This is a genomic window from uncultured Idiomarina sp., from assembly GCF_964010655.1.
GTDB lineage: Bacteria > Pseudomonadota > Gammaproteobacteria > Enterobacterales > Alteromonadaceae > Idiomarina > Idiomarina baltica.
Window position 1 is genome coordinate 1 of the sequence record NZ_CAXGLS010000017.1, and the last position, 44,668, is coordinate 44,668.

Annotated in this window: 35 protein-coding genes and 4 tRNA genes; 27 read left to right on the forward strand and 12 right to left on the reverse strand. The window is 48.0% G+C overall.

Annotated elements, in window-relative coordinates; all coding sequences use genetic code 11:
* The 10 genes from ABNS04_RS06035 to ABNS04_RS06080 all read left to right on the forward strand — a co-directional run.
* Positions 1 to 1,380: DNA topoisomerase (locus ABNS04_RS06035; protein ID WP_348671230.1), on the forward strand; the 1,380-nt coding region annotated here is incomplete at its 5' end.
* A gap of 98 nt (positions 1,381 to 1,478) precedes the next feature.
* Positions 1,479 to 1,874: a hypothetical protein gene (locus ABNS04_RS06040; protein WP_006955121.1), complete on the forward strand. Its 396-nt coding sequence runs from the start codon at positions 1,479 to 1,481 to the stop codon at positions 1,872 to 1,874.
* On the forward strand, positions 1,871 to 3,340 hold the full coding sequence (locus ABNS04_RS06045; RefSeq protein ID WP_006955120.1) for a pilus assembly protein PilN: 1,470 nt from the start codon (positions 1,871 to 1,873) through the stop codon (positions 3,338 to 3,340). The genes ABNS04_RS06040 and ABNS04_RS06045 overlap by 4 nt, the downstream gene beginning before the upstream one ends.
* On the forward strand, positions 3,333 to 4,394 hold the full coding sequence (locus tag ABNS04_RS06050) for a hypothetical protein (RefSeq protein ID WP_272977932.1): 1,062 nt from the start codon (positions 3,333 to 3,335) through the stop codon (positions 4,392 to 4,394). Before ABNS04_RS06045 ends, ABNS04_RS06050 begins: the two co-directional genes overlap by 8 nt.
* Complete coding sequence (locus tag ABNS04_RS06055; protein ID WP_272977933.1) at positions 4,339 to 4,734, forward strand: hypothetical protein; 396 nt, start codon at positions 4,339 to 4,341, stop codon at positions 4,732 to 4,734. The genes ABNS04_RS06050 and ABNS04_RS06055 overlap by 56 nt, the downstream gene beginning before the upstream one ends.
* Positions 4,734 to 6,134, forward strand: a complete 1,401-nt coding sequence (locus ABNS04_RS06060) for an ATPase, T2SS/T4P/T4SS family (RefSeq protein ID WP_006955117.1) — start codon at positions 4,734 to 4,736, stop codon at positions 6,132 to 6,134. The genes ABNS04_RS06055 and ABNS04_RS06060 overlap by 1 nt, the downstream gene beginning before the upstream one ends.
* A complete protein-coding gene (locus ABNS04_RS06065) occupies positions 6,131 to 7,150 on the forward strand; it encodes a hypothetical protein (RefSeq protein ID WP_287830894.1) in 1,020 nt (339 codons plus the stop codon). Before ABNS04_RS06060 ends, ABNS04_RS06065 begins: the two co-directional genes overlap by 4 nt.
* 22 nt (positions 7,151 to 7,172) lie before the next feature.
* Positions 7,173 to 7,616 (forward strand): prepilin-type N-terminal cleavage/methylation domain-containing protein, encoded by a 444-nt coding sequence (locus ABNS04_RS06070; RefSeq protein WP_272977935.1) that lies wholly within the window; start codon positions 7,173 to 7,175, stop codon positions 7,614 to 7,616.
* Positions 7,616 to 8,020, forward strand: coding sequence for a hypothetical protein (locus ABNS04_RS06075; protein ID WP_272977936.1), 405 nt, complete (start codon positions 7,616 to 7,618; stop codon positions 8,018 to 8,020). Before ABNS04_RS06070 ends, ABNS04_RS06075 begins: the two co-directional genes overlap by 1 nt.
* A complete protein-coding gene (locus ABNS04_RS06080; protein ID WP_272977937.1) occupies positions 8,001 to 8,657 on the forward strand; it encodes a TadE family protein in 657 nt (218 codons plus the stop codon). Before ABNS04_RS06075 ends, ABNS04_RS06080 begins: the two co-directional genes overlap by 20 nt.
* Positions 8,658 to 8,666: 9 nt before the next feature.
* On the opposite strand, the gene folD is transcribed toward ABNS04_RS06080, so the two are convergent.
* Positions 8,667 to 9,533, reverse strand: a complete 867-nt coding sequence (gene folD, locus ABNS04_RS06085; protein WP_272977938.1) for a bifunctional methylenetetrahydrofolate dehydrogenase/methenyltetrahydrofolate cyclohydrolase FolD — start codon at positions 9,531 to 9,533, stop codon at positions 8,667 to 8,669.
* Positions 9,534 to 9,765: 232 nt separating this feature from the next.
* Between folD and ABNS04_RS06090 the strand changes: the two genes are divergently transcribed.
* The 10 genes from ABNS04_RS06090 (at position 9,766) to ABNS04_RS06135 (ending at position 18,811) form a co-directional block, all read left to right on the forward strand.
* Positions 9,766 to 9,842: transfer RNA gene (locus tag ABNS04_RS06090), tRNA-Pro, on the forward strand.
* A 32-nt stretch (positions 9,843 to 9,874) separates the two neighbouring features.
* A tRNA-Arg gene (locus ABNS04_RS06095) sits at positions 9,875 to 9,951 on the forward strand.
* Positions 9,952 to 9,979: 28 nt separating this feature from the next.
* Positions 9,980 to 10,055: transfer RNA gene (locus tag ABNS04_RS06100), tRNA-His, on the forward strand.
* 29 nt (positions 10,056 to 10,084) lie between these two features.
* Positions 10,085 to 10,161, forward strand: a tRNA-Pro gene (locus tag ABNS04_RS06105).
* 269 nt (positions 10,162 to 10,430) lie between these two features.
* The gene (tig, locus tag ABNS04_RS06110) at positions 10,431 to 11,729 is read left to right on the forward strand and encodes a trigger factor (RefSeq protein WP_272977939.1); all 1,299 of its coding nucleotides are present in this window, start codon (positions 10,431 to 10,433) and stop codon (positions 11,727 to 11,729) included.
* 112 nt (positions 11,730 to 11,841) lie between these two features.
* The gene (clpP, locus tag ABNS04_RS06115; RefSeq protein ID WP_006955134.1) at positions 11,842 to 12,459 is read left to right on the forward strand and encodes an ATP-dependent Clp endopeptidase proteolytic subunit ClpP; all 618 of its coding nucleotides are present in this window, start codon (positions 11,842 to 11,844) and stop codon (positions 12,457 to 12,459) included.
* Between the two features lie 12 nt (positions 12,460 to 12,471).
* On the forward strand, positions 12,472 to 13,749 hold the full coding sequence (gene clpX / locus ABNS04_RS06120; protein ID WP_006955133.1) for an ATP-dependent protease ATP-binding subunit ClpX: 1,278 nt from the start codon (positions 12,472 to 12,474) through the stop codon (positions 13,747 to 13,749).
* 120 nt (positions 13,750 to 13,869) lie between these two features.
* The gene (gene lon, locus ABNS04_RS06125) at positions 13,870 to 16,206 is read left to right on the forward strand and encodes an endopeptidase La (RefSeq protein WP_272977607.1); all 2,337 of its coding nucleotides are present in this window, start codon (positions 13,870 to 13,872) and stop codon (positions 16,204 to 16,206) included.
* Between the two features lie 307 nt (positions 16,207 to 16,513).
* Positions 16,514 to 16,786 carry a nucleoid-associated protein HU-beta gene (gene hupB / locus ABNS04_RS06130; protein ID WP_011234253.1) on the forward strand — a complete coding sequence of 91 codons (273 nt, stop codon included), beginning with the start codon at positions 16,514 to 16,516 and terminating at the stop codon, positions 16,784 to 16,786.
* Positions 16,787 to 16,936: 150 nt separating this feature from the next.
* A complete protein-coding gene (locus ABNS04_RS06135; protein WP_272977608.1) occupies positions 16,937 to 18,811 on the forward strand; it encodes a SurA N-terminal domain-containing protein in 1,875 nt (624 codons plus the stop codon).
* Between the two features lie 86 nt (positions 18,812 to 18,897).
* Here the strand turns inward: ABNS04_RS06135 and ABNS04_RS06140 are convergent, their stop codons facing one another.
* From ABNS04_RS06140 to ABNS04_RS06165, 6 genes are read right to left on the reverse strand one after another with little or no spacing between them, the layout of a single operon-like run.
* Entirely contained in the window at positions 18,898 to 20,637 is a 1,740-nt protein-coding gene (locus ABNS04_RS06140; protein ID WP_272977609.1) for a BatD family protein, read from the reverse strand.
* Positions 20,631 to 22,460: a VWA domain-containing protein gene (locus ABNS04_RS06145; RefSeq protein WP_272977610.1), complete on the reverse strand. Its 1,830-nt coding sequence runs from the start codon at positions 22,458 to 22,460 to the stop codon at positions 20,631 to 20,633. Before ABNS04_RS06145 ends, ABNS04_RS06140 begins: the two co-directional genes overlap by 7 nt.
* Positions 22,453 to 23,439 carry a VWA domain-containing protein gene (locus ABNS04_RS06150; RefSeq protein WP_006955140.1) on the reverse strand — a complete coding sequence of 329 codons (987 nt, stop codon included), beginning with the start codon at positions 23,437 to 23,439 and terminating at the stop codon, positions 22,453 to 22,455. The genes ABNS04_RS06145 and ABNS04_RS06150 overlap by 8 nt, the downstream gene beginning before the upstream one ends.
* Positions 23,432 to 23,899: a DUF4381 domain-containing protein gene (locus ABNS04_RS06155; RefSeq protein ID WP_272977613.1), complete on the reverse strand. Its 468-nt coding sequence runs from the start codon at positions 23,897 to 23,899 to the stop codon at positions 23,432 to 23,434. The genes ABNS04_RS06150 and ABNS04_RS06155 overlap by 8 nt, the downstream gene beginning before the upstream one ends.
* A gap of 4 nt (positions 23,900 to 23,903) precedes the next feature.
* Entirely contained in the window at positions 23,904 to 24,863 is a 960-nt protein-coding gene (locus tag ABNS04_RS06160) for a DUF58 domain-containing protein (protein WP_040487790.1), read from the reverse strand.
* Between the two features lie 5 nt (positions 24,864 to 24,868).
* Complete coding sequence (locus tag ABNS04_RS06165) at positions 24,869 to 25,825, reverse strand: MoxR family ATPase (protein ID WP_006955143.1); 957 nt, start codon at positions 25,823 to 25,825, stop codon at positions 24,869 to 24,871.
* A gap of 199 nt (positions 25,826 to 26,024) precedes the next feature.
* Here ABNS04_RS06165 and fadI point away from each other — a divergent pair, with 199 nt between their 5' ends.
* A complete protein-coding gene (fadI, locus tag ABNS04_RS06170; protein WP_006955144.1) occupies positions 26,025 to 27,335 on the forward strand; it encodes an acetyl-CoA C-acyltransferase FadI in 1,311 nt (436 codons plus the stop codon).
* A complete protein-coding gene (gene fadJ / locus ABNS04_RS06175) occupies positions 27,335 to 29,461 on the forward strand; it encodes a fatty acid oxidation complex subunit alpha FadJ (RefSeq protein ID WP_272977614.1) in 2,127 nt (708 codons plus the stop codon). The genes fadI and fadJ overlap by 1 nt, the downstream gene beginning before the upstream one ends.
* On the opposite strand, the gene ABNS04_RS06180 is transcribed toward fadJ, so the two are convergent.
* The 5 genes from ABNS04_RS06180 to nadK all read right to left on the reverse strand — a co-directional run bounded on the left by ABNS04_RS06180 (position 29,452) and on the right by nadK (position 38,800).
* A complete protein-coding gene (locus ABNS04_RS06180) occupies positions 29,452 to 32,817 on the reverse strand; it encodes a GGDEF domain-containing phosphodiesterase (protein ID WP_272977616.1) in 3,366 nt (1,121 codons plus the stop codon). The genes fadJ and ABNS04_RS06180 overlap by 10 nt on opposite strands.
* A 147-nt stretch (positions 32,818 to 32,964) precedes the next feature.
* Positions 32,965 to 35,685, reverse strand: a complete 2,721-nt coding sequence (locus ABNS04_RS06185) for an insulinase family protein (protein ID WP_348671231.1) — start codon at positions 35,683 to 35,685, stop codon at positions 32,965 to 32,967.
* 14 nt (positions 35,686 to 35,699) lie between these two features.
* Positions 35,700 to 36,059 (reverse strand): outer membrane protein assembly factor BamE, encoded by a 360-nt coding sequence (gene bamE, locus ABNS04_RS06190; protein WP_006955148.1) that lies wholly within the window; start codon positions 36,057 to 36,059, stop codon positions 35,700 to 35,702.
* A 78-nt stretch (positions 36,060 to 36,137) separates the two neighbouring features.
* Positions 36,138 to 37,802: a DNA repair protein RecN gene (recN, locus tag ABNS04_RS06195; protein WP_006955149.1), complete on the reverse strand. Its 1,665-nt coding sequence runs from the start codon at positions 37,800 to 37,802 to the stop codon at positions 36,138 to 36,140.
* A 116-nt stretch (positions 37,803 to 37,918) separates the two neighbouring features.
* Entirely contained in the window at positions 37,919 to 38,800 is an 882-nt protein-coding gene (gene nadK / locus ABNS04_RS06200) for an NAD(+) kinase (RefSeq protein ID WP_348671232.1), read from the reverse strand.
* Between the two features lie 144 nt (positions 38,801 to 38,944).
* On the opposite strand from nadK, the gene grpE reads away from it, so the two are divergent.
* The 5 genes from grpE to ABNS04_RS06225 all read left to right on the forward strand — a co-directional run.
* Positions 38,945 to 39,619: a nucleotide exchange factor GrpE gene (grpE, locus tag ABNS04_RS06205; RefSeq protein WP_006955151.1), complete on the forward strand. Its 675-nt coding sequence runs from the start codon at positions 38,945 to 38,947 to the stop codon at positions 39,617 to 39,619.
* Between the two features lie 124 nt (positions 39,620 to 39,743).
* Positions 39,744 to 41,669 (forward strand): molecular chaperone DnaK, encoded by a 1,926-nt coding sequence (dnaK, locus tag ABNS04_RS06210; RefSeq protein WP_006955152.1) that lies wholly within the window; start codon positions 39,744 to 39,746, stop codon positions 41,667 to 41,669.
* Between the two features lie 101 nt (positions 41,670 to 41,770).
* Positions 41,771 to 42,919 carry a molecular chaperone DnaJ gene (gene dnaJ / locus ABNS04_RS06215; protein WP_272977894.1) on the forward strand — a complete coding sequence of 383 codons (1,149 nt, stop codon included), beginning with the start codon at positions 41,771 to 41,773 and terminating at the stop codon, positions 42,917 to 42,919.
* Positions 42,920 to 42,969: 50 nt separating this feature from the next.
* Positions 42,970 to 43,785: a M48 family metallopeptidase gene (locus ABNS04_RS06220; protein ID WP_272977895.1), complete on the forward strand. Its 816-nt coding sequence runs from the start codon at positions 42,970 to 42,972 to the stop codon at positions 43,783 to 43,785.
* Positions 43,786 to 43,909: 124 nt separating this feature from the next.
* Positions 43,910 to 44,668: dicarboxylate/amino acid:cation symporter (locus tag ABNS04_RS06225; protein ID WP_348671233.1), on the forward strand; the 759-nt coding region annotated here is incomplete at its 3' end.

Here is a 44,668-nt window from a genome sequence, read left to right on the forward strand (position 1 = left end):
TACGATAGCACAACGCTAACTGCACAGGCGGGCGACTTCGAACTCAAAGCGCGCGGTCGTGTGATGCGTTTCGCGGGTTGGACCAAAGTACTGCCACCGTCATCGTCGAAGAAAGACGGTGACATGAGTCTGCCTGATATTGGCAAGGGCGAAATATTAGCGTTGCAACAGTTGGAGCCGCAGCAGCATTTCACCAAGCCGCCGGCGCGATATAGCGAGGCGTCCTTGGTCAAAGAATTAGAAAAGCGCGGTATCGGCCGTCCTTCGACATACGCGTCGATCATCTCAACGATTCAGGACCGCGGCTACGTTAAAGTGGAGAATCGCCGCTTTTTCGCCGAAAAAATGGGTGAAATCGTTAATGATCGACTCATTGAGAACTTTACCGAGTTAATGAATTATAACTTTACCGCGGAGATGGAGCAGGCGCTCGATGATATCGCCGCTGGCAAGCGTAATTGGAAAGAAACGCTCGATAAGTTTTACGAGGACTTTAAAGCCAATCTAGAACAAGCCGAGCGCGACCCAAATGAAGGCGGAATGCGCGGCAACCAAATGGTTATGACCGACATTGAGTGTCCCAAGTGTGGACGCGAGATGGGTATTCGTACGGCATCAACGGGCGTATTCCTAGGTTGTTCAGGCTATAATTTGCCACCTAAAGAGCGATGTACCCAAACGCTTAACTTAACGCCAGGCGAAGAAGCGGTTAAGGTGACCGATGAGGATGAACGCGAGACAGAGGCGTTACGTGCTAAGAAACGTTGTCCTAAATGCGGCACCGCAATGGATAGCTACCTCATTGATGAGAAGCGTAAACTCCATGTGTGCGGTAATAACCCGACCTGTGACGGTTATGTCATTGAAAAGGGTGAGTTTCGTATAAAAGGTTATGACGGACCGACCATTGAGTGTGATAAATGCGGTTCGGAGATGCAGCTCAAGACGGGGCGTTTTGGTAAGTATTTTGATTGCACAAATGACGAGTGCAAGAATACGCGTAAGTTGTTGCGCAACGGAGAACCCGCGCCACCCAAAGAGGATCCTGTACCGTTGCCGGAGCTTCCGTGTGAGGATTCGGACGCGTACTTTGTGTTACGTGATGGTGCTTCAGGTATTTTCTTATCAGCGAACACCTTTCCTAAGTCGCGTGAGACACGAGCGGTTAAGGTAAAAGAGCTTGCGCGGTTTAAAGACCGTTTGCCTGACAAGTTTAAGTATCTTGCTGAAGCGCCACAGGAAGATGACGAGGGTAACGAGGCTATCGTCCGCTTCTCGCGAAAAAACAAAGAGCAATATGTAGTGACCGAGGTCAATAAAAAGCAGACCGGTTGGAAGGCTCATTACAAGGGCGGTAAATGGGTTATTGATAAGAAATAATCCATGACTTACTCAATAAAGGGGCGATGGTGTATCGCCCCTTTTTTATGCGCTTTATAAAGTTTGAGTTAATGATTTAACTTAGCTGAGTAAAGGTCATGACCCTGCAAAAATTATGTTTATATCAAGCCTTGGTTGTCACGTTAACGGTGGGTATCATTCCCCTTAGTTCGGCGCAAGATTGCTTATCACTCGATCTAGGACCGGCTCAAGTAGAGCCCTCTTTACATTGGCAATCGCAAAACCGCGGTGTCTCAGCGATGGTGCGCGCAGGATTACTCGAACCACAAGTCATTCGCTTACTCAAACAACACTTGGCGATTAAAGTGGTCGATTGGCAGGCGTCCCATCACCATCAATGGCCGACAGACTATTTGCTCGAAGCCGATTCTTGGCAGGCTTTTTTTACCCGCTTACTTAAGCCTTTTGGTCTACAACTGGTCTTGTATGCTAATCAAGGCGCTGTGGTCCGTTATCAGGAATCACCACTGTGATTTGTGCTCGAGTGATATTGGCATGGGGTGTTTGTTTGATCTGCGTAGCCTGTAGCTATGACCCTGCTGCGCTTATCGCCAAGGCGGATGCACTCAGTGAGCAACAGCATCAGCACTTAGCCTCTCAATATGATTACCAACTCACGCCTCAAACTCCGCATACGGTGATCGAGAGTGAGCAGTTTTATGTGCCAGAGCTTGCTAAAAGCACGGTTGATAAGCCTATTTGGTATAGCCAACCCTTGCAGACACAGCTATTAAAAGTACCGCTACTGCAAGCGCTTCAGACCGTATTTACGCCGTTAAATGTCACTGTTTTAGTTGACCCAGAAGTCGATGCGCAACGACTTATTTCAAGTGAATTTTCCGGCACTGTGGGTGAGTGGCTTGCTTGGCTTAGCAATGGGCAGCAATTATTTGTTGAATACGAGCCCTATGCGGTTCATTTGAAACGTTACCAAGTGAAGCGTTATGACTTAGCTTTTCTTGCTGGCACGACCCAGTTTTCCTTGAATGAACAGGCCGCCCAACAAGCACAGGGCGATCAGGCTGGACAATTGGGGTTCAGCTCAAGTCAGTCATTGGCGTGGAAGGAATTAGAGCAAGCGATAACACTCATGCTGTCGGATCAGGGGCATGTGGCGCTTAACGCCAATGCGAGCGCGTTACTTGTGAAAGATACGCCCAGCGTGATTAAGCAGGTCGATCGCTATATTAACCAGTTGAACAAGAGTCTGACTCGTCAGGTAGCACTCGATGTACAAGTGATCGAGGTTCGATTTGATGACTCGGAGCAGTTTACCGTGGATTGGTCGAGTGTACGACGTACAAGTCAAGGCACGCCTTGGTTAACGTCGCAAAGTGGTTCTGATAATTGGTTACAGCAAGCCGCAGGACGTTTTATTCTAAGCCCGTTGAGTGGACCGCGAAATTCCATCGACATTTTAGTGCAAGCGTTACAAGAGCAAGGACAGGTCAAAGTCAGTCATCATCCGCGTATTTTGACATTAAATCATCAAGTGGCGCAGTTATTGGTCGAGGAAGAGCAAGCTTACTTGGCTGAATCAGAAGTCAGCACGACACCTTATGTGGGACAGCAACAACGCCTCAAGCCCGGCAAATTGACAACAGGTTTTAGAATGTTTGTATTACCCAACATTTTAAAACGCGATGTACTTTTGCATCTATCTTCGCAAATGAGCGCGTTGCAGGGGATGAACGTCGTTCAGTCAGGCGATAATATGATTCAAACACCGCACACATCTCGCAAACACTTTTTTCTAAAGGCGCTTGTGGGTCACGAAGAAACACTTCTTTTGACTGGGTTTCGTAATCAAACTGTCCAAGCGGGACGGACGCGTTCAGGGGTGAGCTGGTTACTGGGGGGCGGACAGCAAAAATCGCGGGAAAACAGCGAGACGCTTTTACTCATCACGCCGCGAATTGTCGGGGTGAACAATGAGTGAGTGGGTTACTCATAGCTTTCGATTAAGACTGGGTGTCAAGAAGCCATCAAGGAAGCAGCTTCTCGGCATCATTGCGCAATGGAATTATCCTTTTTGCGGGATAGCATTTTTCATGCAGCAGTGGTGGTTAAGTATGAGTCAACAACCGGGCGCCGATCCCTTATTCTGCCTTCGTGCTGACTGGCAACACACCGCATCCTGTGGATGGATTATTGCCGATACTCAGCCTGCTCGTCTGGTTGTTTGGCAAAGCGGTCGCTTGGTTGCGATTGAACAAGGAGACGTCGCTGGTTTGATGAGACGTGTCGTTGAATGGAGAGAACAGCACAAGGATTTAACGTCCCCCTCGGTTTGGTGCTGGTACTCTCAACAGCCTGCGCCCGAGGCTTGGATCGGCGATAAGCGTAGCGATATGTATCGGTCGGATACGTTTTTACAATTGCTCCCCGGCGAGCAACTGACACGACGTTCAGAAACTGCGATCAAGATAGGGGTTGGAAGTCTGGGCTTATTGCTCATCCTGCTTGGTGGCATGTACTACGTGCTGAATCACCCCACCACTGAGGCAATCGAGACGGAAGAAAGGGCATCTTTTCAGTTAGATAGTGTCAGTGCGATCGCAGAAATAGCGTCCCTCATGAGTCATCCTTTTGCTGCAAAGCAGCAGTTGGTTCAGATTGATTTGAGTGGCACTACACTGCGTTTATCGTGGCAATTACCCGACCAATTAACCGGCTCTCAGCAAAGTAAAACACAGGTTGAAACGCGTATACTCCCTAGCAAGAAGCGTGAAGGAACTGCTCCCACTGGAGGCGCCGCTGACGCACTGTGGGCGGCATATCAAACTACTTTTTATGATGCGCAAGTGACTCAGTTGAGTGCGACACAATGGCGCCTAGCCTATTCCATGATGTCGTATCGACACTTGCAACGATTAGCCGATTGGCTTGTCAGCCATCCGCAATTCGTTCTTTCTTCATTATCAATGAGGTACCAACATGGCTATTGGTCTGTGCAATGGACGCTGGACTCCCAAATGGCTGAGCTTATTTAGTTTTTGCCTACCGTTATCAATGCCGCTGACTGCTCAGCAAGTCGTGAGTAAAACGACCGATCCCTTGGCATTGAGCGAACAATTAAAAACCGAATTAAAAGCCTACCAGGCATGGCAAGTGGCGATGGAACAGAAGAAGCGAGACTTAGCCTTTGCTGAATTACAACTGAACTGGTTGAAGAAGCAAGTCGAGATTGCGCAGCAGCAAAAACTGCTACGACCGACCTCCGTTGCAGCGCCTCGTCCGCCTAAAAACTGTATTCGTATTGCTCAGTCTGAGTGGCGCTTGCGCGATGCCGATGGTGAGTGGTTCTGGGCAAAACAAGGGAGTTGCTTTTAATGTTAGATGCGATGCCGCACTTAGATGCAAAGGCACTTTACGGCTGTACGATTCATCCTGTTATCTTTCAATACTGTGAAATGCTTTTAAACCAGTGGCACGACGAGGGCTGCGACGATAAAGCCATGCTAGCAACAGAGTCGGGGTTGTTAGTCTGCTCGGCACGAGTGTTTGAGGAAGCAAGATTGGAACGAGAGAATCTGGAAAAGCTATTACGGGATTACACGCAGCAACCGGTGCAATTAGCCCTTGCCGATGCTCGCGTGATACGAGCAGCGTTACTGACTTATCGCACGGGGCGGCCGCCGCAAGAACAGCCAACAGAGACAACGGACCAAACACATGCCCAGCAACTGCTGTCCGACCTCGTCGCCGAGGGGTTGGCAAAAGGAGCTTCAGATATCCACTTGCGATTCAGTAAACACTTCTGTCGAACCTGTTATCGAGTCAAAGGAGTTTTAGTGGACCATCATCAGCGTAATCGTGAGGCAATGACCGAGGCCATTGCCGCGGCGTTGAATACGCGCAGTGATGACTACAATCAAGTGTTCAATGAACAAAGCACTGATAGTGCGAGCCTGTTAGTGCCGCTCAGACAAGACGGCAACCATCTATCTGAGATAAAAGTACGTTTGCAAAAGTCGCCTTTAAGCGACGGCTTTGCGGTCACCTTACGATTACTGGCAACTACAATGGCGCCCAGTCTCACGCTTGAGTCTCTCGGGTTTGAGCCTGATATCATCAAAGGTGTCGACTGTATGTTGGCACAACGCAGTGGCCTGCTACTCGTCGTCGGTCCAACGGGGCATGGTAAAACGACGACCTTGGCGGCTATTCATCAACGCTTTAGTGAGTCGGCGAAAATAATTTCGTTTGAAGATCCGGTTGAACTGAAACAACCTCATGTTGAGCAACGCTGGATCGACTCAACGCGCCATCAGGAAGGTTTTGCGACAGCCATCAAGACGGCATTACGAGAGGATCCAGACGTGATTTCTGTGAGTGAAATTCGCGATGGGTCAACAGCCGCTGCGGCTATAACGGCTGCGTTAACGGGTCACTTGGTGACCGCGACATTGCACGCAACTGACACTTTGGCTGCGTTGGAACGTCTGCGCGATTTGGGGGTAGCAATGGAGCAATTGTTAACGCCGGGCGTGTTGCGAGGGCTCATCGCACAGCGTCTACTGTATCGCGATGGCACCGCAACACTCGTCGCTGAATATTTAGTGCTTGATCAAGTCGCGCGTCAATTTGCTCTCAGTCACGATTATGCGGGCTGGCGAGAGCACCTTACGCGTTGCGGCTGGCGCGGCTTAGCCGAACGAGGCGCAGCTCAGATACTGGGTGAGACGCCTCGCGAATACCATTACTCGGTAGAAGGGCCGCTCGCGAAATGAATAAAATTGGACGACAGCGGCAGTGGCAGTGGGTTGAGGACTACTGCATCTGGTTAGAGGATGGCAGTGGACCGCAAGAAGCGGCTGAGGCGATGCGCACACAAGCGGCCTACTTTAAACTACGTGCGGAGCAGAAATTAGCGGAACGATTGCAGGCGGGCTTACGGCGGGGTCAAACCATTGGGCACGCGTTAAAGGGGGAGCTCAAGCCAGATTTATTAGAGCTCTTTATTATCGGCCAGCAATACAACTGTTTGACACCACTATTGAATGACTATCGTGACATTGTCGTCGAACTACAGCGGTTACGTTGGGCGTTTTATCGACAATTAGCCTATCCTATTTCGGTCTTATTTACTGTTCTTTTGGCTTATGCCTATGCCGCAACACATTATTTACCGCGATTGCTCAGTTATAGTCAATCGGGCTCTTCAGAAGCCGTCGTGGAATGGGTCATCAATATTGGCAACATCATTGCCAGCGGTTGGTGGTGGCTACTTGGCTTATTGACATGCTTAGTCATGGCATGGCGCTGGTTGGCACACAACTGGGTAGGGCGTCAGCGTCTGCAGGCTGAACGCTATGGTCTATTTGCTCAATTCCGAGCCATCAATGCGTTATGGCTGACACGACTAGTCGCTGTTCTCATGCATCATCACGTTGCACTCGATACTATTTTTGCTGTGTTAATTCGCGTTGCATCGCCTTACGCAGGTTGGCACTTAGAGCGAATGCAACAACGGTTAGCACAAGGTCGTGTGAGCCTAGCTACTGTGCTTGATACGGGATTACTGTTACCGAGACAGCTGTTCCGGATTAGCCATCGGCAGCAATTTAATGGGCAACGTGAGGCGCTCGTTAGTGTCGCTCAGCGAAGCTATGTTGATATACAACGCAGTATTGCGTATCAGCAACGGGTATGGATTGTGTTGTGCTATTTGCTCATCACGGCATTGATACTGATGCTTTTAAGTGCTGTAGGTAGCACCATGATGGCGGTGATGACATCGATTTAGTGTTTTTCAAGGAGTGATTAGGATGCGTTCAAAGGAACAAGGATTTACGTTTATCGAAGTTTTGGCGGTGCTGAGCATTATTGCCATAGCCTCATTGGGGACTTTGGTATTGCGTGATTGGGCGGTTGGAAATGCGCGCGTATCGGAAGCGAAGAATCTGATAACGACACTTCAAGCGGGGGCACAAATGTGGAAACCGGCCAGTGGCGAATTTACCGGTATCAGCATGACCGAGTTGAGCAGCATTGGTGCGGTTCCTGCCGATTGGGCGGATGGTATCGGTAAAAACCCATGGGGTGGTGATATTACAATTGCTGTAGATGTCGGAGATCTAAATCGATACTCGATAAACCTTGATGGAATCTCCTCGGAGGAGGAGGGGAATAGACTCGCGCGTGATTATCAGGATCAAGCTTTCTCGAGTAGCTTTTCAACAGGCACCCTTACCGTGACTTTCCAAGGCTAATGAATCAACGAGGGTTTAGCCTTTGGGAGGTCGTACTGGCGACGGCGATACTTGCTAGTTTTTGGCAAGTATCGTTAGTCGGCTGGCGCTGGCAAGACACGGCGCAGAAGCGCCTGCAGTGGCAACAGCAATTGGTCATGCTGATCCAAGCGCAACGTGACCACTACCAACGTTATGGTGTTTTTGCACTTACCGAGGCGCAATTAGCCCGACAGGGACGTTACGTGGTGCCTGCTTGGCCGTTTTCTACTGAATGGCGATTCCTACCAGATGCCTTTTACAGCGAACAATTACTCATGCGAACACAATTAAAGAACGTTGACCCATCACTCTTACTGGGTCATTCCTTGCCATTTGAGCAGCAAGGTAACGAGGTCGTTATCCGTGTTATCGGAACACGCTAATAAGCTGTGTTATCAGCGCGGGCAGAGCCTTGTCGAGGCGGTTGTGGTGTTGCCAATCATGCTGCTGTTTGCGCTACTGCTGGCGCAAGTACTTTATCTTTGGTGGGCACAGCAAACACTGTTTGTTGCAAGCCAGTATGCTGCGCGGGTCGGGGCTATCAACCATGGCAAAAAGCGGCCGATGCGCGTGACCTTGGCGGCCACCATGGCGAGTTTGACGCCTAAAGATAAAGACATAGAAAGTTGGCAAAATATATTGAAGGCAGTTGCTGCGCAGCAATTACACGGTTTGCAGTTTTCAGAGATCGACATCGTCCAACCCACAGAGGCGATGGTTAATCAATTTAAAGAGCGCCGCTATAATAATGAATCGCAGAACTGGATCGAGGAAATTCCTGTTGATCACTACTGGGCGAGAAGACAGTCGGCCGAGAACGAAGAAGCGTACGTTAGTGCAACGACATTGAAAATTGAGGTCACTTGGTGCATTGAATTGAAGATACCGATCGCCGACAAAGTTTTAGCCGCGTTGGCTCCAAAGGTTTCACGATGTCAGCTAGCACAACAAATCACAGGAAGTCCGTTTTGGCCGTTAACAGCAACCGCCGAGCATCGGATGCTCAGCGGTTATCGTTAATTCGTCTAATTAGGCCTCAGTGTGGTCGTGGTATTCAACGCACGCTTGCAAGGTATTTTCAATCAGTGAAGCGACGGTCATAGGACCAACCCCACCCGGTACTGGTGTGATCCAACCGGCTCTTTGTACAGCCGTGTCAAACTCGACATCACCTGTTAAGCGACCATCATTCAGTCGGTTCATGCCTACATCAATAACGATTGCGCCTTCTTTGATCCATTCACCTGGAATAAATTCGGGCTTACCCACGGCGACGACAACAATGTCGGCACGTCTTACATGTTTTTCTAGGTCATTGGTGAAGCGATGACATACGGTGGTTGTTGCGCCTGCTAACAAAAGTTCAAGGCTCATCGGTCGACCAACGATATTGGATGCGCCGACAACCACTGCATTGAGTCCGTGTAAATCAATTTGTGTACTGTCTAGCAAAGAGATGATGCCTTTTGGAGTACACGGACGCAAAGCGGGTATTCGTTGTGCTAATCGACCGACATTGTATGGATGAAAGCCATCCACATCTTTGTGCGGGTGAATGCGTTCGAGAATCGGCGTTGCGTCAAGGCCAGCAGGCAAGGGTAGTTGTAACAAAATACCGTCGACATCGGGGTTGTCATTGAGTTCATCAATTAGTTGCTCGAGTGCAGTCTGTGATGTATCACTGGGCATGTCATAATCAAACGAACGAATACCGACTTGTTCACAGGCGCGTCTTTTATTACCCACATAAACTTCTGATGCGGGGTCTTGTCCGACTAAAACGACAGCTAAACCGGGCGCACGCTTGCCCGCGCTCAGTCGTTCGTCAATTTGTGTTTTTACCGATGCTCTGATGTTTGCAGCGATTGCTTTACCATCAATTAGCTGTGCAGGCATATAGGGACCCTTGCTTGTCAATGAAATTGGAATTGAAAAAGCTTTGAATGGCTGCATAGTTTACCGCTATTTTAGGTTCATTGTCACTGATTGTCGGAATAATGGTCAGCTTGGCGCAAAAGTAGCCAAACAACCGCCGTTTGCCAAAAAAAGTTTGACGGACGGGAAACTTATGGGTAATATTCGCCCCCGTTGTCAGGCAGCATTGCTTGTCACCACCAGATGTCAAAAACGGCGAGTAGCGCAGTTTGGTAGCGCACTTGGTTTGGGTCCAAGGGGTCGCTGGTTCGAATCCAGTCTCGCCGACCATTTTGACATTAGGGTAGCAGGAATGTTCGATTGCGCCCGTAGCTCAGCTGGATAGAGCAACGGCCTTCTAAGCCGTCGGTCGCAGGTTCGAATCCTGCCGGGTGCGCCAGAACGCGCCATGAAGATTCAATACAGTGGTGGGTGTAGCTCAGTTGGTAGAGCCCCGGATTGTGATTCCGGTTGTCGTGGGTTCAAGTCCCATCATCCACCCCACTTCTTCTCTTCAAAATCCTTATTATAATCGGCGAGTAGCGCAGTTTGGTAGCGCACTTGGTTTGGGTCCAAGGGGTCGCTGGTTCGAATCCAGTCTCGCCGACCATTCGTAATTTCATCGTTAGTGCATTGCGATAAAAATCGCGTCCCTGAATACCACTTCCGTTTTACAGCTCGTGCTGTTCAGTACAGAATTCACTCTCGACTATTCGCCTCTGACCCGCTATAATGTTGCGTCATTTTTAAAGGATAACGCCGTTGTTTGCGTTAAAGTCCCTTGGGTTACACTCGACTGGTGTGAGCTGGTTGGTGTGAACTGAGTAAGCTTTTAAGGGCAAGCAACACTTCACTGATTGAAACCGAGGTAAAAAGGCAATGCAGGTTTCTGTAGAGACAACACAAGGTTTAGAACGTCGTGTGACGATTACGGTACCGGCGGACGTTATTGATAACGAAGTAAAACGTTTATTAAAAGAAGAATACCGTCACCGCCGTGTGAATGGTTTCCGTAAGGGAAAGATTCCTCCACACGTATTGCAGAAGCTATTTGGTCGCGAAGCACGCTCTCGTGCCGCATCTGGCGTAATGCAGAGCAAATACTATGAAGCGATCATGCAGGAAAAAATTAACCCTGCAGGTGCGCCGGCGATCGAGCCTAAAGTTAACGAACCAGGTAAAGACCTAGAGTTCACTGCAACTTTTGAAGTATACCCAGAAGTTGAGGTTAAAAACCTCGACAAGATCGAAATTGAAAAACCCACTGTTGAAGTCACTGATGCTGATGTCGATAGCATGTTAGAGACGTTGCGCAAGCAACACGCGGGTTGGAAAGAAGTTAAGCGTAAGTCTAAAGACGGCGATCGCGTAACCATGGATTTCGTGGGTTCAATTGATGGTGAAGAGTTTGAAGGCGGTAAGGCGTCTGACTTTGCACTTGAACTGGGTGAAGGCCGCATGATTCCTGGTTTTGAAGATCAGATCAAAGGCATTAAAGCAGGTGAAGAGAAAACCATCGAGGTGACCTTCCCAGAAGACTATCACGCTGAAAACCTTAAAGGTAAAGATGCACAGTTTGCGGTTACGGCTAAGAAAGTCGAAGAACGCGAACTGCCAGAGCTTAACGATGAGTTTGTTGCTTTGTTTGGCGTGAAAGAAGGCGGTGTTGATGCATTAAAAGCGGAAGTTCGCAAAAATATGGAACGCGAGCTGAGCAACACGGTTAAGAGCAAAGTTAAAGAGCAAGTATTGAAAGGCATCGTTGAGCACAACGAAGTCGAATTGCCAAAAGCGATGATCGATCAAGAGATCGATGCATTGCGTAAACAAGCAGCAGAACGCTTTGGTGGTAACGCCGAGCAAATGCCTAATTTACCTGCTGAATTGTTTGAAGAACAAGCAAAAGAGCGCGTGAAAGTGGGTCTATTGTTAGGCGAAGTCATTCGTACTAACGAGATGAAAGCAGAAGACGAGCGTGTTGATACGATTATCGCAAACGCTGCTTCAGCTTACGAAGATCCGCAAGAAGTCATTGAGTATTACAAGTCTAACAACGACATGATGCAACAGATTCGTAATGTTGCGCTTGAAGAGCAAGCGGTTGAGTTTGTACTTGATAAAGCTAAAGTGACAGAGAAAGAAGCGAGCTTCGATGACATCATGAACCCTAAGCAATAATCTATCCGCGAGGATAAATCGACGGAGTCCTTGACGAGCTCCGTCACTGCTTGGTTTAATGGCTCGTATGTAACTCATACGAGCCTTTTTCTTATTAGGAGCTTTATCATTCATGTCTAACGATATTCAGGATCCCATGGCACAGCTCGTTCCGATGGTTGTAGAGCAAACCTCTAAAGGTGAGCGCTCCTACGATATTTATTCGCGACTGTTGAAAGAGCGTGTCATTTTTTGCTGTGGACAGGTCGAAGACCACATGGCTAATTTGATTGTTGCCCAATTATTGTTTTTGGAATCAGACAATCCTGATAAAGACATTTATCTTTATATTAACTCTCCCGGCGGCGTTGTTACTGCGGGTATGGCGATTTATGACACCATGCGGTTTATCAAGCCGGATGTGAGTACTGTATGTATGGGTCAAGCAGCCAGCATGGGCGCATTCTTGCTTGCAGGCGGCGCACAGGGTAAACGCTATTGCTTGCCTAATTCACGCGTGATGATTCATCAACCGCTTGGTGGATTCCAAGGACAAGCTTCAGATTTCGAGATCCATGCGAAGCAAATATTGGATCTGAAAGAGCGCCTAAACCGTATGTTAGCTGAGAATACTGGGCAAGATTACGAAAAAGTGGCGCGTGATACGGATCGCGACCATTTCTTGACTGCGCCTGAAGCAGTCGATTATGGCTTAGTCGACGGCATATTGAATAAGCGCGGCGAAGAGTAGTAGGAGAGTCGAATGACCGATAAAACGCAAGGCGACGGTGAAAAGCCGCTCTACTGTACATTCTGCGGTAAAAGTCAGCATGAGGTGAAAAAGCTTATCGCTGGGCCTTCAGTGTTTATTTGTGATGAGTGTGTCGATTTATGTAACGATATTTTGAAGGAGGAAATTCAAAATATTGCTGCGGCACCTGAACACGATAAGCTTCCTGTGCCCAAAGAAATCCGTAAGCACTTGGACGATTATGTCATCGGTCAAGAGCGTGCCAAGAAAGTATTGTCAGTGGCGGTTTATAACCACTACAAACGGTTGCGTAACGCAGGTAAAGGCAAAGATGACGTTGAGCTGGGTAAAAGTAATATTTTGCTGATTGGTCCGACTGGCTCAGGTAAAACGTTCCTTGCTGAGACAATGGCGCGATTCTTGGATGTTCCTTTCACCATGGCGGACGCGACCACGCTAACGGAAGCAGGTTATGTGGGCGAAGATGTAGAGAACATTATCCAAAAACTTCTGCAGAAATGCGACTATGACGTTGAGAAAGCAGAGCGTGGTATTGTCTACATTGATGAAATTGATAAAATTTCGCGTAAGTCTGAAAATCCATCCATTACACGTGATGTGAGTGGTGAAGGGGTGCAGCAAGCGTTATTGAAATTAATTGAAGGCACGGTCGCTTCTGTACCTCCACAAGGCGGGCGTAAGCATCCACAACAAGAATTTTTGCAAGTTGATACATCGAAAATCTTGTTCGTTTGCGGTGGTGCGTTTGCTGGGCTTGAGCGCGTGATCGAACAACGTTTAGCGACTGGAACAGGCATTGGCTTTGGCGCTCAAGTAAAAAGCCCCAACAGTGCGGCGCAAAGTGAAATCATCAGTCAGGTTGAACCAGAAGATCTAGTTCGCTACGGCTTGATCCCTGAGTTTATTGGTCGCTTACCTGTCGTGGCAACGCTCGATGAACTCAATGAAGATGCACTCGTTGAAATTTTGCGTGAGCCGAAAAATGCGCTTACGAAACAATACTCCGCATTGTTCGAAATGGAAGATGTAGAGCTCGAGTTTCGTGAAGACGCCTTGCGAGCGATTGCTAAGAAAGCAATGAACCGTAAGACCGGTGCACGCGGCTTACGCTCTATTGTCGAGGGTGTATTATTGAGTACTATGTATGATCTTCCTTCGATTGACGGCGTATCTAAAGTGGTGGTGGATGAATCAGTGGTAGCTGGCGAATCAGACCCTATTTTAATCTACTCAAATCAGTCGGATGAAAAACACGCATCAGGCGAATAAGCGGGTGTGTATTGCCCAAAGTTGACAAAAAGGGCCATTTCGGCCCTTTTTTTATGCAAACCGTTGAACTTTGCCATATAGACCACATATTAAAGAAAGAACTAAGGTCAGGAGAATTTGATGAGCGAAGAACGTACAGAGCAACTAGATATGCCTGTTCTCCCATTACGTGATGTAGTGGTTTACCCCCATATGGTGATTCCACTGTTCGTGGGTCGCGAAAAATCTATCCGTTGTTTAGAGGCTGCAATGGATGGCGATAAACGTGTCTTTTTAGCAGCCCAGAAAGATGCATCGGTTGATGAGCCTACGGAAGAGGACATTTATCGTGTCGGCACGGTAGCGAGTATTTTACAATTGCTGAAACTACCTGACGGCACCGTCAAAGTATTAGTTGAAGGTCAGCAACGCGCTGAACTTGATCAACTCAAAGACAGTGACGACTATTTTCAGGCGAGTATTCATTACTTAGCATCTGAGTCATTGCCTGAAAAAGAGGAAGAGGTACTGGTCCGCTCGGCAATGAACCAGTTTGAAGGCTATGTGAAGCTGAATAAAAAAATTCCGCCGGAGGTACTGACCTCCTTGTCTGGAATTGATGAATGTGATCGTTTGGCTGACACCATGGCTGCACATATGCCGCTCAAGTTAGCCGAGAAACAACATATCTTAGAAATTACCGATGTCCGTGAGCGCTTGGAGTATCTGATGGCGCTGATGGAAAGCGAGATCGACATTCTGCAAGTTGAAAAGCGCATCCGTAGCCGTGTTAAAAAGCAGATGGAAAAAAGCCAGCGCGAGTACTATCTGAATGAGCAAATGAAAGCCATTCAGAAGGAGCTCGGCGAGAGCGAAGGTGGCGTTGACGAGTTTGAGCAATTACAGCAAAAAATCGACGATGCGCAGATGCCTGCAGAGGCTCGTGAAAAAGTCGAGGCAGAGCTTTCCAAGCTGAAAATGATGTCACCGATGTCGGCAGAAGCGACCGTTGTCCGTGGCTACATCGACTGGATGGTATCCATACCGTGGAAGAAGAAGTCACGCATTAAGAAAGACTTGGGTAATGCTGAACGTATTCTGGATGAAGACCATTACGGCCTTGAGAAAGTCAAAGAACGTATTATCGAGTATCTTGCTGTTCAACAACGCACATCCAAAGTGAAAGGTGCCATTCTTTGTTTGGTGGGTCCACCGGGTGTTGGTAAAACATCATTAGGTCAATCGATTGCCAAAGCGACGGGACGTAAGTACGTACGTATGGCGCTAGGCGGTGTGCGCGATGAGGCTGAGATACGTGGTCACCGTCGAACGTATATCGGTTCCATGCCAGGCAAGTTGATTCAAAAGATGTCAAAAGTGGGTGTACGTAACCCGCTATTCTTGCTTGATGAAATCGACAAAATGTCGTCTGATATGCGCGGCGACCCGGCGTCGGCATTGCTTGAGGTGCTTGATCCTGAGCAAAACGTTAATTTCAACGACCACTACATGGAAGTCGATTACGACTTATCTGATGTTATGTTCGTGGCCACTTCTAACAGTATGAATATTCCAGCGCCGTTGTTGGACCGTATGGAAGTGATTCGACTGTCGGGTTACACCGAAGATGAGAAGTTGAATATTGCTAAGCGACATTTATTGCCTAAGCAAATTGATCGCAACGGCTTGAAGAAGAAAGAAATTGACGTTGAAGATAGCGCGATTCTAGGCATTATCCGGTATTACACGCGTGAAGCCGGTGTGCGTAACTTAGAGCGTGAACTTTCGCGGTTATGCCGTAAAGCGGTTAAAACGATCTTGTTGGATAAGTCCATTACACAAGTCACTATCAACCAGGATAACTTAAGTGACTTCTTGGGTGTGCAGCGCTTTGACTATGGTAAGGCTGAAGAAGCTAACCAAATTGGTCAAGTAACAGGCTTAGCATGGACAGAAGTGGGTGGTGACTTGCTGACTATCGAGGCAACAAATGTTGCCGGTAAGGGCAAGATTACTTCAACAGGTTCGCTTGGCGATGTCATGCAAGAGTCGATTCAAACCGCACTTACGGTGGTTAGAAGCCGTGCCGATAAGCTAGGCATTGCAGAAGACTTTCATGAGAAGCGCGACATCCATGTTCACGTGCCTGAAGGGGCGACGCCTAAAGACGGTCCAAGTGCCGGTATTGCTATGGTGACCGCCTTAGTGTCATCGTTAACTAAGATACCCGTGCGCTCAGAAGTGGCTATGACGGGTGAGATTACACTGCGAGGCGAGGTGTTGGCGATTGGCGGTTTGAAAGAGAAGCTGCTAGCTGCACATCGCGGTGGCATCAAGCATGTGTTAATTCCAAAAGATAACGAGCGTGACTTGAAGGAAATCGCTGATAACGTGAAGCAAGACTTGACGATTCAGCCTGTAAAATGGATTGATGAGGTACTTGAGGTCGCTTTAGAGCGAAATCCAACAAAGACTTAATTTTTTATTCAGTTTTTTGATATAGCAACGACAAAATGCGGTCTCGAGCGCTAGAAATGCTCTACAGACCGCATTTTTTCGTTAAAATTTTACTAAAAAAGGGTTTTCAATTGTTACGACTGTGGTAGCCTAAGGATTAAAGCTTATACGGGTGTTGTAACCAATTTCCGAGTAGCTTCTATCATCGCATCGTACTGAAAAGGGTGTTGAAGATATTGAATAAGCTTGATATAACAATTTCGGACCATCTTAATAATCCGAATGGAACCACGGAATCTTGATAATAACAATCGAAGGGGATGATACTGTGAACAAGTCTCAGTTAATTGATAAAATCGCTGCAGGTGCAGATATCTCTAAAGCTGCTGCGGGTCGCGCATTAGATTCAATGATCGATGCGGTAACTGATGCATTGAAAAAAGACGATCAAGTCGCATTGGTTGGCTTTGGTACGTTTAGTGTTCGTGAGCGTTCTGCGCGCACAGGTCGTAACCCGCAAACGGGCGAGACTATTCAGATCGCTGCGGCTAAAGTACCTTCTTTCAAAGCCGGTAAAGCTCTGAAAGACGCAGTAAACTAATTTAAGGCGCTTTTAAGCGCTTTTTATTTGCTGATACGAGTAACCCGAAGCCGATGCTTCGGGTTATTTTTTGCTTTAAAGGATGCGATTTATAGCGGTTTAGATATAATACTGCACCGTTAAAATGAGCGATTGAAGGAAGTCCTGATTATGTTAGAGCGGATAAGAGAAGGGTCGCAGAGCTTTACTGCGAAAGCCGTTCTGGTCCTGATTATTTTGACCTTTGCCTTGGCGGGCGTAGGTAGCTATGTGACTGGTGGCGCCACAACCACGGTGGCTGAGGTCAACGATGCTGAGATTAGTCAGCAAGCGTTGGAACGCGCATACGAGAACGAACGTAATCGTTTGCAAGAACAGTTTGGCGACATGTTTGAAGCGGTTAGCTCGCAGCCGGGTTACATGCAATCGGTACGCGCTAATGTGCTGGAACAACTCATTCAACAAGAGTTGTTGGTTCAGTACGCGCGTGATCACGGCATGCGTGTTTCTGCTGCACGTGTGAAACAAGAAATTCGTGATATTCCAGCGTTCCGTTCTGCGGGTCAATTTGATAACGATATTTATTTGATGGCTCTGCGTAACGCGGGATATACCCCAGAGCAATTTGCGACGGTATTACGTGATGACTTGATCAGAAGTCAGATCGCTCAAGCCATTGGTGCGACCGAATTTGCGCTACCAGCAGAGGCACTTGCATTGCAGCGCTTGCAAAAGCAGACTCGCAGCGGCGCTTACATTATTGCTGAAAACGCCAATTTCGTTGACCAGGTTGAGTTGAGTGATAGCGATATCGAAAATTACTACAACGAAAACCAACAACAGTTTCAAACGCCTGAGCAACTCAAAGTCGCATTTGTCCAGTTATCTAAAGCTGAACTTTACAATGATGTTAAAGTGAGCGATGACGAAGTCAAAGCCTATTATCAGGGTTCGATTGACCAGTATCGCACTGACGAAGAACGTCGAGTGGCTCATATTCTGATTGAAAGCGATAGCGACAATGCTCAGGAAAAAGCGCAAGAAGCGTTGGCTCAGCTCAATGACGGTGCTGACTTTGCCGCTGTCGCAAAAGAGTATTCTGACGATACATTTTCCGCCGAGCAGGGCGGTGACCTAGACTGGATTACGAAAGGGTCTATGGATGAGGATTTCGATAATGCCGCATTCGCGCTCGAAAACGTCGGAGATGTTTCAGATATCGTCGAAACCTCATTCGGGTACCATATCATTAAGCTACTTGATGTTCGTCCAGGCGAAGTCACACCACTTGAGGACGTTGCCGGTGAAATTCGTCAAAAGCTAAAAGCACAACAGGTTGATGATAAATACTTTGAGTTACAACAAAAATTGGCGGAAGTAAGCTTTGAGCAACCTGATACGTTAGAGCCAGCGGCCGATGCCATTAACTCGACGGTGCGTACTTCTGATTTGTTTACCCGACAGAACGCGCCTACTGCGCTCAGTGACGAAGCGACACTTAATCGTATTTTCGATCCTCAACTGATTGATGAGAAATTAAACAGTGATGTCATTGAAACAGCAGATGATCGCTCGTTAGTTGTCAGGGTTTTAGAGCACGAACCTCAGGCGGTTAAGCCGTTGGACGATGTTCGCGAACAAATTGTTAGCCAGCTACGTGTGCAAAAGGCACAAGCGCTTGCCTTGGAGCAAGCTGAAGCCTGGAAGAAGCAGTGGCGTGAGCAAGGTGAGCCAGACGCTGACTATATGACATTAGATGCAATTGGCATGGATAATCAAAACCATCCACGTGCAGTGTTACGCGCCTTGTTCTCTGAGGCACCGAGTGTAGGAGATGCGCCCGCATTGACGACGATTGAAATGCCGAACGGCGATGCTGCGGTTGTTGCGTTAACAAAAGTGAACGAAGCAGATATCGAGGGTGAAGAAGCGAATCAGCAAGTGGTTCAGCAGCTTCAAAACCGTCAATCGCAATTAATGCTTCAAGCATTTATTGAGACGTTAGTTGAGCAAGCCTCTATTTCACGCTCACAGTCAGATGACTAATAGCCTAAATCCTAAATAAGAGCGCAATAAAAAAACCTGGCATTGTAAATGCCAGGTTTTTTTTTACCCTCAGCAACGGTGCTGGTTTACTTAATGGGGTATAATGGAGGCAATGGTGAGGAGGCTTTGGATACTGTATCGCTACGCTGTTGGGCTGTTCTGACAGCTTGATAAAGCTGTTTTCCTCGTTGCCAACTATCTACCTTTTGAGCCGAATACAAAGCGGCTTGAAGCGAGTTGAGTTCATCCGATAGCTGGGTATTTGCGGGTTGCGCTAGCAGCTGTTCAACCTCTTGAAGGGTTGTTATGCGTTGCGCAAAGTTTTGTCTTGCCCATCGCTTCAACGACTGTTCGGCAAGTTTAGGTTGATTACTTGCACACGCTTGTTGGAATTGACGCCAAGCTTCACTCTGAGTGACTGGTTGCGACTGAGTTGATTCGTGTGAACCCGTGTGAGCATGTTTTTCACGTTTTTTAAATAGCCAGACATTAACGGCTAAACTGGTCAATAAGGCAATGATCAACGCAATAACTAACCAAACCCAGTAATGGGTTGAATCATCTTGCTGTTGTGCCGCCGCAGTGTCGCTTGCGATGACTTCATCAGGAGCAACTGTCTTCTCGGGTTGTTGGGCTGACGGCATGTCAGGTGTTTGAGTGATCGGGGCGCCGGTGACTGTGAAGCTGAGGTCATTGGTCGAGGCGATTGAACGCCGTTGCGTTTTGGTATTAAACCAAGGCACTTCAATTCCTGGAACCGTGAGATCGCCTGGCTGCTGTGGGACAATGGCGTAATTAACCGTCTTTTGAGCGATGTTAATGCCGTTTCTTACGAACTGATCCGTACTCTCGTTATCTGGATAAACCCGCACGCTGTCAGGGTAGTTGTAGTTAATATCAGGAAGCTGTTCAGGCTTAACGCCAACCGCAGTGAGCATCAACGATACTGAAATCGGCTCGCCCACTTTATATTCCTCTTTTTCGGGCTTTACGGTTTGACTGATTGTCACTAAATCACTCGGAAGCCAGTGTCCTGTCCAATTTTTGGGGATAGGTTTAACTTGGACCTTTTTTGGCTCTGCAATGGCGCTGACAGGTTGCGTATTAGAGAAGGACGAGAAAATAGATCGCTGACCCGAGGCGTATACTTCGCCGTCGAATCGTGCGCCCTCAATTGTAAACTCGCCCGATTGATTAGGAGTAATTTGATAGGTGCGCTGATAGACCCGATACCGGCGACCATGATTCATTTCACTGTATTCTTCGTCTTTACCAATTTGTCGGATATCTGCGTTTTCCATAGTCGGGGGGACTAAGTTACCTTTGTTAAGGTCAGCGGCGAGATAGAGGCGCACAATATAATGAATCGGCTGTTGTAGAAAAACCTGTTGAGTATCTAATGTCACATCGACAAATGCCACTTTGTCGCTGCGTTTCGCAGCATCTGAGCCTGGCTCAACAACGGTCATGGTAATCGGATCTGAACTCGCCCCATCAAGGCTGATGCTCGGAATCTGATAGTCGCCCGGATCGTTTGCAACTAATACGGTGGTAAATTGCGTTAATTTTTTTAAGTCACCGTTCACAATCGAGGTTTGACGACTGACGCTCGTGCGGCCGACGACAAAATCGTTCAGTAGAATATCTGGCTGGAAGACCGAGTTGGGTACGTCGTCATTAAAGGTCACCGTTAAAATGAACGACTCGTTTGCGATCACTGGGTTTTTGTCGACTGTACTCGTGATGTTCGTGACATCTGCGTGGGCGCTGAAAGAAACCAGAACCATGACACACGCAATACATAAGCGATACCAACGACTTACCATTTTTGTTCTACTCCTTCTGGGTCACCCACGCCTTGTTGCTGCCTGCGTTGACTCTCTAAATACATTTTCCTGCGTAACAGAATACTGGGATCATCGGGTACGCGATTCATCCATTGTTCTAACTGGCGAGCTCGCTCGGGATCAATATCGTCACTAAATTCAGTTTGTTGACTGCGCTGCTCGCGTTCAGGATCTGATGTTTTTTTCTGTTGCTGTGATTGTTGTTGCCGTTTCTGCTCTTCCTGTTGCGACTGTTGGCGGTCTTTGCTTGTTGAGTTTTGCTCCTGTTCACCCTCAGGATTAGATTGCTCGCCTTGCTGGTCGCCCTGTTGTTGGTCTTGTTGCTGCTCCGACTCATTTTGACCTTGTCCGCTTTGACGGTCGTCTTGATCTTGCTGACCTTTATTTTTATCGCCTGGTTTCTGACCTTGCTGTTGCTTTTGTTGTTGCAAAAGCTGCTGCATTAATTGTCGATTTGCTTGGGCCTCTTCCCAATTAGGTCGTTGAAGTAATGCTTCATCATACGCGTCGATAGCGGCTTGATACTGCTCCTGACGGGCTAAACTGTTACCTCGGTTATACCATCCCGTGGGCGTATCAAGCTGCGCGTATTGTTCTGCGGCGGCCGCATAGTCGCCCTGACGATAAAGGGCTGCACCTTTACGAAGCGGATCTCTACTCAGTTCAGCTGCCCGCCGCCATTGGTCAGACTCCAAAAGCTGCTGAGCCTGCTGCTCGTTATTTAACCACCAGCCTGGATCGGTTGTCGATTCCTGCGCAAAGGCGCTTTGCGGAACCGTCATGCAGGAGAGCCCAATAAAGCCAATAATATAGCTGCCCAGCGTACCGCCTCTCCGCCAACTAAATAGCACCATGGGAATCAGTAAGAGAGCCAGAAACGGACCCATATCGAGCCATTGATCGCCTTGCTGTTGTATATCACCCTGCTTGCCCTTTCTGGATAAGGGCTCAAGCGCCATAAATTGGTCGATATCTTGATTGGTCGACGTCGAGTTAACGTAAATTCCCCCCGTCAAATGAGCTAAATCGCGCAGCCTGTCAGGGTACAGTTTGGCAACCACTACTTGCCCGTATTTGTCTTTGGCTAAAGCCCCCTCCTTATCTCGAATAGGCGCTCCGTCCGTTGTACCGACACCTAGAATTGAAACACGGTGTTCCGTGGCACGAAGGTAATTACTCACATCGGCCATATCCTGACTATCGATACCATCGGTAATCCAGTATATATCGCCTTGTGAATAGCCTGCGTTAGTGAGTAATTGATCGGCGTGTTTGAGCGCGCTTAGTGGATTGTTACCGGGTACCGGCATAATTTCAGGTGACAGGGAGGGGATGAGGGTAAGCAGATTATTGTTATCCTCGGTCAGTGGGCTAATAGTAAAGGCGTCAGCCGCGTATGCTACTAAGCCGGTGTCGCCGTCGAGTCCGGAACGAACTAAATCCATCGCCTTAAAACGTACTCGCGTCAACCGGTTAGGATTGATATCTTCAGCGAGCAGCGAGGGTGACATATCCAACAACACGACCTGTCCGCTGTCTAACTGGTATACGGGCTGCGGGAGGCGCTCCCAGGTCGGGCCGCTGAGCGCTACGGTTGCGACGATCCAGAAAAGCCCTAATCGATGGGCGGACCAAAATGTCATTTGCCCACCACTGTTAACCAAAACATTAGAAAGATGCTTTGGCAGCCACTGATGCCAGCCAGATTGATGCTTACCAATAAACAAAAGACGCGCATAAAGAAACGCCAAAGGTAGCAGGGAAAATAACCACGCGGGACGTATAAAGTGAAAATCAGCCATGTTCACCTCTCCATGGACGATAATGCATCACGCTCAAGAGTGTTAGTAAGATCAATGCGCCAGCAAGCGGCCAGAAAAACAACGCCTTTCGTGGACGTAACTGTTGTTCCGCGCCTTGTACCGGTTCTAACTCATCCAGTAATTGATAAATGCGCTCGAGCTCCTCGGTGCTGCGCGCACGAAAATACTCGCCACCTGTTTCATCGGCAAGGTTTTGCATGAGAGGTACGTCTAGGTCTCGTGACGGATTGACTTTACGTCGACCAAAAACACTATCCACAACAACTTCCTCAGCACCGACAGCAATCGGGTAAATACGGACGTCATAAGCTTTTGCCAGTTCTAACGCTTGCTCTGGCGATAGATTACCTGCGGTATTCTGACCATCAGTTAAAAGCACTAATACTCGGTTAGTTTGTTGCTTACCTTTGAAGCGCTTAACAGCTAGGGCGATTGCATCACCGATGGCGGTGCGTTCGCCAACCAAGCCGAGCACCGATTCGTCGAGCATCTGTTGCACGGTGTTACGATCGTAGGTAATCGGCGTTTGAAGAAATGCGGTATCGGCAAATAGGATCAGTCCTAAGCGATCACCTTTGCGGCGCTCAATGAAGTCACCAAGTACGGCTTTGACCATTTCTAGACGGTCGACATTACGGCCATCGAGCGTCATGTCGGCAATTTCCATTGAGCCAGATAGATCTACGGCTAGCATAATCTCACGTCCCTCATTGCGAACCGGTAGTGGCTCGCCGAGCCACTGTGGGCGTGCTACAGCGATAACAAGGAGTAGCCAGCATAGCCAAAGTAGTAGCCACATGAAGGGACGGGCTCGGGCATCACGATGACCGTCACTCAGTCCATGCAGATTAGGGATACGAATTGCTGAAGCTTGTTGCTGTGCTTTGGGTAGAAAATAGCGCACAAACAACGGCAACGGCAGCAATAAAAATAACCATGGCCAGGCAAACTCAAACATGACGTGTTAACCTCCGCGGTGATTGCCCAGCCCAGTCTGCCACTAACTGACGGTATTGCTCGACCCAGTCACTGTGTCCCGGTTGAAACAACAAGCGATCGGCATTGGCGAGTAGTTCGGCATGCTGTTGTTCGTTTGCACCTAAAAACTCGAGCCATGTGCGACCACTGAGAGGTGCGATTTCTTGGCGGGGAAAATAAACTAAAGCTGCACGCTTAGCAATGAAAGTGATCTCTTTTACTGTGGGTTGTTCAAGCTGGTTGAGCGCCTGTTGTGCGTAACGTAATGGTTTACGACGTAAATGACTACGCCAACCGTAAATGACAGCAATACTCAAACCCACAATCAGCACAATCAAAATAATCCAGATCGGTGTTGCGAGAGGAAGAACTGAGGCACTCGGCGGCTCTACAATATCTTTTAACTGACTTATATCTGCTTGCTGTATTAGACCGGACATCTCATCACCGTAATTCAGGCCATTGTTGTTCTAAGGCGATCGCAGAACTTACACGTGTTAGCGGTAAGCGATACTGATTAAAGCGCTCAAACAGTTGCTCGAACTCACTCATCGCCCGTTGATGATAATCAAGCCGTTGACGCGCATTATTTAAATTGACCATGGCTTGTCGTTCGCCATCATGAATGCTTAAAGGTTGACTGGAATAACCCGCGGGTAGTTGTTGCTCCATCGGATCAAAAAGTTTAAAACTTCTTACTGAACTTCGAGTATTTAAACGCGCCAATTGTTCCAGCGTCTTTGTTTCTATGTGTTCAAAATCACTGATCACGTTTATTAAGCTACCCGGTTTCACTAAATGTGTTAAATGTTCGATACTTTGATTCAGTGGTGCAGGGTGCGGTGGTGTTTGCTGTTGCCAACGCTGCAAACTATCTTGGTGAACTTCCGTGAGCCCGCGTAAAAAGTGCATCACTGATTTGTGTTGTAAACTAGGTTTGTATTCGTTTTGTAACCACCCATTGCTAATGATACCGCCGACTTTGTCTCCGCGTTGAAGTGTTTGCCAAGCAAGTGCAGAGGCAAGGTGGCACGCCTGTACTGACTTAAACAGGAGTTGACTGCCGAACAGTTGTGTTAGCGCTAAATCAACCACAATATATACGGGACGATCCTTTTCTTCACGGTAGAGCTTTGTATGTGCTTTACCCGTCCGTGCCGTGACACGCCAATCGATCGATCGCACATCGTCGCCTGGTTGATAATGACGGACCTCATCAAACTCCATACCGCGTCCGCGGGTTTTGCTCAGTAGCGCGCCAGACTGCGAGGACGCAGGCAACTGACGCTGATGACGAGCAAAAGCGGGTAGCTTAGTGCGGTAGTACATCAATTCTTGCATGTTGGGCTGCAAACCATCGGTATGGAGCCTTTCCAGCCACTGCTCAGTTGTTAATTTTTGCATTGGCATTAGGGCGACGGAACTAGTTCGAGTATACGTTCAAGCACCGTGTCCGGGCTAATACCGTCGGCTTCTGCTTGATAGCTAATAATGATGCGATGACGCAAAGTGTTGAAAAACACTTCGCGGACATCATCTGGGGTGACAAAGTCACGATCATTGAGCCATGCGTTAGCACGAGCACAGCGCTCAAGTGCTATTGTAGCGCGAGGACTCGCACCATAGGTTAACCAACTGGCAAGTGTTTCATCGTAATTGGCCGGTGAACGTGTCGCCATTACTAACTGCACGAGATAATGTTCAACGGCTTCATCCAAGAACAGTTGCATCACTTGGTTACGGGCTTCAAACAATTGGCGCTGAGTGAGTGGGGTCGGCATCACCGCCTGCCCATCAAGCGCTTCGCCACGTGTCAGGCGCAAAATTTTCAATTCAGTGTCGGCATCGGGATAGTCTAGGTTTAGATGCATGAGAAAACGGTCTAACTGTGCTTCAGGCAGTGGATATGTACCTTCTTGCTCGAGAGGGTTTTGGGTCGCCAAGACCATAAATAGATCAGATAGCGGATAGCTGCGTTGGCCTACGGTAATTTGCCGCTCAGCCATCGCCTCCAACAATGCAGATTGCACTTTAGCCGGTGCACGGTTGATCTCATCAGCAAGTATCAGGTTATGAAACAAAGGACCTTGTTGAAAATCAAAGGCACCTGTCTCGGGTCGGTATATATCCGTACCCGTTAAATCGGCAGGTAGGAGATCGGGGGTAAACTGTACGCGGTGAAAGTCACCCTCAATGCCTTTGGCAAGGGCTTGCACAGCACGTGTTTTGGCCAATCCAGGAGGACCCTCAACAAGTAGGTGACCGTCGGCGAGTACAGCGATTAACAAGTTCTTGGTGAACTCAGGCTGACCTAATACCTGACTATCTAAAAATGCTTGCAGTTGTTTGAATTGTTCAGCAGCCATGGTGCTCCCGCTTACTATCTTAGTTGCGAATGATTTGTGCTCAGCTGTATTGTTATGCAGCCTAAGCATGCTATTTTCAATGGTGTTCTCTACTTTAACGAAAACCAAGGTTTTAATCTGTAGATTAAACAGCTAGAATTTGTAACATCTTGTGTGGTCAGACCAGTATTTGACGCTTAATTTTTAATGGAGAAATCATATGTCTGCAACTGAACGGTTGCTAACACCGAAAGGGGACCGCATTGCTTTTGTTGCGGGGCTTAGAACACCTTTCGCACGCCAGGCAACAGACTTTCATGGCATTCCCGCTGTCGATCTCGGCAAAATGGTCGTCCAAGAGCTTATCAATCGTACGGGAATTGACGGTAAATTGGTACAGCAATTGGTATTTGGACAGGTGGTACAGATGCCAGCTGCACCCAATATTGCCCGTGAGATCGTGCTCGGCACGGAGCTTCCCGTGTCAACAGATGCTTACAGTGTAACCCGAGCCTGCGCGACGAGTTTCCAGTCAGCGGTTAATATCGCCGAAGCCATGATGGCAGGGCATGTCGATATCGGTATTGCTGGCGGCGCTGATTCATCGTCGGTGTTACCGATTGGTGTGAGCCGAAAACTAGGCCGCGCATTGGTCGACTTGAATAAAGCAAAAAGCTTAGGCCAACGGATCGCAATTTTACGTCGTCTGGGTCTAAAGGACTTACTCCCTGTGCCACCTGCCGTGGCAGAGTATTCAACAGGTTTGAGTATGGGGCAAACTGCGGAGCAAATGGCAAAAAGCCATCATATCTCACGCGAAGACCAAGACCAATTAACGGTGAACTCTCACCGCCGCGCGCACGAAGCGTGGGAAGCAGGCTACCTTGATGATGAGGTCATGACCGCTTATCCAGAGCCGTATAAAAAGCACATTGATAGAGATAACAACATTCGTGGTGATTCTTCTTTAGAGAAACTCGGTAAGCTCAAACCTGTATTTGACAAGAAACATGGCACAGTGACAGCGGCTAATTCAACACCGCTGACCGATGGTGCTTCGGCGGTATTAATGATGACGGAAAGCCGTGCCAAGGCGCTGGGTTATCCTATTTTAGGTTACCTGCGTAGCTACGCATTTGCTGCGCTCGAAGTCGAGCAGGATATGTTGATGGGTCCAAGCTATGCCACGCCTATTGCCCTCGATCGTGCGGGAATGACGCTCAACGATTTAACGCTAATTGACATGCATGAGGCGTTTGCGGCACAAACGCTGACCAACCTCAAAATGTTTGCAAGTAAGAAATTTGCGCAAGAAAAATTAGGACGTGATGCGGCAATTGGCGAGGTTGACCCGGAGAAATTTAATGTCTTGGGTGGCTCTATTGCTTACGGGCACCCGTTTGCAGCGACCGGTACACGGATGATTACACAGATGTTGTATGAATTACGTCGTCGTGGTGGCGGAACCGCGTTGACAACGGCCTGTGCCGCTGGCGGCTTGGGCGCCGCGATGATTTTGGAGAGCGAATAATGACAGACAATAACGCATTTCACTTAGCTGTTCGAGATGATGGTATTGCGGTAATTACCATCGATGTTCCCGGCGAACGCATGAATACTTTAAAAGATAGCTTCGCTGATGAGGTGGGTCGTCTGATGAACCGCCTCGAAGATAATAGTGACCTGAAAGGGGTCGTATTTATTAGCGGTAAGCCCGATTCTTTTATTGCGGGTGCCGACATTAATATGATTAATGATTGTGAAACCGCGGCTGATACAGAGAGTTTGGCGCGCAAAGGTCAAGCCATGTTTGATCGTATCGAACAGCTTAATGTGCCAGTTGTTGCAGCCATTCATGGTGCCTGCTTAGGGGGTGGGCTTGAATTAGCGATGGCGTGCCACGTGCGTGTGTGTACCGACAGTGATAAAACGGCACTGGGGTTACCAGAGGTGCAACTTGGCTTATTGCCCGGTTCTGGTGGAACACAGCGTTTACCGGCATTGGTCGGCGTGCAGCAAGGTCTCACTATGATCCTGACCGGTAAGCAGTTACGCGCTAAGCAAGCACTCAAGGCGGGCTTAGTCGATGAGATTGTACCGCAATCAATCTTGCTAGAAGCTGCTGTTAAACAGGCTAAAAAGGCAAAAGCTAAGCCTTCAAAGGCGAACCTAAAAGGCATGAGCAAGTTGCTTGAGGCGACCGCTTATGGTCGTGGCATCATTTATAAAAAGGCAGGTGAGCAGGCGCAGGCTAAAGCGAAGGGCAATTATCCCGCCATCGATAAGATCATTAAGGCGGTCAAAACAGGCGTCGAAAACGGTCGCGATGCGGGTCTTGACTATGAGGCGCGGGCTTTTGGTGAACTCGCTATGACCCCTGAGTCTTATCAGCTTAGACAGATTTTCTTTGCCACAACGGAAATGAAAAAAGAGACCGGCGCGGATGGTGTTAAGCCAGCGGATATTAAGCGTGTGGGTGTTTTAGGCGGTGGTTTGATGGGCGGTGGTATTGCCTTTGTGACTGCGGCCAAAGCCGGTATCCCAGCGCGCATCAAGGATATTAGTCCTGAGGGTATTACTCACGCACTGCATTACAGCTACGAGCGTTTGAATAAAAAAGTTAAACGCCGTCATATGCGTCGTGCGGAGTTAGAGAAAACCATGCTCTCGCTGAGCGGTTCGCTTGATTATTCCGGGTTTGACCGAGTTGATGTAGTGATTGAAGCCGTGTTCGAAGATCTCGACCTGAAGAAAAAAATGGTCGCTGATGTCGAGAACAATGGTAAGGATGGCGTCATTTTCGCGACTAACACCAGCTCACTACCGATCACGCAGATTGCCGAAGGCGCTCAACACCCCGATCGCGTCATCGGTCTGCATTACTTTTCGCCGGTCGATAAAATGCCACTCGCGGAAATTATTACTCACGAAAATACGTCCAAGGAAACCATTGCCACTACGGTTGCGTTGGCTAAAAAGCAAGGCAAAACACCTATCGTTGTTAAAGACGGCGCCGGTTTCTTTGTTAACCGTATCTTGGCGCCTTACATGAACGAAGCGGCGCGTTTGTTGATCGCGGGTGAACCTATTGAGCATATTGACAAGTCTTTGGTTAAATTTGGTTTTCCAGTCGGTCCGATTACGCTCTTAGATGAGGTAGGAATCGACGTCGCCGCTAAAGTTGCGCCGATTCTTGTCAAAGAGCTCGGTACGCGCTTTGAGGCGCCTGCGGCTTTCGACAAACTGATTGATGATGGTCGTAAGGGTAAGAAAAACAACAAAGGTTTCTATCAATATGGTAAAGGTGTGAAAGGCAAGCCGGTTGATAAATCAGTGTACGGTTTACTGAATATTGAACCACAGGCGAAGCATGAAGGTGATGAAATTGCTGAGCTGTGTGTTTTGCCAATGCTTAACGAAGCGGCTTATTGCCTGCAAGAGGGCATTATTCGCAGTGCGCGTGATGGCGACATTGGTTCGGTGTTTGGTATTGGTTTCCCACCATTCCGAGGCGGTCCATTCCGTTATATGGATGCCGAGGGTATTGGCAGTATTGTGAAGCGTATGGAACGCTTAGCAGAGCAACGCGGTGATCGTTATCAACCCGCGCCGCTGCTGAAGCAAATGGCTGAGCAGGGTAAGCGCTTTTATGAGTAAGCAGGCTGCTGTTTAGTAATGAATTCGATGAGCGCTTCGGCGCTCATCGGTTTTGCGAAGTAGAACCCTTGTATATATTCACATTGTAATTGTTCTAAAATATCCAATTGAGCTTTTTCTTCAACGCCTTCAGCAACCACCTTTAAACCTAAGTTATGCGCCATGCCAATAATGGATTCGACCATCTTACGGTCGCGTTCATCAAAGGTAATATCATCGACAAACTCTTTGTCGATTTTAAGGGTATGCATAGGGAAACGCTTGAGATAAGCGAGTGAAGAATAGCCCGTGCCAAAATCATCAAGTGCAAGTTGTACGCCCATATCTGCAAGGTTTTCCAGCATCGCAATCGCGCGCTCGGGATCGCTCATCACCATGCCTTCCGTAATCTCAAACTCGATATGGCGGGGATGCATTTCCTCTTCTTGTAACACTTGTTCGATAAACAACGCTAAGCTCGATTGAGTGAATTGCCTTGCCGACAGATTAATTGCAACACTGCGAGGCGCACCTTGTAGCGTCAGTAGCTGGCGCATGTCTCGACAAGCGGTACGTAATACTTGTTCACTAAGCGGAATAATCAGACCTGTTTCTTCGCACAGTGGAATAAACTGCGCGGGGCTGATGAACTGACCATATTCGTCGCGAATGCGGGCGAGTGCTTCAATCCCGGAAATATGTCCCGTCGCAATTTCCATTTTCGGTTGATAGTACACCTCGACTTGATGGGTGCGAATCGCGTGACGCACTTGACTCTCCAACACGAGACGCTGGATGGCATTTTCGTTCATCGACGCGTTAAAGAACTGATAGCAATTGCCGCCTCTTTGTTTAGCATGATACATCGCCGTATCTGCCTTTTGTAGAAGCTCTTGTGAGGTATGTGCATCGTGAGGATAAAGCACGATGCCAATTGAGCTACCTAAGGCGATCTCATGTCCTTTAATACGATAGGCTTTTGCTATTTCAGTATTCACCTGTTGGGCGATGGTGCTGATGACGTTAATATCTGTGTTATCTTCGATGAGAATGCCAAACTCGTCCCCGCCTAGGCGATAAAGCGTGTCTTGCCGGCGACCTAATTCAGCGAGTCGGTCGGCGACTCGGCATAAAAGTTCGTCGCCCACTTCATGACCAAGAGAATCATTGATACGCTTAAAGTCGTCTAAATCGAACAACAACAGTGCATGAGCGACTCGTTTGCGAACCAGATTTGAGTGACTTACCTGAAAGTATGAGCGATTTGGCAAACCGGTGAGGCTGTCGGTATTTGATAACCGGCGTAATTCATTCTCCGTATTACGACGTTCAGTAATATCAGAAAAGCTTGCGACAATTAATTTGATCTCGCCACTGTCATTGCGAACGGCATCTAACGTGAGCTCGAGGAGTAACTCGGCGCCATCCGCATTGAAGTCGGTGACTTCGCCGGACCAACTTCCTTCCCGAAGCACTGTGTGTTTGATTTGATCCGTAAAATCTCTATCGTAATGTGGCAGTGCGAACGCCTGACCAATGACTTGTTCTCGCTGATAACCGGTAATTCGTTCGTATGCCGTGTTGATTTCACGTTTTCTAAAGAACCGATCGAAGATACAGATGCCATCTGAAATATTTGTTAGCGAGGTTGCGAGCATATCAATGCGCTCGTCACTATTGATAATATCGGAAATATCGCTCAGCGTACCCTGTACTTTGATTGGCTTTCCTGACGTTTCGGCTGCAACAAGTTCGCCACGCTCAAGTACCCACAGCCATTGTTGGCCGTTCTTAATTCGATAAGTGCATTGATAATGAGAGATATGACCCGATTTTACCTGCTCCAATGCCGCAGTTAGCTCACCTATGTCGTCTGGGTGAACGTTACTTTGGTCCGATTGGCCGAGTCCAAATCTTACACCATCAAGAGGAAAATGTGGGCAGTGTGACCATATGTGCACACGCTCAACTTCACTATTGACGAGGTTCCAATGCCAAACTTGTTGTTGGGTGCCATTGAGTAATTGATGCAACGACGTATGTGCTTCGGTGAGTTTATGGTAAGCACGGGCTTTTCGTTTAAGTAAAAGGAAGATGAATAAAATGGCAAGTGCAAGAAGCACGATAATCATCGATAGGTAGTGCATCGCTGTGAAGCCGTTCGCTTTAACTGTAAAGGACTGACTTGCGCTTACCCAGCTATCTTGCTCAGGTAGGTATGCTCTGACATCAAGCGTGTACTGTCCGTCCTCTAAATTTTTTAGGCTGAGTCTTTGTAAGGGCTGAAATGTCTTTTGCCAAGTTGTTTGTAGAGGTTCAATTCGGTATTCAAACATCTGCGGCTGTTCCAGATCGAATGACGCGATCGCATAGTCGATATTGACCTGACCGGATGGCGCCGCTTCGGCACTGACCCAGAGTGCATTGTCCGAGGTGGGGGGAGCGTGTAAAACCTCAATGTATCCTTTTGTATTGAGTAGGATCTCAAACTGGCCGCTTACGTAATGCTGCGACCATGGGCCTTTGATATGTTTGGTGCGAGCCGTTTGGGTCGCGCTGAATTGACCGCTTGGTGTTAATGAGAGTTCATATAACTTTGCTTGGGTGAGCAGTTTTAACTCCCCACTTGGCATTACATTTAATTGTAACGGCAGGTCGGCGATACCAAGGTTGGTTAGCGGTGTCTCATCAATGAGCCGATAGCGTTGGTCAAGTCGAACCAGTTTATCCGTGTAAAGCAGATAGAGAACATGATCAGTTTCGGCAATATCAACGAGCTGACCGGGTGGTAACTTTTCGGTCACTGGGTTGTCGATAGTTAATTTAAATAAGTTACTCCCCAGTCCATCCCAAACATAAACTTGTTTGCCGTCACCTAACCAAGTCCAATCGCCAACCGGCTTAACGAAATGAAGATTACGTATTGGCTCGTCGTCATATTGTAATGGTTGTGGGAGTAATTCGCCTTGATGCTCCACGAGTAGCGTGTGTTTATTGACTGCCAAAAGAGGTGTTGATTGAGGTATCGCAATCTGGTGAATACGCGCATCAAGTAAGTGTTCACTGCTCAAACGCATTGACGCTTCTAAAGCGCTAGATGCAAACGGTAGCTGATAAATACCCTTATCACTGCCAATCAATAGAGCGTCATTTTTTCTACGAGTAAGACAGTGCAATTGCGGTAAATCTTGTGGTTGTAGCACATTGCTAAATTGAACTTCGCGAAGGGTAGAACCATCAAACCGATAGAGCGCTTGCGATGTCGCAAGCCAAATAAATCCGCGTGGTCCTGTTTCTATATCAATAATGGGCGCGCTGATTTGCTGAGTCACATGAGGGTTATCATGAGCTTGACAGGTTGGATTAAACAGAGCCAAGCTAAACACGAGGCAAACTAAAGTGATGGTTAAAGCACGCAACTGAAGGACCCGATTGTTGGCTGCTACACAGCTCTTATTATTTGTTAACTCAGTGTTACAAGCTAACTTAAAGCGATTTGACTGTCAAAGCTATTATAATATCTCCTACTGGCATGACAACAGTACAATTTTACGAGGTTGTTTAATAACTAAACGCTTTACCTCACTTATCCAGTCGGACAGTTGTAGTCGCTCCAGAGCGGCGCTCATTTCAACGTTACGATCAAAATCAGTTTCGGCCATTTGAATCGCTCCCCAAAAGCGTTGGCTACGGGCGCGCAAACTGCGATCGTTTATCGTTAATTGCTCAGATAGGGTTTGTTTAGCATGCTTCCAGCGCTGTAATGTCAGCACGTTGTCGAGCTGTTCAATTTTATCGTGCAATACGGTGTGAATATGTTCCTGTAAGGCGGACGTGTTATGCGTCGGTGATTGCACAAACACCATGAAACCCGGTAGGCGTCGAACAGGGAAATACTGGCTCCCAACGACATAACCCAGTTGCCGCTGGGTTCTGAGTTCGTCGAATAAACTCGCATTAAGCAACTGTTGCGCTAACATCCACGTAATTTGCTGTTCAGCACTGTCGTTATCGCCCTGAAAGTATACCAATACGGCATTGTCGCCAGTCGCTTGCTCCACGGTTCGGTGAATGTGCGTGTGAGGTTCAAGACGCTTAGGTTGTAATTGAGGAGGGGAGGCCGTTAACCGTCCTGAGGCGCTGTCACGTATCAGTTGATGTAATTCAAAAGCGGTTTTAGCTTGCCAATCGCCATGTATTAAAGCCGACACCCCCATGGAGTTAAAAAGCTCGCTACTTAATTGCGAAAAGCCTTTATAGTCTAATGAGTTCAAGCCTTCGGCCATATCGGAGAGCGAGAACAGGCACGGCTGTAGTGTCAAATTAAGCTCAGCAAACAGTCGATTGAGCGGCTGATTGTTGTGGGCGGACTGCCAGTTATGCTTAAGTTGCTGAGCGATAGAATTGAATCGACCACGCTTAAATTTTACTTTCCAAGCCTGCTTCATTAACTGTTGTAGTAGTGGCAATTGACCCGCTGATAAACCCATTGTATGAATCGTCATACCGGACTGGGTCGGGTAAATATTAAAGTGTAAGCCAGCGACCTCAGCGTCATAAAGTGCTTCATTCAGCGAATCGATTAATAGTTCCGACCAAAGACGTGCCGCAGCGAAGTGAGTCGCCGACTGATTGACCGCTGGCGATTCGAGATTTAAATAGATATGCCCTTTGGGCACTCTAAAATCAGGGTCTTGTAAATGCCAGATGGTGACATTGTCGCTTTTTATCAACGCCACGGGCTCTCTGAGCTCGCGCTCTAGCGGGTAAGGTTCAACATGAGAAGTGATATAAGGGTTTTGCGCTGGTAGTTGATAACTAAAAGTGCCCGCTGGGCTATTAAGAGTGTTTAATTCCTCTTTTGTCAATGCACGGATACTAAAGGGTGTGTGATATAACTCTGTTTGTTGATCGGTCTCTACATCGCCATGGATCAGCGTGATACGGGCACGTTCGGGCGCCATTAAAGACAGTGTTTGTTTAGCTCGAGCAACCGACAGTCCATCCATGCGGTAGTCTCCGTAAACCACATCGTGGATGGGATAGTGGTGCGCATTAACAGACAGTTGAGGAGCCAGTTCACCGGCGGGCGGTGTCTCTTGAAAGTGAAATGAAAGTTCGGAAGTGAGCCGTTTCTCCTCGTAGCGCCAAGCCTCGAGTCCAGAACTTGCAATCAACTGAATATAGTTGAACACCGCCTGCGCTACTTGTAGGGCGTGAACAACACCTGCCTCAGTAAGCTGAATATTTAAGTTGAAATCCTTGTAGCCGCTACCGCTCATACCGCCGCCCGCGGAGAGGCTATTAACCCATCCACGCGCCCGAAGCGTTGCATAGAGGCTATGAGGGCCTTCATAGCCAAGAATGTGAGCAATAAAGCTAGTTGTTTTATTCTTATAGTCGTCATCAATGCCAGGGAGGGGCAACGTGATGATCAGACGACGAGCCGGATTCACGGGCTTAACTTGAATGAATACGCCTAACTGGGAGGGTAAGTACAGTGGCAGCGCCTCGAGCGATTTAGGATCATTTTCTTGACCGCTGCTGATGTCCGAAAAGTAGTGTTGCGCCAACTCGGCGAGTTCATCAACCGGTTGCGCGCCAACGATGGTAAGCCGCATGTTGTTGGCATTGAAAAAAGCACGAAAGAACTCACTTAACTGGTCTTTTAACGAGTGGCTATCGCTTTCTGCCAGCGTATCCATGTTACCTACCGAAAACTTACTAAAGGGATGCTCGGGGTTACATGTTGTCTTGTGTACTTGATATAAACGCCGAAGTTCATCTTTCTCTTTTAAGCGGAATTCAGAGTCGATTGATTGACGTTCCTTATTGATTAAGGACTCGTCAAATAACGGCGCCATGAACATCGCGGAGAAATAATCTAATGCTCGCGAGAGAGCTCGGGTTTGACAGTCAAAGAAAAAATTACAGAATTCAGAGCCTGTCCAAGCGTTTTGTTGTCCACCGTAGGCACTCAAAAACTCGGGGAACTCGTTAGCATCCGGAAAGCGTTCGTTCCCTAAAAACAGCATGTGTTCTAGGAAGTGGGCGAGACCTTGGGTTTCAAGCGGGTCATTGAAATGACCCGCGCGCACAGCCAGCGATGCCGATGCCTTTTTACTGTGTGGGATCTGAACGCACACCACTGACAGTCCATTGGGCAGTTTTAGTGTACGGAAAGACCGCGGATCTTTTGGGCTCTTTATAACTTCACCGAGCTCTTCTATGAGCGGTTGCGTCATAGGAACTTATCCCATTAAGGTTCGAGCGGGGTATCGAAGTTTTCTGGTTTATCAAAATCACCCGACAAACGGGCGAGTTGACCGTCTTCAAAATCGAGTATCAATTCCTTATGGAAAGGTTCACCCTCATTTGGATTCATGTCATAAACATAGACCCAACGCTCGCTGTTAAAGCTGTTTTCAGCGACCGGACGCCCTAATACGTAAGCAACTTGTTCCTGTGACATACCTACGCGTAATTTGTCGACATCGCGTTGTTCAAGGTAATTACCTTGAGGAATATCAATTCGATATACCCAATCGTTTAACACTGAGCAACCTGAGAGACCTGCGACGACCGCAACAGCGGCCAAAGTTTTTCCGATTTGTTTCATTAACTACTCTTACCGTTAAATGTTGTCACCGATGATAAACAAACAAAACCGAGTTAGCTAGCATTGGCGCAGGAAAACTTAATGAATAAGTAACTCCCGGGCGTTGTCTTTAGTTTTTTCGGTAATGCTATCGCCACCCAATAAGCGAGCGAGCTCATCAATTCGCTGTTCTTCGTTAAGCTGCCAAACTTGCGTTTCTGTTTGTGCGCCATCGGTTTGTTTGAGTACCTGCATTTGATGATGTCCCTTAGCAGCCACTTGCGGTAAGTGAGTGACACAGATAATTTGGCACTGCTCGCCTAGACTCCGTAACATTGAACCCACAACCGCTGCGGTGGGTCCACTCACACCGACATCGACCTCGTCAAACATCATGGTCGGTACCGTATTTTGATTGGCACACATGACCTGTATGGCAAGACTGATGCGTGATAGTTCCCCGCCCGATGCAACTTTACTAAGCGCTTGTAGCGGCTGCCCAGGGTTGGTGGTCACGGTAAAGCAGATTTCGTCGGTGCCCCAGAGCGTTGCTGTGGCTTTGTCATCATGATCAACTTGGATGACAAATTCACCATGGGGCATGTTTAACTTATGCATGGCGCGGGAAATTTCGGCACTCAGTTTGTCCGCTGCTTTTTTCCGGCTTGTCGACAGCTTAAGCGCCGCTTGTCGATAAACGGTGCGTAATGCTTGACGTTGCTCAGCGAGTTGTTCGTTATCTTCCTCAGCGCGTTCGAGTTCATCCAATTGTTGTTGCAACTGCTGATGATGTTGATAAAGGTCGAGTGGCGCGACATGATGTTTTTTAGCGAGCGCAATCGCTTGGCTCATCCGTTGTTCAGTGACTTCGAGTTGCTCAGGATCAATATCTAATTGGTCTTGATAATTACGCAGTTCTAATGCTGTTTCTTCGATATGAACTTTAGCTTGTTCAAGCAGTGCTAAAATAGGCTGAATCTGCTCATCGAGCTCGGCTGATTCTTCCAATCGGCCGTGGGCGGCTTGAATGAGTCCCGATACATTATTGTGCTCGCCGTCATAAAGCGCATTTAGAGCAAAGGCACTGTTTTCCGTTAAGGCGCGAACATGAGTCAACCGTTTGTGGTCACTCTCAAGTTGCTCAAATTCGCCCTCTCCGATATTAAATTCATTAAGCTCTTTAACCTGATAACTTATTAGTTGTTTCTGTGCTGCCAATTCTTCTTTGCGCTGCTGATGTTGGCGAAAACGCTTTTCGGTAGCCGCCCAGTTACGGTAGCTTTCTTGTACTTCTGTAATAAGTTCAGCATGCTGAGCGAACTGGTCAAGTAATTCGCGCTGGTGCTCTTCTTTTACCAACAGCTGGTGTTCATGCTGACCATGAATATTGACCAATGTTGGCGCTAATGTGCGTTGCTGTGTGAGCGTCACTGGTGCGCCGTTAACCCAAGCCCGTGAACGACCATCTTTACTAATAGTACGGCGCAATACACACTCGAGGTCATCATCAAACTCGTTGTCGACGAGCCAGCGGTGAGCGGGACTGTCGTGAGTGATAGTGAAGCGCGCACTGATGTCCGTTTTGTCGCAGCCCGGTCTCACCCAGTTGGCATCGGCACGTCCACCCAGGCATAGCCCGAGCGCATCCAGTGCGATAGATTTACCCGCACCGGTCTCACCGGTAATGGCGGTCATCCCGTTTTTAAACTCGATATCTAACTGCTTGACGATTGCAAAATTGCGAATGTGTAACTCAGTCAACATGGCTGGGCTCCTCACAATAAAAAGAACAGTAATACTGTTTACCTATACAGTATATACAGTAGTTATACAGTATTATTGTGCAATTGCAATGCAAAGAGTGACTTTTTTTTAGTCAGTTAGAAAAGACGGCTGCCCCAACCCAATTTGTTACGTAATACATGGTAGTAGCTGTGTGTTGTCGGATGCACCATCGTCAAGGTATGCGGGTGTTTTTCGATAATGACCTCATCACCTGGCATGACATCAAGACGCCCATGACCGTCGCAACTGATTTGTAAATGATCGTTGTCCTTGGCTGCACGTAGTCGTACTCGGGAGTTTGCGTCGAGTACAATCGGACGACTACTCAGTGTATGCGGAAACATGGGGACCAAGGTAATAGCATTTAGGTTAGGATGCAGAATAGGACCACCGCCGGACAGAGAGTATGCCGTCGAGCCGGTGGGTGTCGCGATGATGACGCCATCGGAACGTTGCGAAAAGACAAATTGATCGTCGACATAAAGTTCAAACTCGATCATGTGAGCGACTTTGTCTGAATGAAGAACAATTTCGTTCACCGCCACACCTTGTTGTTTAACTGACTCGCCTTTAACCGAGGCCGAGAGCAAGAAGCGCTCTTCTCTTACATAGTCACCCGCTAGCACATCCATCAGCGCGCTCACTGCGTCCTCTGGCGCTAAATCGGTCAGAAAGCCAAGGTTACCTCGATTCACTCCAATAACCGCCACATCATGATCACACAGTGCGCGGGCAGCACCGAGCATATTGCCATCACCGCCGACGACTACCGCAATGTCGGCCCATTGTCCTAACTTCTCAAGTGAGCCCGTGTCGATGCAACTGCTTGGTTGTACCTGGGTGGCACAGCGTTCTTCCAAACAGACCTCATACTGACTTTCGCACAAGGCACTAATAAGTGCCTCAAGTGTGTGACGAGTGCCAGTATCATTAATTTTTCCTAAAAGCGCGACGCGCTTAAATGCGGGTTGTTTCATAGGGCTTACCGCTATCCTCTAGTCGTGAGTTAACGCTACGTGTTGCGTTAATTTTTATCAAGCGAAATAAAGGTCTTGAATCTTAATCGGACTATCCCCACATAACAACGCATACGTTCATTCGACATTTAAAGAGTATGGGTTATGAGTGATAAGCAACCAAATCAAACAACTGAGAACTTTGAGCAGCAAGCACAAGAAGCCGCTCAACAAGAGGCCGCAAAAGAGGCGGCTGAGCAGGCAGCTGAACAGGCGCTTGGTAGCGACGAACAACCAGAGACCCAGCAGCAAACAGCTGCGGCGGCAGACAATCAAGCGGACCGTATTGCGGAGCTTGAGCTCGCGTTAACTAAGGCCGAAGCCAAAGTTAACGAGCAAAAGGAGTCGGTATTGCGTAGTCAGGCGGAAATGGAAAACGTACGTCGTCGCGCGAGTCAAGATGTTGAGAAGGCGCATAAATTTGCGTTAGAGAAGTTTGCCAACGAGCTACTCACGAGTGTTGATAACCTTGAGCGCGCGATGCAAGCGGCTGATACCGAAAACCCAGAGTTAAAAAGCTTTTTAGAAGGTATTGAGCTGACGTATAAAAGTCTGACATCAACGCTGGATAAATTTGGCGTAAAAGCGGTCGGCGAAGAGGGCGAGGTCTTTAATCCAGACCTGCACCAAGCGATGTCGATGCAAGAGTCGGCGGAGCACAAAAACAACACGATTATCGCCGTTATGCAGAAAGGGTATGAGCTCAACGGACGTTTACTGCGCCCAGCCATGGTGATGGTGGCACGTAATAGTAACGGCGGCGTGGATACAAAAGCATAATTTGTAAGAGAAATTATGTTTTAGGGCTTGTAATTTTAGATACAGCCCCCAAATAACAGTTATCGAAATCATTAACGCTCAAACCAGAGCGGTTTGAACAGAATAGAAGTAGTGGAGATTAATTATGGGTAAAATCATCGGCATTGACTTGGGTACAACAAACTCATGTGTCGCGGTTTTAGACGGCGGCAAACCTCGTGTTATTGAAAACGGTGAAGGGGATCGTACAACCCCATCTGTCGTCGCATTTACCGACGATGGCGAAACTTTGGTAGGCGCACCGGCGAAACGCCAAGCAGTCACCAACCCGAATAAAACCTTGTTTGCGATTAAGCGTTTGATCGGTCGTCGTTTCCAAGATGATGAAGTTCAGCGCGACATTGGTATTATGCCTTACAACATTGTCAAAGCGGACAATGGCGATGCATGGGTAGAAATCGATGGCGATAAAAAAGCGCCACCGCAAATTTCTGCTGAAGTATTGAAGAAAATGAAGAAAACCGCAGAAGAGTTTTTAGGTGAGAAAGTCACCGAAGCGGTTATCACTGTACCTGCATACTTTAACGATGCTCAGCGTCAGGCAACAAAAGACGCTGGTAAAATCGCGGGCTTAGAAGTTAAGCGTATCATCAACGAGCCAACCGCAGCTGCACTGGCTTACGGCATGGATAAGAAGTCCGGCGACAACGTTATCGCTGTTTATGACTTAGGTGGTGGTACGTTCGATATCTCGATCATCGAAATCGACGAAGTCGAAGGCGAGCATACCTTTGAAGTACTGGCGACAAACGGTGACACGCACTTAGGTGGTGAAGACTTTGATAACCGTTTGATTAACTACTTGGTTGAGCAGTTCGAGAAAGATCAAGGCATCGATTTACGTAAAGATCCTTTGGCGATGCAACGTCTGAAAGAAGCCGCCGAAAAAGCGAAAATCGAGCTGTCTTCTGCGCAACAAACGGAAGTCAACTTGCCATATATCACGGCTGATAACACCGGTCCTAAGCACTTAGCGATTAAAGTAACACGCGCTAAATTAGAATCGTTGGTTGAAGACTTGATTAAGAAGTCGCTTGAGCCATTGAAGCAAGCACTGGCTGATGCTGATATGTCAGTGAGCGATGTTAAAGACATCATCATGGTCGGTGGTCAAACACGTATGCCTAAGGTTCAACAGGCCGTGACTGACTTCTTTGGCAAAGAGCCACGCCGTGACGTCAACCCAGATGAAGCCGTAGCACTAGGTGCAGCTGTTCAAGCCGGTGTTTTACAAGGCGATGTGAAAGACGTATTGCTGCTTGACGTTTGTCCGCTGTCATTAGGTATCGAAACCATGGGCGGCGTAATGACCAAGTTGATCGAGAAAAACACCACGATTCCAACAAAAGAATCGCAAACATTCTCGACCGCAGAAGACAATCAGTCAGCTGTAACGATTCATGTATTGCAGGGTGAACGTAAACGCTCAAGCGATAACAAATCGCTAGGTCAGTTTAACCTCGAAGGTATTCGTGCAGCGGCGCGCGGTGTACCGCAAATCGAAGTGACCTTTGACATTGACGCTGACGGTATCTTACATGTGTCGGCGAAAGATAAAGACACCGGTAAAGAGCAGAAGATCACCATCAAAGCTTCATCGGGTCTTGATGAGGATGAAGTCGAAAAAATGGTTAAAGACGCGGAAGCACACGCTGAAGATGACAAAAAGTTTGAAGAGTTAGTGCAAGCGCGTAACCAAGCGGACGGCTTAGTGCACGCAACGCGTAATCAGTTGAAAGAAGTCGGCGAAGCCTTGTCAGAAGATGATAAGAAAGCCATCGAAACCGCCTGCGACGAACTTGAGCAAGCTTCTAAAGACGGCGACAAAGATGCTATCGAAGCGAAGTCTCAAGCGTTGATGGAAGCTTCACAAAAACTGATGGAAGCTGCTCAGCAACAGCAAGCACAACAAGGTGGTGCAGAAGCCGGTGCAGAGCAAGCACAATCATCTAAAGATGATGACGTTGTTGACGCTGAATTTGAGGAAGTGAAAGACGACGATAAGAAGTAAGCTTAATTAGGCAACTTCGATATCAACACGGGTGTTGCCGAAAGGTAATGCCCGTGTATTTATTTTAGACAGGTGTAAAATCACAACAGAAGATTACGGTTATGGCGCAGGATTATTATCAGATTTTAGGTGTCGGCAAAGACGCCAATGAGAGAGATATTAAGAAAGCCTACAAGCGGATGGCGATGAAGTACCACCCAGACCGCACGAAAGGTGATAAAGAGTTAGAAGCCAAGTTTAAGGAAATTAAACAGGCCTACGAAGTGTTGTCGGATCCACAAAAACGCCAGATGTATGATCAATATGGGCACGAAGCGTTTCAACAAGCTCGCCAAGGTGGCGGAGCGGGCGCCGGTGGTTTCGGTGGCGGTGGTGCCGATTTTGCTGATATCTTTGGCGATGTATTCGGTGATATTTTTGGTGGCGGTCGTCGTCAGCAAGCGCGTCCTCAGCGCGGTGCGGACTTACGTTACAATCTAGAAATGTCGCTAGAAGACGCGGTGAAAGGTAAAGAAGTCGAATTGCAAATTCCGACCATGGTGGAATGTGAGGACTGCGACGGCTCAGGTGCGAAAAAAGGCACACGACCAGAAACCTGTAGTCACTGTCACGGTTCCGGTCAAATTCAAATGCGTCAGGGCTTCTTTGCTGTGCAGCAGGCATGTCCGCATTGCCGTGGTACGGGGTCTATCATCAAAGATCCATGTAATACTTGCCACGGTCAGGGCCGCGTTGAAAAAACCAAAAAACTATCGGTTAAAATTCCGGCAGGCGTAGATACCGGTGATCGTATTCGTTTAGCGAACGAAGGTGAGGCGGGAGAAAAAGGCGCGCCAGCAGGCGACTTGTATGTTCAGGTGCATGTGCGTGAACACCCTATCTTTGCGCGTGACGGCAACAATTTATACTGCGAAGTTCCAGTGAGCTTTACCAAGGCAGCGCTCGGTGGCGAAATTGAGGTACCGACGCTAGAAGGTAAAGTCAAATTGAAGGTGCCAAAAGAGACTCAAACGGGCAAACATTTCCGCTTACGTGGCAAAGGCGTTAAGTCAGTCCGTACGGGTGCTGTCGGCGACCTGATATGTAAAGTGGTCATCGAAACGCCGGTGAACTTATCATCGCGTCAACGCGAATTACTCGAGGAACTTGAGAGTTCGATGGGGCACGGCGACGAAGCGGCTAAGTTCAGACCCAAGGAAAAAGGCTTCTTTGACGGTGTTAAACAATTTTTTGATGACTTGCGTAGCTAAGACTAATATCGTTAGTACGAAGTCATTATTGTTTGCCTAAAGGAGGCATTATGCGGGCTTGGAAAATAGCGGCGTTGACGCTGGCGACTGTGACAGTAGTCAGTTGCTCAAAGTCGCCAACAGGACGTTCTCAGTTAGCTTTTTTACCCGAGGGTCAATTGAATCAAATGGGTGAGCAGTCTTATGAACAGATGAAAGCTGAAACGTCGATTAGTGACGACCCCGCGATGAATGCTTACGTCCAGTGCGTTAGTCACGCGTTGATTGATGTGCTACCCGAACCCTATAGTCAAGCAGATTGGGAAATCACTGTATTTGATCAAGACACGGTGAATGCTTTTGCCCTGCCAGGAAACAATATCGGTGTTTACCGCGGTTTACTGGATGTCGCAGAAAACCAACACCAGTTGGCTGCCGTGATTGGTCACGAGATTGGCCACGTGATCGCGCAACATAGCAATGAGCGTGTATCAAGCAACATGGCAGTCGGCGCGGGGCTTCAAATTGGTGCAATTTTTGCCAATAAGGAGCTAGAGAGCGATACTGCGGCGCTATTGATGAGTGCCTTAGGTGTGGGAGCGCAAGTCGGTATTTTGTTACCGTATAGTCGTACTCACGAGTCTGAAGCAGACCAGTTGGGTCTCGACTACATGGCTGATGCCGGGTTTAAGCCTATTGAAGCCGCTGACTTGTGGCGCAATATGGCGAAGCAGTCGAAAGGCGCTCCGCCAGAATTACTATCAACGCACCCATCACCGCAAACGCGTATTGATGCCATAGAAGACTACGCACCAAGCTTGAGTGCGCGAGTACAACAAGCCCATCAACAAGGACGCAATCCTTCTTGTGAGCGACCTTCCTCGTGATTAATAAGACCAAGCCAAATTTTCGTTGGCTTGGTCTTTTAGTTATATGCTAGTCAAAAATTTTCTTTCGGCGACCGATTGATTGACGCTAAATTATCCGCATTTTTCTCGATGTGGACGTTCTATGTTTAGATTCTGGTTTAATATTCCCTTCTGGCAACGCGTACTGGGTGCATTTGTTTTAGGTGCGCTGGTAGGTGCTCTGTTCCCCGAAGCGGGACAAGCACTTAAGCCGTTGGGCGACCTGTTTATTCGCGCAATAAAAATGTTGGTGGCGCCGCTTATCTTTTGTGCCATTGTCAGTGCAATTACCGATTTAAACGATGGCCAAAAGCTAGGGCGCTTAGGAGCTAAAACGATTGGTATGTTCATGCTGACAGCCATTATCGCCAGTGCTATCGGCTTGACGCTGGGGACGCTTATCGATATGAGCCCGGCTCAGGCTCTCACCGCAACAGAACAAACCGAAAAGATCATTCCGAGCGTCTCACAAGTGCTACTTAACTTTGTGCCAACTAATCCATTTGCTGCGCTCAGTGAAGGCAATGTACTTCAAATAGTTGTCTTTGCCGCGATTATCGGTGTTGCTATACAGAAACTGGGCGAACCTGCTGAACCGGTACGTCGAGTGATTAAATCGGGCGCAGAGGTGATGTATCAGGTCACTCGCATGGTCTTGCAACTTACACCGCTTGGCGTTTTAGGCTTAATGGCATGGGTGATCGGTGAATACGGCATTGCAAGTTTATTGCCTTTGGCCAAATTCGTGGGTGTAATCTATTTAGCAGTGCTGATCCACATTGTGGTGGTTTACGGTGGCTTTATCCGCACCATGGGGGGCATGAGTGCTTGGCAATTTTTCCGAGCGGTGTTCGATGCACAA

Bases quoted from the DNA above. Each gene is read 5' to 3' on its own strand.
- ABNS04_RS06155 (WP_272977613.1), bottom strand. From the start codon at position 23,899: ATGTCCGGTCTAATACAGCAAGCAGATATAAGTCAGTTAAAAGATATT.
- ABNS04_RS06075 (WP_272977936.1), top strand. From the start codon at position 7,616: ATGAATCAACGAGGGTTTAGCCTTTGGGAGGTCGTACTGGCGACGGCG.
- bamE (WP_006955148.1), bottom strand. From the start codon at position 36,059: ATGAAACAAATCGGAAAAACTTTGGCCGCTGTTGCGGTCGTCGCAGGT.
- ABNS04_RS06070 (WP_272977935.1), top strand. From the start codon at position 7,173: ATGCGTTCAAAGGAACAAGGATTTACGTTTATCGAAGTTTTGGCGGTG.
- grpE (WP_006955151.1), top strand. From the start codon at position 38,945: ATGAGTGATAAGCAACCAAATCAAACAACTGAGAACTTTGAGCAGCAA.
- fadI (WP_006955144.1), top strand. From the start codon at position 26,025: ATGTCTGCAACTGAACGGTTGCTAACACCGAAAGGGGACCGCATTGCT.
- ABNS04_RS06160 (WP_040487790.1), bottom strand. From the start codon at position 24,863: ATGCAAAAATTAACAACTGAGCAGTGGCTGGAAAGGCTCCATACCGAT.
- ABNS04_RS06165 (WP_006955143.1), bottom strand. From the start codon at position 25,825: ATGGCTGCTGAACAATTCAAACAACTGCAAGCATTTTTAGATAGTCAG.
- ABNS04_RS06150 (WP_006955140.1), bottom strand. From the start codon at position 23,439: ATGTTTGAGTTTGCCTGGCCATGGTTATTTTTATTGCTGCCGTTGCCG.
- nadK (WP_348671232.1), bottom strand. From the start codon at position 38,800: ATGAAACAACCCGCATTTAAGCGCGTCGCGCTTTTAGGAAAAATTAAT.
- clpX (WP_006955133.1), top strand. From the start codon at position 12,472: ATGACCGATAAAACGCAAGGCGACGGTGAAAAGCCGCTCTACTGTACA.
- ABNS04_RS06060 (WP_006955117.1), top strand. From the start codon at position 4,734: ATGTTAGATGCGATGCCGCACTTAGATGCAAAGGCACTTTACGGCTGT.
- ABNS04_RS06185 (WP_348671231.1), bottom strand. From the start codon at position 35,685: ATGACGCAACCGCTCATAGAAGAGCTCGGTGAAGTTATAAAGAGCCCA.
- tig (WP_272977939.1), top strand. From the start codon at position 10,431: ATGCAGGTTTCTGTAGAGACAACACAAGGTTTAGAACGTCGTGTGACG.
- dnaJ (WP_272977894.1), top strand. From the start codon at position 41,771: ATGGCGCAGGATTATTATCAGATTTTAGGTGTCGGCAAAGACGCCAAT.
- ABNS04_RS06065 (WP_287830894.1), top strand. From the start codon at position 6,131: ATGAATAAAATTGGACGACAGCGGCAGTGGCAGTGGGTTGAGGACTAC.
- ABNS04_RS06055 (WP_272977933.1), top strand. From the start codon at position 4,339: ATGGCTATTGGTCTGTGCAATGGACGCTGGACTCCCAAATGGCTGAGC.
- ABNS04_RS06140 (WP_272977609.1), bottom strand. From the start codon at position 20,637: ATGGTAAGTCGTTGGTATCGCTTATGTATTGCGTGTGTCATGGTTCTG.
- folD (WP_272977938.1), bottom strand. From the start codon at position 9,533: ATGCCTGCACAGCTAATTGATGGTAAAGCAATCGCTGCAAACATCAGA.
- ABNS04_RS06135 (WP_272977608.1), top strand. From the start codon at position 16,937: ATGTTAGAGCGGATAAGAGAAGGGTCGCAGAGCTTTACTGCGAAAGCC.
- ABNS04_RS06040 (WP_006955121.1), top strand. From the start codon at position 1,479: ATGACCCTGCAAAAATTATGTTTATATCAAGCCTTGGTTGTCACGTTA.
- dnaK (WP_006955152.1), top strand. From the start codon at position 39,744: ATGGGTAAAATCATCGGCATTGACTTGGGTACAACAAACTCATGTGTC.
- ABNS04_RS06220 (WP_272977895.1), top strand. From the start codon at position 42,970: ATGCGGGCTTGGAAAATAGCGGCGTTGACGCTGGCGACTGTGACAGTA.
- ABNS04_RS06050 (WP_272977932.1), top strand. From the start codon at position 3,333: ATGAGTGAGTGGGTTACTCATAGCTTTCGATTAAGACTGGGTGTCAAG.
- clpP (WP_006955134.1), top strand. From the start codon at position 11,842: ATGTCTAACGATATTCAGGATCCCATGGCACAGCTCGTTCCGATGGTT.
- fadJ (WP_272977614.1), top strand. From the start codon at position 27,335: ATGACAGACAATAACGCATTTCACTTAGCTGTTCGAGATGATGGTATT.
- ABNS04_RS06145 (WP_272977610.1), bottom strand. From the start codon at position 22,460: ATGGCTGATTTTCACTTTATACGTCCCGCGTGGTTATTTTCCCTGCTA.
- recN (WP_006955149.1), bottom strand. From the start codon at position 37,802: ATGTTGACTGAGTTACACATTCGCAATTTTGCAATCGTCAAGCAGTTA.
- lon (WP_272977607.1), top strand. From the start codon at position 13,870: ATGAGCGAAGAACGTACAGAGCAACTAGATATGCCTGTTCTCCCATTA.